Origin of the sequence: Streptomyces sp. NPDC101152 (assembly GCF_044768275.1) — a bacterium.
Taxonomy (GTDB): Bacteria; Actinomycetota; Actinomycetes; order Streptomycetales; family Streptomycetaceae; genus Streptomyces.
Genome location: NZ_JBIWPO010000032.1, coordinates 15,181 through 72,851 on the forward strand (window position 1 = coordinate 15,181; position 57,671 = coordinate 72,851).

General features: G+C 70.9%; 45 protein-coding genes and 3 pseudogenes (1 of these 48 running past the window's edge). 25 read left to right on the forward strand and 23 right to left on the reverse strand.

Features of this window, described 5'->3' with window-relative positions; genetic code table 11:
- Window positions 1–153 precede the first annotated feature (153 nt).
- From ACIRVK_RS31520 to ACIRVK_RS31530, 3 genes are all read right to left on the reverse strand, one after another.
- The gene (locus ACIRVK_RS31520) at window positions 154–909 is read right to left on the reverse strand and encodes a dienelactone hydrolase family protein (protein WP_404253077.1); all 756 of its coding nucleotides are present in this window, start codon (window positions 907–909) and stop codon (window positions 154–156) included.
- A 125-nt stretch (window positions 910–1,034) separates the two neighbouring features.
- Complete coding sequence (locus ACIRVK_RS31525; RefSeq protein ID WP_404253079.1) at window positions 1,035–1,655, reverse strand: L-threonylcarbamoyladenylate synthase; 621 nt, start codon at window positions 1,653–1,655, stop codon at window positions 1,035–1,037.
- A 9-nt stretch (window positions 1,656–1,664) separates the two neighbouring features.
- Window positions 1,665–2,159 carry an FBP domain-containing protein gene (locus ACIRVK_RS31530; protein ID WP_404253081.1) on the reverse strand — a complete coding sequence of 165 codons (495 nt, stop codon included), beginning with the start codon at window positions 2,157–2,159 and terminating at the stop codon, window positions 1,665–1,667.
- Between the two features lie 86 nt (window positions 2,160–2,245).
- Between ACIRVK_RS31530 and ACIRVK_RS31535 the strand changes: the two genes are divergently transcribed.
- The 5 genes from ACIRVK_RS31535 to ACIRVK_RS31555 all read left to right on the forward strand — a co-directional run bounded on the left by ACIRVK_RS31535 (window position 2,246) and on the right by ACIRVK_RS31555 (window position 6,304).
- On the forward strand, window positions 2,246–2,830 hold the full coding sequence (locus ACIRVK_RS31535) for a TetR/AcrR family transcriptional regulator (RefSeq protein WP_404253083.1): 585 nt from the start codon (window positions 2,246–2,248) through the stop codon (window positions 2,828–2,830).
- 4 nt (window positions 2,831–2,834) lie between these two features.
- Window positions 2,835–4,025, forward strand: coding sequence for a GDSL-type esterase/lipase family protein (locus ACIRVK_RS31540; RefSeq protein ID WP_404253085.1), 1,191 nt, complete (start codon window positions 2,835–2,837; stop codon window positions 4,023–4,025).
- 104 nt (window positions 4,026–4,129) lie between these two features.
- A complete protein-coding gene (locus ACIRVK_RS31545) occupies window positions 4,130–5,662 on the forward strand; it encodes a helix-turn-helix domain-containing protein (protein WP_404253087.1) in 1,533 nt (510 codons plus the stop codon).
- Between the two features lie 148 nt (window positions 5,663–5,810).
- Complete coding sequence (locus ACIRVK_RS31550) at window positions 5,811–6,005, forward strand: hypothetical protein (protein WP_404253088.1); 195 nt, start codon at window positions 5,811–5,813, stop codon at window positions 6,003–6,005.
- A gap of 62 nt (window positions 6,006–6,067) precedes the next feature.
- Complete coding sequence (locus ACIRVK_RS31555) at window positions 6,068–6,304, forward strand: hypothetical protein (RefSeq protein ID WP_404253090.1); 237 nt, start codon at window positions 6,068–6,070, stop codon at window positions 6,302–6,304.
- 85 nt (window positions 6,305–6,389) lie between these two features.
- Here ACIRVK_RS31555 and ACIRVK_RS31560 read toward each other — a convergent pair whose 3' ends face one another.
- Window positions 6,390–6,923, reverse strand: a complete 534-nt coding sequence (locus ACIRVK_RS31560) for a DoxX family protein (protein WP_404253092.1) — start codon at window positions 6,921–6,923, stop codon at window positions 6,390–6,392.
- 167 nt (window positions 6,924–7,090) lie between these two features.
- Here ACIRVK_RS31560 and ACIRVK_RS31565 point away from each other — a divergent pair, with 167 nt between their 5' ends.
- Window positions 7,091–7,621, forward strand: coding sequence for a hypothetical protein (locus ACIRVK_RS31565; RefSeq protein WP_404253094.1), 531 nt, complete (start codon window positions 7,091–7,093; stop codon window positions 7,619–7,621).
- A gap of 25 nt (window positions 7,622–7,646) precedes the next feature.
- Here ACIRVK_RS31565 and ACIRVK_RS31570 read toward each other — a convergent pair whose 3' ends face one another.
- Window positions 7,647–8,894 (reverse strand): MFS transporter, encoded by a 1,248-nt coding sequence (locus ACIRVK_RS31570; protein ID WP_404253096.1) that lies wholly within the window; start codon window positions 8,892–8,894, stop codon window positions 7,647–7,649.
- 355 nt (window positions 8,895–9,249) lie between these two features.
- Window positions 9,250–9,813, reverse strand: a complete 564-nt coding sequence (locus ACIRVK_RS31575; RefSeq protein ID WP_404253098.1) for a hemerythrin domain-containing protein — start codon at window positions 9,811–9,813, stop codon at window positions 9,250–9,252.
- Between the two features lie 181 nt (window positions 9,814–9,994).
- Between ACIRVK_RS31575 and ACIRVK_RS31580 the strand changes: the two genes are divergently transcribed.
- The gene (locus ACIRVK_RS31580; RefSeq protein WP_404253100.1) at window positions 9,995–11,188 is read left to right on the forward strand and encodes an amidohydrolase; all 1,194 of its coding nucleotides are present in this window, start codon (window positions 9,995–9,997) and stop codon (window positions 11,186–11,188) included.
- On the opposite strand, the gene ACIRVK_RS31585 is transcribed toward ACIRVK_RS31580, so the two are convergent.
- The 6 genes from ACIRVK_RS31585 to ACIRVK_RS31610 form a co-directional block, all read right to left on the reverse strand.
- Window positions 11,172–12,167: a M23 family metallopeptidase gene (locus ACIRVK_RS31585; RefSeq protein ID WP_404253191.1), complete on the reverse strand. Its 996-nt coding sequence runs from the start codon at window positions 12,165–12,167 to the stop codon at window positions 11,172–11,174. The genes ACIRVK_RS31580 and ACIRVK_RS31585 overlap by 17 nt on opposite strands.
- 137 nt (window positions 12,168–12,304) lie before the next feature.
- Window positions 12,305–13,201, reverse strand: a complete 897-nt coding sequence (locus tag ACIRVK_RS31590) for a peptidoglycan-binding protein (protein ID WP_404253102.1) — start codon at window positions 13,199–13,201, stop codon at window positions 12,305–12,307.
- A 90-nt stretch (window positions 13,202–13,291) separates the two neighbouring features.
- Window positions 13,292–14,185, reverse strand: a complete 894-nt coding sequence (locus ACIRVK_RS31595; RefSeq protein WP_404253104.1) for an oxygenase MpaB family protein — start codon at window positions 14,183–14,185, stop codon at window positions 13,292–13,294.
- 96 nt (window positions 14,186–14,281) lie between these two features.
- Window positions 14,282–14,452, reverse strand: coding sequence for a hydrophobic protein (locus tag ACIRVK_RS31600; RefSeq protein ID WP_404253106.1), 171 nt, complete (start codon window positions 14,450–14,452; stop codon window positions 14,282–14,284).
- 133 nt (window positions 14,453–14,585) lie between these two features.
- Window positions 14,586–17,060: a SpoIIE family protein phosphatase gene (locus ACIRVK_RS31605; RefSeq protein ID WP_404253108.1), complete on the reverse strand. Its 2,475-nt coding sequence runs from the start codon at window positions 17,058–17,060 to the stop codon at window positions 14,586–14,588.
- 76 nt (window positions 17,061–17,136) lie between these two features.
- Entirely contained in the window at window positions 17,137–21,405 is a 4,269-nt protein-coding gene (locus ACIRVK_RS31610; protein ID WP_404253110.1) for a HAMP domain-containing protein, read from the reverse strand.
- A 404-nt stretch (window positions 21,406–21,809) separates the two neighbouring features.
- On the opposite strand from ACIRVK_RS31610, the gene ACIRVK_RS31615 reads away from it, so the two are divergent.
- Window positions 21,810–23,180, forward strand: coding sequence for an alpha-lytic protease prodomain-containing protein (locus tag ACIRVK_RS31615; protein ID WP_404253112.1), 1,371 nt, complete (start codon window positions 21,810–21,812; stop codon window positions 23,178–23,180).
- Between the two features lie 290 nt (window positions 23,181–23,470).
- Here ACIRVK_RS31615 and ACIRVK_RS31620 read toward each other — a convergent pair.
- A pseudogene (locus ACIRVK_RS31620) lies at window positions 23,471–23,587 on the reverse strand (NAD(P)-dependent dehydrogenase); the annotation flags it as partial.
- A gap of 37 nt (window positions 23,588–23,624) precedes the next feature.
- On the reverse strand, window positions 23,625–24,059 hold the full coding sequence (locus ACIRVK_RS31625; protein ID WP_404253113.1) for an ANTAR domain-containing protein: 435 nt from the start codon (window positions 24,057–24,059) through the stop codon (window positions 23,625–23,627).
- A gap of 203 nt (window positions 24,060–24,262) precedes the next feature.
- Between ACIRVK_RS31625 and ACIRVK_RS31630 the strand changes: the two genes are divergently transcribed.
- Window positions 24,263–25,222, forward strand: a complete 960-nt coding sequence (locus ACIRVK_RS31630; RefSeq protein WP_404253115.1) for a helix-turn-helix transcriptional regulator — start codon at window positions 24,263–24,265, stop codon at window positions 25,220–25,222.
- Between the two features lie 36 nt (window positions 25,223–25,258).
- Here ACIRVK_RS31630 and ACIRVK_RS31635 read toward each other — a convergent pair whose 3' ends face one another.
- The gene (locus ACIRVK_RS31635; protein WP_404253117.1) at window positions 25,259–26,413 is read right to left on the reverse strand and encodes a hypothetical protein; all 1,155 of its coding nucleotides are present in this window, start codon (window positions 26,411–26,413) and stop codon (window positions 25,259–25,261) included.
- A gap of 37 nt (window positions 26,414–26,450) precedes the next feature.
- Window positions 26,451–26,900: a hypothetical protein gene (locus ACIRVK_RS31640; protein WP_404253119.1), complete on the reverse strand. Its 450-nt coding sequence runs from the start codon at window positions 26,898–26,900 to the stop codon at window positions 26,451–26,453.
- 374 nt (window positions 26,901–27,274) lie between these two features.
- On the opposite strand from ACIRVK_RS31640, the gene ACIRVK_RS31645 reads away from it, so the two are divergent.
- Both ACIRVK_RS31645 and ACIRVK_RS31650 read left to right on the forward strand, forming a co-directional pair.
- Window positions 27,275–27,763 (forward strand): hypothetical protein, encoded by a 489-nt coding sequence (locus tag ACIRVK_RS31645; RefSeq protein WP_404253121.1) that lies wholly within the window; start codon window positions 27,275–27,277, stop codon window positions 27,761–27,763.
- 81 nt (window positions 27,764–27,844) lie between these two features.
- The gene (locus ACIRVK_RS31650) at window positions 27,845–28,321 is read left to right on the forward strand and encodes a pyridoxamine 5'-phosphate oxidase family protein (protein ID WP_404253123.1); all 477 of its coding nucleotides are present in this window, start codon (window positions 27,845–27,847) and stop codon (window positions 28,319–28,321) included.
- 77 nt (window positions 28,322–28,398) lie between these two features.
- Here ACIRVK_RS31650 and ACIRVK_RS31655 read toward each other — a convergent pair.
- The 4 genes and pseudogenes from ACIRVK_RS31655 to ACIRVK_RS31670 form a co-directional block, all read right to left on the reverse strand.
- Window positions 28,399–28,662 (reverse strand): annotated as a pseudogene (locus tag ACIRVK_RS31655) (hypothetical protein); the annotation flags it as partial.
- Between the two features lie 40 nt (window positions 28,663–28,702).
- A complete protein-coding gene (locus ACIRVK_RS31660) occupies window positions 28,703–29,722 on the reverse strand; it encodes an ArsR/SmtB family transcription factor (RefSeq protein ID WP_404253125.1) in 1,020 nt (339 codons plus the stop codon).
- A gap of 166 nt (window positions 29,723–29,888) precedes the next feature.
- A complete protein-coding gene (locus tag ACIRVK_RS31665) occupies window positions 29,889–30,062 on the reverse strand; it encodes a hypothetical protein (protein ID WP_404253127.1) in 174 nt (57 codons plus the stop codon).
- A gap of 22 nt (window positions 30,063–30,084) precedes the next feature.
- Window positions 30,085–30,441: a PRC-barrel domain-containing protein gene (locus ACIRVK_RS31670; RefSeq protein ID WP_404253193.1), complete on the reverse strand. Its 357-nt coding sequence runs from the start codon at window positions 30,439–30,441 to the stop codon at window positions 30,085–30,087.
- Between the two features lie 179 nt (window positions 30,442–30,620).
- Here ACIRVK_RS31670 and msrA point away from each other — a divergent pair, with 179 nt between their 5' ends.
- Window positions 30,621–31,133 carry a peptide-methionine (S)-S-oxide reductase MsrA gene (gene msrA, locus ACIRVK_RS31675; RefSeq protein ID WP_404253129.1) on the forward strand — a complete coding sequence of 171 codons (513 nt, stop codon included), beginning with the start codon at window positions 30,621–30,623 and terminating at the stop codon, window positions 31,131–31,133.
- Between the two features lie 34 nt (window positions 31,134–31,167).
- On the opposite strand, the gene ACIRVK_RS31680 is transcribed toward msrA, so the two are convergent.
- Window positions 31,168–32,034 (reverse strand): hypothetical protein, encoded by an 867-nt coding sequence (locus ACIRVK_RS31680; protein WP_404253131.1) that lies wholly within the window; start codon window positions 32,032–32,034, stop codon window positions 31,168–31,170.
- Between the two features lie 369 nt (window positions 32,035–32,403).
- Here ACIRVK_RS31680 and ACIRVK_RS31685 point away from each other — a divergent pair, with 369 nt between their 5' ends.
- A complete protein-coding gene (locus tag ACIRVK_RS31685; protein ID WP_404253195.1) occupies window positions 32,404–34,563 on the forward strand; it encodes a glycosyl hydrolase family 95 catalytic domain-containing protein in 2,160 nt (719 codons plus the stop codon).
- Between the two features lie 48 nt (window positions 34,564–34,611).
- Here ACIRVK_RS31685 and ACIRVK_RS31690 read toward each other — a convergent pair.
- Window positions 34,612–35,282: pseudogene (locus tag ACIRVK_RS31690) on the reverse strand (response regulator).
- A 211-nt stretch (window positions 35,283–35,493) separates the two neighbouring features.
- On the opposite strand from ACIRVK_RS31690, the gene ACIRVK_RS31695 reads away from it, so the two are divergent.
- The 11 genes from ACIRVK_RS31695 (at window position 35,494) to ACIRVK_RS31745 (ending at window position 55,032) form a co-directional block, all read left to right on the forward strand.
- On the forward strand, window positions 35,494–36,108 hold the full coding sequence (locus ACIRVK_RS31695; protein WP_404253133.1) for an ABC transporter permease: 615 nt from the start codon (window positions 35,494–35,496) through the stop codon (window positions 36,106–36,108).
- A gap of 822 nt (window positions 36,109–36,930) precedes the next feature.
- Window positions 36,931–38,508 (forward strand): arabinofuranosidase catalytic domain-containing protein, encoded by a 1,578-nt coding sequence (locus tag ACIRVK_RS31700; RefSeq protein ID WP_404253135.1) that lies wholly within the window; start codon window positions 36,931–36,933, stop codon window positions 38,506–38,508.
- Between the two features lie 79 nt (window positions 38,509–38,587).
- The gene (locus tag ACIRVK_RS31705; protein WP_404253137.1) at window positions 38,588–41,041 is read left to right on the forward strand and encodes an RICIN domain-containing protein; all 2,454 of its coding nucleotides are present in this window, start codon (window positions 38,588–38,590) and stop codon (window positions 41,039–41,041) included.
- A gap of 56 nt (window positions 41,042–41,097) precedes the next feature.
- A complete protein-coding gene (locus ACIRVK_RS31710) occupies window positions 41,098–42,231 on the forward strand; it encodes a ricin-type beta-trefoil lectin domain protein (RefSeq protein WP_404253139.1) in 1,134 nt (377 codons plus the stop codon).
- A gap of 392 nt (window positions 42,232–42,623) precedes the next feature.
- Window positions 42,624–44,039: an arabinofuranosidase catalytic domain-containing protein gene (locus ACIRVK_RS31715; protein WP_404253197.1), complete on the forward strand. Its 1,416-nt coding sequence runs from the start codon at window positions 42,624–42,626 to the stop codon at window positions 44,037–44,039.
- 42 nt (window positions 44,040–44,081) lie between these two features.
- Window positions 44,082–45,731, forward strand: coding sequence for a glycoside hydrolase family 27 protein (locus tag ACIRVK_RS31720; protein ID WP_404253141.1), 1,650 nt, complete (start codon window positions 44,082–44,084; stop codon window positions 45,729–45,731).
- A gap of 136 nt (window positions 45,732–45,867) precedes the next feature.
- Complete coding sequence (locus ACIRVK_RS31725; RefSeq protein ID WP_404253199.1) at window positions 45,868–47,286, forward strand: arabinofuranosidase catalytic domain-containing protein; 1,419 nt, start codon at window positions 45,868–45,870, stop codon at window positions 47,284–47,286.
- A gap of 66 nt (window positions 47,287–47,352) precedes the next feature.
- Window positions 47,353–49,185: an RICIN domain-containing protein gene (locus ACIRVK_RS31730; RefSeq protein WP_404253143.1), complete on the forward strand. Its 1,833-nt coding sequence runs from the start codon at window positions 47,353–47,355 to the stop codon at window positions 49,183–49,185.
- Between the two features lie 49 nt (window positions 49,186–49,234).
- Window positions 49,235–51,643, forward strand: a complete 2,409-nt coding sequence (locus ACIRVK_RS31735; RefSeq protein WP_404253145.1) for a ricin-type beta-trefoil lectin domain protein — start codon at window positions 49,235–49,237, stop codon at window positions 51,641–51,643.
- Window positions 51,644–51,695: 52 nt separating this feature from the next.
- Window positions 51,696–53,678: an alpha-L-fucosidase gene (locus ACIRVK_RS31740; protein ID WP_404253147.1), complete on the forward strand. Its 1,983-nt coding sequence runs from the start codon at window positions 51,696–51,698 to the stop codon at window positions 53,676–53,678.
- 28 nt (window positions 53,679–53,706) lie between these two features.
- Complete coding sequence (locus ACIRVK_RS31745) at window positions 53,707–55,032, forward strand: ricin-type beta-trefoil lectin domain protein (RefSeq protein ID WP_404253149.1); 1,326 nt, start codon at window positions 53,707–53,709, stop codon at window positions 55,030–55,032.
- Between the two features lie 135 nt (window positions 55,033–55,167).
- Here ACIRVK_RS31745 and ACIRVK_RS31750 read toward each other — a convergent pair whose 3' ends face one another.
- Window positions 55,168–56,505, reverse strand: a complete 1,338-nt coding sequence (locus tag ACIRVK_RS31750) for a ferric reductase-like transmembrane domain-containing protein (RefSeq protein ID WP_404253151.1) — start codon at window positions 56,503–56,505, stop codon at window positions 55,168–55,170.
- 114 nt (window positions 56,506–56,619) lie between these two features.
- On the opposite strand from ACIRVK_RS31750, the gene ACIRVK_RS31755 reads away from it, so the two are divergent.
- A protein-coding gene (locus tag ACIRVK_RS31755) for a LacI family DNA-binding transcriptional regulator (protein WP_404253153.1) crosses the window boundary here: on the forward strand, window positions 56,620–57,671 show its 5' portion. It continues 13 nt past the right edge of the window; the window shows 1,052 of its 1,065 coding nt (coding positions 1–1,052); it begins with the start codon at window positions 56,620–56,622; the stop codon falls past the right edge of the window.

A 57,671-nucleotide genomic window follows, 5' to 3' on the forward strand; every position in this document is an offset into this window, starting at 1 on the left:
CCGCTTAAAGGGTTTTGGCGGGCTGCCCAAACACCCCGGGGCCCCCGGGGGGGGGGGATTTAAAATAGTTTCCCGGCCGGGCGCGGGGGGGTGCCCGGGGCCCAACCCCCGCGCACACCGCCGGTCGTAGGGGAACCGCTCAGAAGGTGTGGTTCAGAACGTGCGGTTCAGGAGGTCGAGCAGCGCCGCCCAGTGACGCTCGGCGGCCTCCTTGTTGTACGACGCCGTGTCCGCCTGGGTGTAGCCGTGCGGCGCGCCCGCGTACACCTCGCAGCGGTGCCGTACGCCCGCCGCCGTCAGCGTCTCCTCCAGCAGCTGCTGCTGCTCGAGCGGCAGCGACTGGTCCTGGTCCGCGTGGCCGAAGTACACCTCGGCCGTGATGTGTTCCGCCGCCAGGTGCGGGCTGTCCGGGGCGTCCGTCGCCAGCCGGCCGCCGTGGAAACCGGCCGCGGCGGCGACCCGGTCCGGGTAGGTCCCGGCTGTGTACAGGACCAGCCGGGCGCCCATGCAGTAACCGGTCACGGCGACCGGCCCGTCCGCCACCAACGGGAAGTCCGCCAGCCACTGGAGATACGCGCCCGCGTCACGCTTGGCGCGCTCGGAGGTGAGGGCGTGCATGGCGGGCATGATCTGCTCCCACATCTGGGGCCGGGTGGACGGGTCGATGAACTCGGGCAGGTCGAAGACCGGCGAACGCCCGCTGCGGTAGAAGACGTTGGGGACCAGGACCGTGTAGCCGGCCTCGGCGAGCCGGTCGGCCATCGACTGGAGGTGCGGACGCAGTCCGAAGGCGTCCATGTACATCAGGACACCGGGCTGCGGGCTGCCGTCGGCCGCGTGTGCCACATAGGCGTCGGCGACGCCGTCCTCGGTGGTGATGTCGACGGATGTTCCCTGTACGGAGGTCATGGGGGGCTGCCTCTCTGTGTGCTCGGCGGCGACCGGATCCACGGCCCGACGGGCCGGGTGCCGTCATCGTTGCACGGGCCACCGGCCGCGCCGGAAGGGCCCCCGGCCTCGGGTGATGCTGGAGTTCACTCGAAGCGGGTTGGGTCCCCGGCCCCGCGCCGGACGATCTGCGCCTCACCGTCGGAGAAGTCGATGACCGTGGTCGGCTCGGTCCCGCAGTCCCCGGAGTCGACCACCGCGTCCAGGACGTGGTCCAGCCGGTCCTTGATCTCCCAGCCCTGCGTCATCGGTTCGTCCTCGTCCGGCAGCAGCAGCGTGCTGGACAGCAGCGGCTCGCCCAGTTCGGCGAGCAGCGCCTGGGTGACGACGTGGTCGGGGATGCGGACGCCGACCGTCTTCTTCTTCGGGTGCTGCAGCATGCGCGGCACTTCGCGGGTGGCGGGCAGGATGAACGTGTAGCTGCCGGGCGTGGACGCCTTGATCGCGCGGAACACGTCGTTGTCCACGCGCACGAACTGGCCGAGCTGCGCGAAGTCCTGGCACACCAGGGTGAAGTGGTGCCGGTCGTTGAGATGGCGGATGCTGCGGATCCGCTCCATGCCGTCACGGCTGCCGAGACGGCAGCCCAGCGCGTAGCAGGAGTCGGTCGGATACGCGATGAGCGCGTCCGACCGGATGCTGTCCGCGATCTGTGCGACGGTGCGCGGTTGGGGGTTGTCGGGGTGCACGTCGAAGTACTTCGCCATCCGCCGAGCTTATGCCGACCTCACCCTGGCGACGAACGCGGCGAGGTTCGCGACGGTGCGGGCGATCTTCTCCTCCAGGCTGAGGGTCTCGTGCAGCCGCGCGCCGACGCCCGCGTCCTTCTTGCCGCGTACATACAGGGAGCAGGCCAGGTCGCTGCACATGTACGCGCCCACCGAGTTGCCCTGCTGCCCGGCCCTGCCCGCCCGGGGCGCGACCAGCAGTGAGACGCCGCCGGAGTGAATGGTGAGGCACAACGAGCACATGCTGCGCCGGGACTGCCAGGAACCCGCGCCGGAGCCGCGCAGCGCGACGGCCGTCGGGCCGCCCTCCAACTCCGCCACCAGATAGGCCCGGTCGGGGGCCTGCGGGTCGCGCCAGCCGAGGAAGTCCAGGTCGTCCCACGGGCGCTCCTCCAGGTCGCGCGGCACCGACAGGCGTTTCGCCTCCCCCTTGGTGCAGTTCACGAACGCGGCACGGATCTCTCGCTCGGTCAGCGGCTTCATAAGGGTGAGGCTAATTTGCCTAAAGGTAATAGGCAAACGCATAATCGGTTCAGGCATCTGGATGGCAGGCAGAGGGAAGGGCGCACATGGGGCGCGTGGGGCTGACCACCGAACGACTCGTCCGCGCGGGCGCGGAGCTCGCCGACGAGCTGGGCTTCGAGCAGGTGACCGTCTCCGCGCTGGCCAGACGGTTCGACGTCAAGGTCGCCAGCCTGTACTCGCACGTGAAGAACTCCCAGGACCTCAAGACCCGCATCACCCTGTTCGCCCTGGAAGAACTCGCCGACCGGGCGGCCGACGCGCTGGCCGGACGTGCGGGCAAGGACGCCCTGGTCGCCTTCGCCGACGTCTACCGCGACTACGGCCTCCGGCACCCCGGGCGCGCCGCCGCCGCCCGCCACCGTCTCGACCCCGAGACGGCGGCCACCAGCGCGGGGCTCCGGCACGCCCAGATGACCCGGGCGATCCTGCGCGGCTACGACCTCTCGGAACCGGACCAGACACACGCGGTCCGTCTGCTGGGGAGCTTCTTCCACGGGTACTCGAGCCTGGAGCTCGCCGGCGGCTTCAGCCACAGCCTCCCCGACTCGGAGGAGACCTGGTCCCGACTGCTGGACGCGCTCGACGCTCTGCTGCGCAACTGGCCCGCCCCACCACCCACAGGAGTCTGAGTCCATGAAGAGCACCGCGGCACCCGCGATCTCCACCCCCGTCACGGCAGACCTCCTGCGCGGCGCCGTGGAGGTCGAACACACCGAGGACGGCGTGCTGCCGCACCGACTGCCGGCCTGGGCCCGCGCCCAGTGCACCGACGGGCAGCTGCTCATGGCGGAGTCCCAGCCCTCCGGCGTACGACTGACCTTCCGCAGTCGCACCAGGGCCGTCGAACTCGACGCCCGCCCCACCAAGCGCCTCTACGCGGGCCTCGCGCACCGCCCGGAGGACGGCGTGTACGAACTGTTCGTGGACGGCGAACCGTTCGCCCAGGGCAGCGTCCCCGGCGGCAACACCCTGACCATCGACATGGCCGCCGGCACCGCCGACCTCAAGCCCGGCCCGGCCGGCACCCTTCGCTTCGACGAACTGCCCGACGGCGTCAAGGACATCGAGATCTGGCTGCCGCACACCGAGACCACCGAACTGATCGCCCTGCGCACCGACGCCCCCGTCGAGCCCGCCCCGCAGCCGGGCCGCAGGGTCTGGCTGCACCACGGCAGCTCGATCAGCCAAGGCTCCAACGCCACCACGCCCAGCACCACCTGGCCCGCGCTCGCCGCCACCCTCGGCGGCGTCGAGCTCGTCAACCTGGGCCTGGGGGGCAGCGCTCTGCTCGATCCGTTCACCGCCCGCACCCTGCGCGACACCCCGGCGGACCTGATCAGCGTCAAGATCGGCATCAACCTCGTCAACACCGACCTGATGCGGCTGCGCGCGTTCACGCCCGCCGTGCACGGCTTCCTCGACATCATCCGCGAGGGCCACCCGACCACCCCGCTGCTGGTCGTCTCACCCATCCTGTGCCCCATGCACGAGGAGACCCCCGGCCCCACGGCGATGGACATCGGCACCCTCGACACGGGCCAGGTCCGCTTCCAGGCCATGGGCGACCCGGCCGAGGTGGCGAGCGGCAAACTCACCCTGCACGTCGTCCGGGACGAACTGGCCCGCATCGTCGCCCAGCGGTCGGCCGACGATCCCCACCTCCACCACCTCGACGGCCGCGAACTCTACGGCGAGAAGGACGCCGCCGAACTCCCGCTCCCCGACGCCCTGCACCCGGACGCCGCCACCCACCGGCGCATCGGCGAACGTTTCGCCGAACTGGCCTTCGCGGCGGACGGGGCGTTCGCGGCGGGCGGCGCCTGAAAGCCGGCCGGGACGGGTGGTGGTCGTACGCCCCTCGGGCACTCGTGAGGTAACGTCCCGGCGGATACGCCGAGGTGGAAGCGATGCACGAGGAGAAGGCCGACATGGCTGGCCGAACGGACGGGGTCCGTCCCGAACAGGTGACGGGCGCCGAGCACCCGACGTGGGCGCGGGAACTGCTCGATCAGCTGCGGCCGACCGGGCGCGACGTGCGCCGGGTCGTGTCCTGGCTCGCGGGGGCCGTGCAGGGCACGGCCTGCCTCCAGGACGGCACCGGCGCCGTCGTCGCCGGTACGTCGATGCCGCTGGACGCCGACCTGGTCGCGGACGTCGCCGCCGGCCGCATCGCCTCCGCCGCGTGGGACGAGACGGACCGTCACCTGCGCCTGGTGAGGGTGGAACAGCCGCGGCCCGACGGTGCCCGCGTGCTCGCGGTCTCCCGTGAGTCCCCCTTCGACCGGCGGGCCTCCGACATCGTGACCCACACCGCCCAGGTCCTCGAACTCCTGCTGCGGGCGCACGAGTCCGCGGAGGCCGTCCACCGCCTGCAACGGGCCACGTCCGACCTGCGCCTGGCGATCCTTCAGCTGCTGATGGTCGAGGACACCGTCGCCGCCCGCCGGGTCGCCGCAGGCCTGTGGCCCGGTCTGCTGGACACCGACACCGCCTGTGTCTACGTCCTCGAGGGCTGCGCCGAGGAGCGCGACCGCATCGCCGAGGACTGTCTGGACGTGACGCGCGAGGAGGCACTGGTCGTGCGGTGCCCGGCAGTCGACGCGCACGTCATCGTCGTCGCGCCGCGGGAGACGGCCGCCGCCGAGCTGCGTTCGCTCGTCGCCCGGCGCCCGGGGACCCTCCTCGGCGGCAGCGTCCCGCAGAGCCTCGCCCGGACCGCCACGGCGTACGGACAGGCCGTCAGCGCCCTGGCCGTGGCGCGTTTCCGCCCGGACAAACAGGCCGTGTACGCCGAACGCACCCATCCCGAGCGCCTGATGGACCCCACCGTGCTGCACGCCTGGACCACGCGGCTGCTGCGCCCGCTCGACACCCTCGCCCACCACACCCGCGCCGAACTGCTCGCCACCACGCGGCTGGGGCTGGAGTTCACCGCTGTCAGCGCCGCCAAGGTCCTCGGCGTCAGCCGCAACACCGTGCGGGCCCGGATGGAACGCGTGGAGTCCCTGCTCCACGCGGACTTCTCCGACCTCACCGTCCGCGCCGTCGTCCACCTCGCGCTCAACGCGCAGGTCGGTCTGGCCCACGACACCCGCGAACCGGCCGGCGCCGGGCCCGGGCACGACCGGCTCGGTGACCTGCTGGCCGGATCCGCCCTGCGCACCTGGGCCCACGACCTGCTCGGCCGCCTGGACTCCGACGCCCGGGACCTGCGCCGCACGCTGCGCACCTGGATCGGCGCCGGAGGCAACGCGGAACGCGCCGCGCACACCCTGGGCATGCACGCGCAGACCGTCCGCGAGCATGTCCGCAGCGCCGAACCCGTCCTCGAACGCCAGCTCCTGGCGGCCGGGACCGACCTGTACGAGGTCGTCCTCGCCCACCTCGCCCTCGGTGAGCTGTACCTGCCCGCCCTCCACCGGGCGAACCAGGACCATCCGGACTCACCTGTGCACGGGTGAGTCTTTCGGCCACCGCAGCGGGCATCGACGCGGTACCGAACCCGCCACCTGGCACGTAAGTTCGCCCCGGGGGCGCGACCGGAGCGGGGGACCGGTCGGGCCCCCTTCGGCATGCTCGCGGGAACCCGCCGACGGCACGCACGAATCATTGGTCGCGACGATCGTCCACTCGGTCCTGGCCTCCGGCGGCTTCGACCTCTTCGCCGAGGTGGTCGCAGCCGGCCCGCGCGGACTCCTCGACTTCGTCAACGACGTCGTACGGCCCCTTGGCGGCGTCGACCGGATCCAGTCGTTCCCCTGCTTCGGCATCCACACCCACCGCTTCCTCTGGAACGTCGGCTGAATGCCCGGTGCGATGCGGGTACTCGTCCCTCTCCGGAACGACCACCGCTGGAGGAGGCCCGCATGACCAGCAGCACGGAGACCGGCGGCGTGACCGGGACGCCGGACAAGGACTACAACCTCATCTGGTACGTCGAGGCATGCCTGAACAACGCCCTGCGTCTGGAGTCCTACATCCAGGACGCCGAGCGCGAGAAGGACACCGAGGTCGCCGACCTGTTCCGCAAGGCCCAGGCGGCCAGCCGCAAGGGTGCGGAACTCGGCAAGGATCTCCTGCGCGCACGCCTCAACGGCGGCTGAAGACCGCTCACGCCGAGGCCCGGCACCGTGACACCACGGGGCCGGGCCGTTCCATGCCCACGGCCGCGCGGCCCCGCGGAGGGAGTCAGTGCGCCAGCTTGGCCCGGACCTGGCCGGCCGCCGCGGCGGGGCGCGCGGTCGCCCGGACGGACCGCCGCACCAGGTGGGCATCGCGCCGCAGGTCATGAGCCGCGTGCCGGCCCCGCCAGGCCAGCGACGGGGCCCCGGCGGTGTCGTCGGCCGCGATCAGCAGACCGCCCAGCATCGAGAGGTTCTTCAGGAAGTGGATGCGCTGCTGGGCGCGCTCCTCGGGATCCTCGGCCTCCCAGAAGCGGTGCCCGGCCAGCGTGGTCGGCACCAGCGTGCCCGCGATGGCCAGCGCGGCCAGCCGCGGCAGCCGTCCGGTGCCCAGCAGCAGGCCCGCCGCCACCTGTACGGCACCACTGAGCCGTACGGCCTGCTCGGTGCGGTCGGGCAGGCCGTCGACGCGCTCGGTGATCGGCTGGACCACGGGCTCGGCCACGGGCGCGACCTCTTCGGGGGCACTAAGGGATTTCAGGCCGCCGGCCACGAACATCGAGGCGAGCAGGGGACGGCCGGCCAGTCGCAGGAGACTCATGACCCTCTCCAGGGGTGTGGGAAACGTAGGGTGCGGCTCACCGGGTTCCCGCGCGCATGTGGTCGATGCCACGCCTCTCGACGAGCCGGGGCCATGTCCCTGGTAGCCGGCGCGAGCTACCGTTCTTCCACACCCCGTGTCCCACCCGCAGTACGGATGGCCCCGCAGTGCTCACAGACCTCTCCCCGCTGATCGCGGCGACCGCCCAGTGGCTGACCCGCGCCTACCCCTCCGGCGGCGGCGCGCTGGCCTCGGTCCTGTGTGAGGTGCAGGCACGCCAGGCCGTGACGGTCGCGGCGTGGCTGCGCTATCCGACGCCGATGGACGCGGCGCTGGTCGGCATGGCGGGCCCCGGCGGTTCAGGCCGGCTGGACTGGATCACCGGCGCCGACCCCGACCCCGACCGGGACGACGAGGAAGTCCACGCCTGGCGCACCTGGGTCGACGAGGTCGTCGCGAGCTGGGCGGCCGCAATGCTGACCGACCCGGTCCTCGCCGAGCTCGCGGTGGCGGCGGTCGTCGCCGGAAGCCACACGGCCGGTGCGCCCGTGGAGTTCCGGCGCCTGCTCGCCCCCGACGACGCCGACCGCCGCGCGGCGGCACTGCTGCGCCACCCCGACCTGCTCGCCCCCGTGGCGGCCCTTCACCAGGACCAGCTCGTGGACCTGCTCAAGCCGGGGCGGGCGCTCATCGCCTGAGCGTCACCCGAACCGGGCCGCCCGCTCAGGCGGCGGTGTCCAGCGCGTCCCGACCCGTGACGTCGCCCTCCTCCTCGCGGACGATGACCGGCTGCCCGGTCCGGCGCGTGCGCACCAGCAAGCCGGAACCGATGGCGCCTGCGATGAGCAGACCACCGGCGACGAGAGCCCCGCGCGCCCCGGCCGCCTCCATCAGCAACCCCAGCGCGGGCGGGCCGCCCAGACTCCACACCGTGCCGATGCTGCCCCACACCCCCAGCACCCGGCCGCGCAGATGGGCGGGCGGGTCGGTCTGCAGTACGGCGGTACCCGCGGTGTCGGAGACGGACTCCACCACGGCCATCGGCAGCACCACGACCAGCAGGACGCCCAGCGACGGCGACAGCCCCGCCACCACCTGCAGCAGCCCCCCGGCGGCGGCCAGCACGCCCACCAGCCGCACGGACGGCCGGCGCAGCCGGCCGCCGAGCAGGGCACCCAGGATGCCGCCCACGGCCAGCACCGTGGACACCGTGCCGAACGCGCCGGCGCCACCCGCGAGGGGCCCGGTGACCAGCACCGCCAGGGTCAGTCCGTAGTTGCGGCCGAAGACGGTGCTGACGGCCGTGACACCGGCGAGCGCGACCAGCCGGGAGCGCCGGGCGAAGAAGCCCAGCCCCTCCCGGACGGTCATGCTCGCAGGCGGGCCGGCACCGCGGTCCGCGCCGGTCCGGACGGGCTCGCTCCCGCGCACGGGGCGCAGGAAGGGGATCACCGCGGCGACGAACAGGAACGACATCCCGTTGGCCGCGTAGGCGAAGGCCGTGCCGAGGAAACCGACGGCGATGCCGGCCAGCGCGGCCCCCACGAGCCGGCCCGCGCTGTGCACGAGCGCGCCCACGCCGATCGCGGAGGGAACGTCCTCGGCGGGCACCAGGTCGTTGCCCAGCAGGGCGCAGGCGGGCCCGTCCACCGTGGCGACGACGCCGGTGACGGCGGCGAGCACCAGCAGCACGGTCATGTCGAGCCGGTCCAGGGCCACCAGCAGGGCCATGACGAAGGCGACGGCACCGAGCAGCGCCTGGCTGACGGCGGCCGTCAGCCTGCGCGGCCAGCGGTCCACCGCCGCCCCGCCCAGCACGCTCATCAGCAGCGCGGGCGCGGCCTGCACGGACATGGACAGGCCGGTCGCGGCGGCCGACCCGGTGATCTGCAGGACCAGCAGGTTCTGCACGGTCAGCTGCATCCACGTACCGGCGTTCGACACGAAGTTGGCCACGGACCACCAGCGCATGCTGCGGTACCGCAGCGAGCGCCAGGGCGAGCGCGAAGGGGCAGGTGAGGAAGACACAGTGCGGTACTCGAAGACGAGTCGGAGGACTCAGCGGGACGGACGACGAGGAGGGAGTACCTTGCTGCGCTGCACGGGCCTCCGTGGCGCCGGACGACGGCGCGGGCCCATGGTGGCAGAACGGGAGGGTGAGTCGACGCGGAGCGGGTCGGCCCGGGGGAGCGTGAGGTCGTGAAATCGCTTCCGTGGCAGGGGACTTGGTGCCTCGAGTGCCGTTGCTCACAGATGTCCCGCGAACAGGGAGGAGCCCGCCGCCCTGGTGGGCGACGGGCTCCTTGGCGTGTCTTCGGCCGGCTCCTCAGTCGAGCTTGCCGCGGCCGCTGAGCGCGTCCCGCATCCGGTCGACCAGCCCGGCCCCCGGCGCCAGCAGCTTGTTGGCCGGAGGGGTGTCCGGCGCGGAGGGGTGCGGCCGGGTCGGCGCCATCTTCTTGGCCTGGCGGACCTTGTCGCCCAGCTTGTCGAGCGCCTCCGGCGGGCACGCGGCGCGCAGCCGGGGGAAGAGGTTCTCCTCCTCGTCCGCGATGTGCGACCGGATCTCCGTCATCAGCAGGCCGACGAGCCGGTCGAACTCCATGTGGTCCGCCTCGCAGCTCTCCAGATCCTTCATGATCTGCTCTGCCTTGGCGTGGTCCTCGAGTTCCCTGTCGGCCAGGGCGCCCCCGCCCGCGACGTGCTCACGCACGGCCGGGTACAGATAGGCCTCCTCGGCGACCGAGTGCCGCACCAGCTCCATGGTCGCCTGGTCGGCGTACACCTTGCGGTTCTTGTCGCCGGGCGGCAGCGCCTCGATCCGGCCGAAGATCTCCTCGACCTCCCGGTGATCCGTCATCAGCTCGTCGATGACGTTTCCACCGTGTCCCATGCTCCTCACCTCCAGCCAGGAAGCGGCGACTCCCGTCCGGACCCGCCGCGCGTCCCGAGTGCCCTGGCCCGGGACGGGCTAACGCCCGCCCTTCACCGCCGCCCGCTCCGAGGGGTGTGGAACGCCCCCGCGTTGGAACTCGAATCTCCGACGTGAGCAGCACAGTGACCGGGAGGCGGACGTGGTCGACGCTGTCGACGAAGTGCTCGGACGGGTGGGCGGCGAGGTGGCCGCACGGGCGGAGCGACTGTGGCGGACGGCCATGACCCTGCACGCCGACCCCGAATGCGCGTTCGCCGAACACCAGGCGGCCGAGCTGCTGAGCGCGGAACTGGAAGGCGAGGGATTCACCGTCGAACGCGGCCTCGCGGGCCTGCCGACCGCCTTCGCCGCCCGCTCGGGAACGGTTCCCCGCCCCGCGGTCGCCCTGCTGCTCGAGTACGACGCCCTGCCCGGCCTCGGCCACGCCTGCGGCCACAACCTGATCGCCGCCGCCGGCCTCGGCGCCGCCCTCGTCGCACGAGCTGTGCTCCCGGAGGGCGCCGGGACCGTCCAGGCGGTGGGAACGCCCGCCGAGGAGGGCGGCGGCGGCAAGGTCATCGAGACCGACGCCGGCGTGTTCGACGACATCGACGCCGCGCTCATGTTCCACCCCGGGGTCCACGACTGGCAGTGGGCACCCCTGACCGCCCAGACGCAGTACCGCGTCGGCTTCCACGGCCGTGCCGCGCACCCCACCGGAAACCCCACCGAGGGCATCGACGCCCTCGCCGCGCTGATCCAGCTGTTCAACACCCTTGCCGTCGTCGAGCGGCGCCTGCCGCAGGGCTCGCACGTCCAGGGCATCGTCACCGACGGCGGCAGGGCGACGAACATCGTCCCCGAGCACGCGGAAGGGCTCTTCGGCCTGCGCGCCGCGACGAACGGCGCCCTCGACGACCTCGCGGGCGAGCTGCTGACCTGCGCACACGGTGTCGCCCGGGCCACGAACACCACCGTCACCGTCGAACGCGCCACGCCCCGCTACGAGCACTTCCGCGACAGCCGCGTGCTGTCCGGCCGCTTCGCTCACCACCTGGCCCGCGCGGGCATCGAGCTCACTCCGCCCGAACCGGGCGTGTACCTGGGCTCCTCCGACATGGGCAACGTCAGTGGCCGGGTGCCGGCGATTCACCCCTTCGTTGCGATCACGGACCCGGGCTCCTCCGACCACACCGCCGAGTTCGCCACCGCGTCCGCCTCCGACCGTGCCCGCCGCGTCATGCTCGCGGCGACCGAGGCGCTGGCCCGCACGACGGTCGAGGCACTGCTGTCCCCGGACCTGAGGGACCTGGCCTGGCGGGAACACGAACGCGAGGTCAGCGTGCGGGTGTGAGCCAGGGCAGCGGATCGGTGTACTGCCCGTCCAGCAGCACCTCGAAGTGCAGGTGCGGCCCGGTCGACAGACCGGTGGAGCCGACCAGACCGATCGGAGTGCCCGCCGTGACGCTCTGGCCGACGCCGACCTGCAGGGCGGAGAGATGGCTGTAGGTCGTCTCCAGCCGCCTGCCCCCGATCGTGCCGTGGTCGATCACGATCCGGTTCCCGTACGCCGGGGTCATGCCGGCGAACTCCACCCGGCCGGCCCGCGCGGCCGACACCTGCGCCCCTCGGGGTGCGCCGAAGTCCACCCCGGTGTGCAGCTTCGTCACGCCGGTGAGCGGGTGCTTGCGCGCCCCGAAGGGCGAGGTGACGGTGAGCGTGGTGACCGGGGGCGCCAGGACGGCGGCCGGCGCCTGGTCCGCGTTCTGCTCGGGGTTCTGCCGCACGAGCGGCTCGTACCGGGGAAGCCGCGCCTCGACCTGCCGGACGAAGCCCTGGGCCGCGGCGGGTACGCGGCCCGCCTTCTCCACCGCGCCGGTCCCCGCCCGGTAGGCGGCGAGCGTGAGATCGACCAGATCTCCGTTGACGGATCCCTTGGTCCGCAAGGTGGTGACCTGGCGGGCGAGGGCGCAGTCCTGCCGCCCCAGCGCCATGATCGCGTCCACCGCGTCGTGCGGGGAGGAGCGCCCGTTGCCGTCGTCGTCCCGCCCCCAGGTGCGCCACTGCGCGTCGGTGAAGCGGGCGATGCCCTGCTGCGACAGACTCGCGGTGTCGTCGCTCCATTCGGACAGCTGATCGATCTGCGCGGCGAGCACCGCCGGTGTGACGACCTTGCAGGCCTGGGTCGCCTTGCGCAGCCACGGTACGTAGGAGCCGTCGACCTTGCTCGTGGCCGCGTCGGCGGCGTTCGATCCCTGAGGCAGTACGGAGGACAGGCCGCCGGTGGAGGCCAGGAACACCGACACCCCGGTCATCGCCACCAGCCCGGGCATCACGATCAGCAGGAAAGGACCGGGACCCCGTACGCGACTCACCCTCGCAGGCTATCCAGCCGCTGACGCATGGTCACCGGCCATGGGGACAAAGGGAGTTGCCTGAAAGGGCAGCGTCGCCGCACGGACATGCGGGGTCAGGGTTTCTTGGTCTCCGACTCCAGCGATGCCCTCGTCGCCCTTCCGTACACGCCCGATTCGTCCTGGACGACGAGCCGGGTGAACTGGTAGCTGCGGACCGCGTTCTCCACGTCGGTGTCGTAGACGCCGTCGGCCTGTCCGTTGTAGAGGCCCACCTGACGCAACCGAAGCTGGAGTTCGGTCACCTCGGGACCGGTGTCGCCGAGGCGCAGGATCGGGGGCTGCCCGCTCGACGCGCTGGGGGCGGGTCTGGTCGACGTGGTGGCGGACGGGGCGCCGTCCGTGGGGGCCGAGCTCGTGGGAGTCGCCGACCGGCTGGGTGACGCGGAGGCGGACGCGGACGGCGTGGGAGACGCCGACGCGGACGACGGACTCGCCGACGGCTCCCTGGCCGCCGCGCTCGTGGAGGAGCCGGGCTCCGGCAGGGGCGCCCGGACGCCTTCCGGCCGGGAGGCGTCCCGGGCGGGGCCGTCGTACAGCAGACCGGCCACCGCGCCGCCCGCTCCAAGGACGGCCACGGCGGCTCCCGCGAGGAGGAACACCGTGCGTCGACGCGACAGGGGCGGCGCGTCGACGGACGGCGAAGACGCCAGGCGCGAGTCGCCCTCTGGGGGCGCCGAAGCGGGGGACGTGTCAGCGTGCCCGGCGACGGGGAGGGGCGCGGGCACCTCACCCGCGGTACTCGTCGGCGGATCGCTGGACTCTTCCTCGTCCTGCAGCTCCACGAAGGGCCGGATGCGGACCGGGTCGAAGTCCTCGGCGGCGGCCGCCTCCGCCGTACGCGCCTGACGGTGCGCGTCGGCCACGCGCCTGCCGCAGGAGCAGGACGGAGTGCCGTCGGCGGCCCGCGGCGCCCCGCATAACGGGCAGACATGGGGGGTGTGTTCAGTCACGCCGGATCCCTCTCCGTGAAGGATCCAGAGTTTATTCATATGTTCAACACGCAATCTCCCGGGGCGGGAGATTGCGTGTCCCGATGCGTCTCAGCTCGCGGGCGAAGGGATCGCCGCTCGCCCGGGTGCCAGGACCCACCGCACCGCCGAGGTCATGGCGGACCCCAGCGGCCGTACGCACCACTCGTCGACGACCGGCAACCGGGGCAGACGCAACGCGCGGGCGGCCCAGGACGGCAGGAGCGACACCGCGTTGGCCGCCAGCACGCCGTAGGGGAGGCGGGCGGCGAGCGGGACGGGCGGATCGAGCAGCAGGAACCGGGCGGCCTCGCGCGCCTCGGCCGTGGCCCGCAGTTCGGGACGGTAGGCGTCGAGGACCCGGGCCAGTCCCGCACGGTCGAAGGGCGGGTCGATGACACCGAGTTCGACGGCGATCCGCGCGGCGTCGGCCACGTACGCGTCGCAGTCGTCCGCCGACAGCGGCCGCGCGCCGTAACGCTGGTGGGCCCGCAGGAAACTGTCGACCTCCGCGGCGTGCACCCAGCCCAGCAGGTGCGGATCGGCGGCGTGGTACGCCTCGCCCTCGGCGGTCTCGCCCCGCACCCGCTCGTGCACCGACCGGACCTGGGCGCACGCCTCCTCGGCGTCGGCGGCCGTACCGAACGTGGTGGTGGCCAGGAACGTGCTCGTCCGCTGCAGCCTTCCCCAGGGGTCCCCGCGGTAGCCGGAGTGGGCGGCCACCGCCGCCATGGCCAGCGGGTGCAGCGACTGCAGCAGCAGCGCCGAGAGACCGCCGATGAACATCGAGGCGTCCCCGTGCACCCGCCGGATCGGGCGTTCCGGGCCGAACCAGCGAGGACCCGGCGTGCCGTGGATACGGGCGCGGTTGCGCGGGCCGTCAGGGCCGGCCACCCGTGCGAAGAGCTCTTTGCCCAGGTGTTCGCGCAGCCCGAACGCCCCGGAGCCAGGGATTTTCGTCAGCATGTGCTCCTCCTGATCGCCACGCTCGGGCCGTACACGCGGACGTGAACAGGTCCCGTCGGCCTTATGCCCACGGGACCTGTTCTCGCATCGTTTTTTCTACCAGCGATACCAGCGGCCCCGGCGGCCACCTTGTCCCGCGGGCCGGGCCACGAATCCCAGCAGCCACAGCACCAGAACCGCGATGGCGACCCACCACAACGCCTTGAGCGCGAAACCCGCGCCGAAAAGAATCACGGCGAGCAGAAGTACCAGAAGCAAAGGAACCATGATTACCACCTCCGCCGCTTCTGGTGCCCCGACAAAAGCTCGTCACGCACCGGAATTCCTGTTGTTTGACTTCCGCACTGCCGGGAATTCGGATCTTTTTGCCGTATCCGGGATCAGCACCCTCCCGAAATGCCTACGCCACCCGGACCCCGACGACACAGGTGTCGTCGTCGGTGTCGGACCTGCTGTGGGTCAGCAGCCGGTCCAGTTGCTGGTCGAGCGTGGGCGGGACCGTGCGCGCCGCCGTCAGCAGCTGGGCCAGGGACTCCTCCACCGATCGGTCGCGGCGCTCGATGAGTCCGTCCGTGTACATGAGCAAGGTGTCGTCCACGGCCATCTGGATCTCGCGCTCCTCGTACGTCGCCTCGGGCACGGCGCCGAGCAGCAGTCCCTGGACCAGGGGCAGCGGTGCCGCCTCTCCGTCCCGTACCAGGACGGGGGGCAGATGACCCGCCCGGGCCCAGCGCAGGGTGCGCCGCTCGGGGTCGTACAGGCCGCAGACCGCGGTGGCGGTCACGGCGCCGTTGAGATGGTGGGCGACCATGTTCAGCCAGGACAGCAGCTGCCCCGGGCCGGCGCCCGTCACCGCGAGCCCGCGCAGTGCGTTGCGCAGCACGACCATGCTGGTGGCCGCCTCTATGCCGTGCCCGGCGACGTCGCCCACGCACAGCAGCACCAGCCGCGAGGGCAGGACGACCGCGTCGTACCAGTCGCCGCCGACCAGGTTCTGCGTCTCGGCGGGGCGGTAGCGCACGGCCACCCGCAGGCCCGGCGCCTCCAGCGGGGCCTGTGCTGGGGGCATGATGGCGTGCTGCAGCTGCAGGGTGAGCCGGTCGCGTTCGCTGGCCTGCTGCTCGGTGTGGGCGAGCTGGTCCCGGGTGGCGGCCAGGGCGACCTCCGTCCAGTGCTGGGCGGAGATGTCCTGGTAGGCGCCCCGCACGACGGACAGACGGCCGTCGGAGTCGAGGACCGGCTCGGCCACCACGCGGATGTGCCGGGTGACGCCGTCGGGCCGCTGCAGCCGGAAGGCGGTGGTCGCCGGACGCCGGTGGTGCAGCAGCGTGCGCAGGAACCGGCCGATCGCGACGGCGTCGTCGGGATGGGCGTGGGCGGACAGGTCCTCCAGCGGTACCGGAGTGCTCGAGTCGGGTTTGCCGTAGAGGTCGTAGAGCTGGCCGTTCCAGGTGATCTCGCCGGTGAGGAGGTTCTCCTCGAAGCCGCCGATCCGGCCAAGACGCTGGGCGTGCTGCAGGAGGCTCGCCAGGCGTGCCGTCTCGTCCTCGATGCGCCAGATGAGCAGGACACCGCGCCCGTGCCGGGTGATGCTGATGTCGGCGACCGCCGCCAACGGCACGTCGTCCACCAGCGCCGTCAGCCGCATCCTGCGTGCGCGGAAGGGCTCACCGGTGGCATAGACCCGCTCGACCTGCTCGAACAGTTCGCTCCCGCCGGCCGCCAACGGGTAGGCCTCCAGCAGCAGGGCGCCGCTGACCACGCCCCGGGGCCGGCCGGCGGGGTCCAGGAAGTGGCTGTTGACATGGTGGATGCGGAAGTCGACGAGGTCGCCGTCGGCGTCCAGGTGCGGTACGAGCACCAGAGCCGGGTCGTGCAGCCCGTCGGACAGCTCCATCAGCTCTGCGACGTCCGGCAGGACGCGGGGCCCGAAGCCGTCGTCGGCGCGCGGGAAGGAGGAGGTCTCCAGGGTGTGCGCGCACAGCTCGGCGAGGGCCTCGACCTGACGGACGATCTGCGGGGGCTGGGGTTCCAGCGGAGCGGGCCAGACGATCTCCAGCACCCCGTGGATGCGCCCGCCGGCCCCGGCCGGTACGGCGACCCGGCCGCCGTCCGGGTACTGGTGCCGGCCCAGGGAGGGCAGGCCGGTCTCGGACAGGCAGCCGATCCAGTGCCCGGCGCGCTCGCCGAGCCCGCGCCGCGCCACCGTCGCGACCCCGGGCGGCACGTACCGCCACCGCCCGGCCTCCGCGGCGGAGAAGCCGGCGCTGCCCGCCAGGGTGAGCGAGCCGTCGGGATCCAGCGCCCAAATGGCCACGGCCACCGCGCCGAGTGGGGTGAGGGCGTGTTCGAGGAGGGAGTCGGCGACGGCCTGGGTGTCCGGGGCGGCCAGCGCTCCGCTCTCGGCGGCGCGCAGCCGGACGGCGGAGGAGCCGCCCCGGTCGCCGTGGCCCGTGGTGGCCGCGAGGAAGGCGGAGGTGACCTCGGAGACCCGGTCCCGTGAGGCCTGGTTGATGACCTCGACGGCGAACTCCAGCGGCGTCACGCCCGCCTGCTCGGTCAGCTCGGCGAGCTGTCGTGCCGCCTGGGCCGGCCCGCATCCCAGCCGCTCGACCAGGATGCCCTTGGCCAGTTCGATCAGGGCACGCCCGTCCGCCTCGGCGTGCGCCGCCCGCACCTCGTGGCGCAGCCGCTGCACGGTCGCCGCGAGTCTGCCGACGGGGGAGGTGGGGCCGTTCTCCCCGCCGGCCGGCTCGTCGCCCTTGCGGGCGCCGGGCACCCCGGCGGGCCGGTCCGGGACGATCCGTTCGACGCCCGCCGTCGGGAAACCGGCGGACTGTCCGTCCGGTTCGGGCGGCTGCTGGAATTTGCTCACGGTTGACCAGTTCCTCGGCTCGGACATCCAGGGACCGCACGCGCCGGTCGGGCGTGCTCGGCGGTGGACCCGGCCGTCACTCGAAGAGCCGGCGCCGGACCCGGCCGATGAGGTCGTTGGCGTCGACGGGCTTGGTGATGTAGTCGTTGGCGCCCGACGCGAGGCTCTTCTCCTGGTCGCCCGGCATCGCTTTCGCGGTCACGGCGATGATCGGCAGCTCCGCGTACCGGGGCATCGACCGGATCTCCGCGGTCGCGGCGTAGCCGTCCATCTCCGGCATCATCACGTCCATCAGGACCAGGGCCACCTCCGGGTGGGCGAGCAGCATCTCGATGCCCTTGCGGCCGTTGTCGGCGTGCAGGACCCGGAAGCCGTGCAGCTCCAGGACGCCGCTGAGGGCGTAGAGATTGCGCGCGTCGTCGTCGACGACGAGGATCGTACGGCCCTCGTGGGCGTCGTCCACCACGTGCGCGGCCGTATGGTGCGGTTCCTCCGCGCGCACCAGGGACAGCACGTCGCCCGGCTCCTCGGCGGACAGGTGCAGGGTGATGCGTTCGCGCAGCTCGTCCAGGCTGGAGAGGAAGTCCAGCGGGCGGCCCGCCGCCCCGGCCCGCAGCCGCTGCTCGTACCCCGGATCCACCCGGTGGCCGGTGTGCACCAGCACCGGCACACTGGCCAGCGCCGAGTCGCCCTGCATGGCCTCCAGCAGACGTGCGCCCTCGTCGTCGGGCATGCCGAGTTCCAGGACCACGCAGTGGCAGGGCTCGGCCGCCAGCGTGCTCGCCGCCTCCTGCGCCCCGACGGCCGTGATGATGTCGATGGCCCCGTGCGGGTCGTCGGGATCGGTCGTGAGGTCCCCGACCGCCCGCTCGGCGACGAGGGTGAGCAGCCCCCGCGGGCGCTCCTCGATCACCAGTAGGCGCCGCCGACGCTGCCCCGACCGCTGGACCGCCGGCGTGGACGAGCCGGGTGGGACGAGCTGGTCGGCGGCCGTGGTGTCCGGCTGCTCCACCGGCCTGCCGGAATCCAGCAGGTCCTCGAAGTCGGCGCGGGCGACGGGCAGGTACAGCGTGAAGGTGCTGCCCTGGCCGGGCGTGCTGTCGACCGTGACGGCGCCGCCGAGCAGGTGGGCGATCTCCCGGGTGATCGACAGGCCGAGGCCCGTGCCGCCGTACTTGCGGCTGGTGGTGCCGTCCGCCTGCTGGAACGCCCCGAAGATCGTCTCCAGTTGCTGCTGGGGGATGCCGATGCCGGTGTCCTTCACCCGGAAGGCCACCACCGGGCCCCCGCGGTGCACACCGGCGGGTACCTCCCGGTCCGCGGCCGGCTCGATGCGCAGCTCGACACCGCCCTGCTCGGTGAACTTCACCGCGTTCGACAGCAGGTTGCGCAGGATCTGCCGCAGCCGGGAGTCGTCGGTGAGCAGGTCGGCGGGCGTGCCGGGGGCGGTGGCGACGGTGAACTCCAGGCTCTTCTGCGTGGTCATCGGCCGGAACGTCGCCTCGACGTACTCCAGCAGCTGGCGCAGCGGGACCCGCTCGGGGGCGACGTCCATCTTGCCCGCCTCGACCTTCGACAGGTCCAGGATGTCGTTGATCAGCTGCAGCAGGTCCGACCCGGCCGAGTGGATGATGCCCGCGTACTCGACCTGCTTCGGCGTGAGGTTGCGCGAGGGGTTCTGCGCCAGCAACTGGGCCAGGATCAGCAGGCTGTTGAGCGGGGTGCGCAGCTCGTGGCTCATGTTCGCCAGGAACTCCGACTTGTACTTGGAGGCCAGCGCCAGCTCCTGGGCACGGGTCTCCAGCTCCTGCCGCGCCTGCTCGATCTGCAGGTTCTTCGCCTCGATGTCGCGGTTCTGTGTGGCGAGCAGGGAGGCCTTCTCCTCCAGCTCCGCGTTGGAGCGCTGCAGTTCGTCCTGCTGCACCTGCAACTCCTCCGAACGCGCCTGGAGTTCGGCGGTCAGCCGCTGGGACTCGTCCAGCAGTTCGTCGGTGCGGGCGTTGGCGACGATGGTGTTGAGGTTGACGCCGATGGTGGGCATCAGCTGGCTCAGGAAGTCCTGGTGGATCTGGGTGAACCGGGTGAGGGAGGCCAGCTCGATGACGCCGAGGACCTGCTCCTCGACGACGATGGGCAGCACCACCAGCGCGCTGGGCACCGCTTGTCCGAGGCCGGAGGAGATGGTCACGTAGCCCGCCGGCAGCTCCTCCACGCTGATGGGCCGCTGGTTGCGCGCTGCCTGCCCCACCAGCGAACGCCCGACGGGGATGCGTTCGGGCCGCTCGCTGTCGTCGGGGTACCCGTAGGAGCCCACCAGCCGCAGTTCGGGGCCGCGCGCGCTGTCCTCCACCAGGTAGAAGGCGCCGTACTGGGCGCTGACCAGCGGCGCGAGCTCGTCCATGATCAGCTCGGCGACGACGGGCAGGTCGCGGTGACCCTGCATCAGGCCGGAGATGCGGGCGAGGTTGGTCTTGAGCCAGTCCTGCTCCTGGTTGGCCTGGGTCGTCTGGCGCAGGGACTCCACCATCGAGTTGATGTTGTCCTTCAGCTCGGCGACCTCGCCGGAGGCCTCCACCGTGATCGAGCGCGTGAGGTCTCCCTCGGCCACGGCGCTGGCGACCTCGGCGATCGCCCGGACCTGCCGGGTGAGGTTGCCGGCCAGCTCGTTGACGTTCTCCGTCAGCCGCTTCCAGGTGCCCTCGACGCCCTCCACCTCCGCCTGCCCGCCGAGCCGGCCCTCGCTGCCGACCTCGCGGGCGACGCGGGTGACCTCGGCGGCGAACGACGACAGCTGGTCGACCATCGTGTTGATGGTGGTCTTGAGCTCCAGGATCTCGCCACGGGCGTCGACGTCGATCTTCTTAGACAGGTCGCCGTTGGCCACGGCGGTCGTCACCAGGGCGATGTTGCGGACCTGGCCGGTGAGGTTGTTGGCCATGGAGTTGACGTTGTCCGTCAGGTCCTTCCAGGTGCCGGCCACGTTCGGCACGTGCGCCTGACCGCCCAGGCGTCCCTCGGTGCCCACCTCACGGGCGACCCGGGTGACCTCGTCGGCGAACGCCGACAGCGTGTCGACCATCGTGTTGATGACGTCCGCCAGCGCGGCGACCTCGCCCTTGGCCTCCACGGTGATCTTCTGCGAGAGGTCGCCGCGCGCCACGGCCGTGGCGACCTGCGCGATGGAGCGGACCTGCCCGGTCAGGTTGGACGCCATCACGTTGACGTTGTCCGTGAGGTCCTTCCAGGTCCCCGACACGCCTCGCACGATCGCCTGGCCGCCGAGGTTCCCCTCGGTGCCGACCTCGCGGGCGACGCGGGTGACCTCGTCGGCGAAGGCGGAGAGCTGGTCGACCATCGTGTTGATGGTGTCCTTGAGTTCGAGGATCTCGCCGCGGGCGTCCACGGTGATCTTCTGGGAGAGGTCGCCCTGGGCCACCGCGGTGGCGACCTGGGCGATGGAGCGGACCTGCCCGGTGAGGTTGCCCCCCATGAAGTTCACCGAGTCCGTCAGATCGCGCCAGGTGCCCTTGACGCCCTTGACGTCCGCCTGCCCGCCGAGCCTGCCTTCGGTGCCGACCTCGCGGGCGACGCGGGTGACCTCGTCGGCGAAGGCGGAGAGCTGGTCGACCATCGTGTTGATGGTGTTCTTCAGTTCGAGGATCTCGCCGCGGGCGTCCACGGTGATCTTCTGTGAGAGGTCGCCCTGAGCCACCGCCGTCGTCACCTGGGCGATGTTGCGGACCTGGGAGGTGAGGTTACCGGCCATGAAATTGACCGAATCCGTGAGGTCGCGCCAGACGCCGCCGACCCCGGGCACCTGAGCCTGCCCGCCGAGCCGGCCCTCGCTGCCGACCTCGCGGGCGACGCGGGTGACCTCGGCGGCGAACGACGACAGCTGGTCGACCATCGTGTTGACGGTCTCCTTCAGCTGCAGGATCTCGCCGCGCGCGGGCACGTCGATCTTCTGCGACAGATCCCCCTTGGCCACCGCCGTCGCCACCTGGGCGATGTCGCGCACCTGCGTGGTCAGGTTGCCCGCCATGGCGTTGACCGAGTCGGTCAGATCGGCCCAGGTGCCCGAGACCCCCGGCACCTCCGCCTGACCGCCCAGCGTGCCCTCGGTGCCCACCTCGCGCGCCACGCGCGTCACTTCGGAGGTGAAGACCGACAGCTGGTCCACCATGCCGTTGAAGACCGTGGCGATGTCGCCCAGCAGACCCTCGCCGTCCGCCGGCAGCCTCGTGCCGAAGTCACCGTCGCGTACGGCGGTCAGCCCGGCCAGCAGTTGCCGCAGTTCCTGTTCACCCGGGGCCCGGTCGACGACCTCGGCGGTCCTGCTCGTCATGCGCACCCCTCGTCCCGTTCCCCAGAGCCCTCACCTCGAGGGCCCGGAACCGCGCCGGGACCGTGCACGGCCCCGTCCCACCGTCCGCATTTCCGCAGGTTACGCAGCGGTCCCGATGAGAAAATCCGGTGAAGATTAACGCAGTTGCGGGGCGATGAACAAAGCCCGGACCGGTCTGCCGAGCGCACCGGAAAATTCCCGGCCGAAGTGGCATGGGAAGTCCGAGGCGGGGTACTCCCACAGATTTTGCGTCGCCGTCCGACCCGGCCGCGCGCTACTGCACATGCCACCCCGGAAGTCCCCCGAAGTACGCAAAAGGGCGGCCCCGGACATCCCCCACGCCGTCGGCGGCAAGGCCTGGTGATCGACGTACCGCCCACCCGCCTTCGAAGGAGACATGCCGCATGGCAGACAGACACCGCGCGGTCGGACGCAACGCCGCCCTGATCGCCCTCGGCGCACTCGTCCTGGCCGCGCTGCACCCGGCCGCATCCGCCGAAACGTCGTCGGACCACGCCCCCGCCCCCACGGCCGCCCAGACCCTCGGCGCGGACAAGCCGTCCCCGGAAGTGCTGCGCGCGCTGGAGCGGGATCTGCGACTGACGCCGGCTCAGGCGAGCACGCGCCTGGTCAACGAGGCCGAGGCCGACACCCGGGCGGGCCTGCTGCACAACGCCCTGGGCACCCGGTACGCCGGCGCCTGGGTCCAGGGCGCCACCGCGGCCGAATTGACCGTCGCCACCACCAACCGCGCCGACCTGCCCCGCATCAAGGCCCAGGGCGCCAGAGCGGCGGTCGTCCGCTGGACCCTGGGCGACCTGCGGTCGGCCAAGCGGAAGCTGGACGCCGCAGCCACCCGCGTGAGCACCGCCGGCACGCCCGTGTGGTACACGGACGTCCGCACGAACCGGGTGGTGGTCGAGGCCACCAGCCGGGCGGTGGCGACGGCGTTCGTCAAGGCGGCCGGCGTTTCGACGGACCGCGTCCGCATCCGCCTGTCGGCCCACCGGCCGCACCTCCTGGCGGACCTCCTCGGCGGCGACGCCTACTACATCGACGCCACCGCACGGTGCTCCATCGGGTTCTCCGTCACCAAGGCGGCCCAGCAGGGCTTCGTCACGGCCGGCCACTGCGGCAAGCCGGGGTCCAGGACCGCCGGATCCGACAAGACCGACCAGGGCACCTTCCAGGCCTCCACCTTCCCCGGCAAGGACATGGCCTGGGTGGGCGTCAACGCCAACTGGACCGCCACCCCCGACGTCAAGGCGGCCAACGGGCAGGAGGTCCAGGTCGCCGGCTCGGCCGAAGCGCTGGTCGGCGCGTCCGTGTGCCGCTCCGGGTCCACCAGTGGCTGGCACTGCGGCACCATCCAGCAGCGGGACACCACCGTGAGCTACGCCGAGGGCACCGTCGACGGCCTGACGCGCACGGACGTGTGCGCCGAACCCGGCGACTCGGGAGGCCCGTACGTCGCGGGCGTCCAGGCACAGGGCACCACCTCGGGCGGCTCCGGCGACTGCACCAGCGGCGGGACCACCTTCTTCCAGCCCGTCAACCCGACCCTCAGCGACTTCGGCCTCACGCTGAAGACCACCGGCCAGACGTCCGCGGCCGGCCAGAACAGCGGGACGACCGACGCCTGGAGCGCGGGACGCGTGTACGAGGTGGGGACGACCGTGACGCACGGTCAGATCCGCTACCGGTGTCTGCAGACCCACCAGGCCCAGAACGTCTGGGCCCCCGACGTCACCCCCGCCCTGTGGCAACGGGTGTGACCTGCCGGACTCGCCCTGAGCGCGGCCTCGGGTGGCCCCGCTGTGGAAGTACATCGGGCCCACCGGACGTCGGCCCACCGCAGCCCGCCGTGTGCACCTGCCGGTGCCTCTGCCCGCGCCGCAGTACGGGACGACGTACCGCACCGAGCGCACGCTCCAACGGTGAACCGCCGGGCTGCAGATGGGCTTCGAGGGCGAGCCGGTCCTCGGTGAGCGGTGTGCGGCGCAGAAGGCTCGGCAGCAGCAGATCGCCCGGCAGGTGCCCTCCTCGGAATGTCGCAGCGGACGGCCACGGCCTTGCGGCCCGCCAGGCGGCCGGAGCCGCGATGGGACTCCTCGTCGTGATCGGGCGGCGGATCCATGGGCCCGGTCCAGCCCGGGTGCGGCTGGTCCTGAAAGGGGAACTCGCCGAAAAGCCGCCTGCACCCGCACGGCCGTGGCCGGCTACAGAGGACGACCGCAGTCGCAGGCCTGCGCGGGGTCACCGGGGCGTGAGGCGCCGCTCGCTCGCGAACCGGGTGCCGCCTGCCGACAGCCGCGCCGGGCGCTCGCGTCCTGCCCGAGCCGGGAGTCGGTGCGCGGCCGGCGGCGCCGGGTGGTGACCACCGCCTTGTGCAGAGCCGAGCGGATCGCGTGCGGAAGCTCTCCGTCCTCGGCCCACCGCAGGACGTGCTGGGCGATCTCCCGCAGCTTGATGTTGGTGTGCTGGGAGACGGTCTCCAGCACCTCCCACCCCTCCTGCGACCGCAGACCGGCCGAGCCCATCAGCACTCCGATCGCCTGGTCGACGGCGGCATGCGAGACCAATGCGTGACGCAACTGGTCGATCTCCTCCTCAAGGGCGGCGATCTTGTCGTCCGGATCGTCCGCTGGTGCCATGTACGACTGCCCTTTCCGTTCCCGCACGGTGCGGCACCTCCGACGGACGCCGGTACCGTGCCGCTCCGCGTCCACCCTGTGTTGCGCCGATCACGGGAGGCCAGCCGCGTAACGAAGAATGTCCGGGGCAGTAGCCAGGAAACGAAAACTGCCTGGTCGAGCCCGCGTCGGGGCCGTTCGCGGGAGCGAGGAAGGAGGCCTGCGTGCAGACGTTCACGTTCGACAGCGACGACCTGGGCCGGACCGAGGAGTTCCTCAGCCGCGCCTACGCCAGGATGACCATCGGCAACGGCAGCCCGGACAGCAGCAGGGCGCGGATGAGCCGAGGCGTTCTCGGACCGGTCAGCGTCGACGAGCTGGACTTCGACTTCGACATGAGTTACGCGGTCACGCCGCTCGGGCGGATCTGCCTCGGTCTCGTGCACGAGGGCACGATCCAGGACCACCGGTACCAGGGAGTCGAGGACGCCTTCGGCCCGGGCGACGTGGTGTCGTTCGCGCCGCCCGAGTTGCCGTACGCGGGCCGGATCTGCAGCGCCCGCTACAACATCACCATGCTGGATCCGGCCGTGCTCACCCAGGTCGCCGCCACCGACGACCGGACCGACGGCTCGCCGGTCCGCCTGACCGGGCACAGACCGCACTCCCCGGCCGCGGCGGAGCGGCTACGCCACACGATCGGCTACCTGCGCGACAACGTCCTGGCCGACCCCGCCGTCGGTGAGCACCCGCTGATCGTCTCCACCGCCGCGCAGCACCTCGCCGCAACGGTGCTGTCGACGTTCCCCAACACCGCCCTCGCCGACCCCACCGCGGCCGACCGGCGCGACGCCCACCCCGCGGCCCTGCGCCGCGCCCTGGACTACCTCGACGACCACGCGGCCGAGCCCGTCACCGTCGCCGACATCGCCGCCGCCGCGCATGTCACCGTCCGAGCCCTCCAGTACGCCTTCCGCCGGCACCTCGACACCACCCCGCTCGCCCATCTGCGCCAGGTCCGCCTGTCCCACGCCCACCAGGACCTGATGAACGCCGACCCCACGCAGGGAGCCACCGTCACGGAGATCGCCGCCCGGTGGGGTTTCCACCACGCCGGCCGCTTCGCCACGCTGTACCGCGAGGCGTACGGCTCCTCACCGCACCGGACCCTGCGGGAAGGGTGAACGGGGTCCGGTGCGGCTCGGTGTCGTGCGGTGCCCTCAGCAGGTGGGTACGTCGGGCAGCTTGTTGCCCGGATAGCTGAGGTAGATGTTGGTGACGTAGCCGCCGTACAGGGGCAGATAGGCCCACCAGTCGTTCGTGTACTGCCCGATGGTGACCTGCTCGCCCTGCTTCTGACAGCCGATCAGGGCCTCGACCCCGGCGGGCAGCCTGGTCAGCACCTGCGAGCTGGTGCTCGTGCCGGCGCGGACCTGGACGTGGGATCCCCAGGTGCCGTACCAGGCACCCGGGCGCGGCACGGCACCGGGGACGTTCAGGGACCGCACCACGGTGTCGAGGGCGCTGTAGGCGGCGCCGAACGACGTGCCCTGCGGGTGGAGGGTGAAGACGGCGACGATCGACCGGTCGCCCGCCCCCACGGTGCCCGTCGTGTGCAGGGCGGGCCGGGCGAGGTCGACCCCCGCGGCCGGCGCGGTCGCGACCCGTTCGCCGCGGGCGGCGGAGGCCGTCGTGTCGGCGCAGTCACTGGTCGCGCCGAAGCCGGACCAGCCCTGCTTGACCGCCCACGGCTGCTGGAACGAGGCCGGGATGCCGAAGCGCTGGTCGAAGCCGTCGACACCGCAGCGCGTGGAGGCGCGCAGGTCGCCCATGACGATGTCCCGCAAGGCGCTGGGAGAGCTGTCCAGGATCCAGCGGTAGACACGTACGGTGTCGGCCGCCGACAGCGCCGTGTAGCCCCAGTAGCCGGGGTAGTCCGGCGGCGGGTCCGCGGTGTCCGTCAGACCGAGGCGGGACACCATCCGGTCGATGATCGCCGAGCCGCCGTCCTCGGTCCAGTAGTCGTCCGCCACGGAGTCGTCACTGGAGCGCAGCATGGAGTCGAGGCGGGCGCGGTCGTCCGACGGCAGGGTGTAGTCGGGACCGTGGTCCCACAAGCGGTCGAGAGCGATCAGGATCTTGACCACCGAAGCGGAACGGAACTGCAGGTGGGCGTTGTACTGCTCGGTGAACGAGCCGGTCTGACGGTCGTAGACGGCGACTCCGGCGGTGACGCCCGCCGGCACGCTCACCGACGCAGCCCGCGCGGGCGAGGCGGCCTCGGCGCGGGCGGGCACCGCGGCGAACAGGGCGGCCGCCAGCACCAGCCAGGCGGTGACGAAGGATAACCCGAGGCGCGATCTGGGATGGGACATGTTCGGCACGAACGACTCCCTGGTCAGGTGGGGCGGGTCAGCAGTTGCGGACGGACCAGACGGGGCCCCAGTCCTGCGTCCCCACCTGGGGCGGGGAGAAGGCCCGCAGGACGTTGCCGTTGGCGTCGTAGAGGTACGACGTCACGGACCCGGTCTGCTTGTTGAGGTAGTAGCCGTCGCCGTTCCAGTGGGACAGTGAGTAACGGGCGCAGGTGTAGAGGAAGTAGACCTTCCACTTCGACACGGTCGGGTCCCACACCTCGAGGCACAGGTTGCCCGGTGAGCAGGTGAACGTCTCGTCGTCCGCCCGGTAGATGTAGTCGGCGGCCGGAGAGATCGTGGGGGAGAGGGCGGCCGCGACCTGGACGTGGTCGGCGGCGCGGGGGACAGGGGCGGTGGCCGCCTGGGCCGGTGCGGTGGCGAAGAGGGCCGTCAGCAGGCAGGCCAGTACGCCGATGGTGCCGGGCAGGGAGCGCTTGGCGCGCATGGATGAGACCTCCGTCGGAACGGCAGCGGGATGTCGTACAGCGGCACGGTTGTGCCCTGAGGGCGACCATCGCCGACCGGGCCCGCACGTCAGAAGCCTTTCGAACGTGCTCGAAGGGCCGCCGCCCGCGCACCTGGCCGCCCCGCTCCTGTTCCCGGCCAACTCGCCCAGCTAGAAGGCCTGTTATGACGCGGCCAGGCCATCACGAGGGCTTGCTCACGGCGCACTGCCCTCGTTGACACCCTCCGTACGGACGGCCACCGTGGTCCGGTCAAGCGATGACCGAGCGTGCCGGGGGTATGGCTGCCGGACCGCGAGAACCACGACACGTGCATGCGCGATCAGCGTCATGCCGAACGGGAGAGTGTCGAACCGTGCGTATCACGCGCTCACTTCTCGGGCTGGCCGCGACCGTGACGACGGTGCTGGCTTCGGTCCTCGCCGCCGGAACGGCCCAGGCGGCTCCGGTTCCTCACGGCAGCTCGGGCGGTCAGGTCATGACCATGCCCGCGGCGCCGGAGGGGGCTCACCCCGCGTCGCTCCTGGCCGTCGCGCCCACCGTCTCGCCGGCCGTGCGCACGGCCTACGCGGGTGCCGGCGGAGGCGTGTACTGCCAGAGCGGCTACTTCTGCGCCTCGGTGTGGGATCCGACGGCCGGCCAGTTCAAGATCTTCTTCTTCTACTCCTGCACCCGGTACACCCTCTCGAACTGGATCGACTGGGCAGAAGCCCAGAACAGCCAGACCGAGGGCGCGACGGCCCGTCTCTACGGCTTTGGCGGAGGCGTCCTCCAGACGATCCCGGCCGACAACGCCGTCTACGCCGTGAACTGGACGCCGGTCTACTCGATCCGCAACTGCTGAGTCGCTGAGTGGTTCATCGGTCGCAGGGAGTAGGTCTCCCGCCCCATGCCCGCTCTGAACCTGATGGCTAGGGTCGTCCCCGTGCAGACCTCGGGGATCGTTCACCGCAAGGCGGCGGAGCGGAGGCGCGACACTCTGGAACGGCTCCATGCCGAGCGGGACATCTGGGTGGCTACGGCACATCCCGCTCACGGACCTCATCAGGTGCCCCTGTGGTTCTTGTGGGACGGGCGAGCGGTGTGGATGTGCACCTCCGCCACTTCGGCGACCGTGCGGAACATCCGCGAGGAGCCACGGATACGCCTGGCGCTGCCGGACACCGTCGACGTGGTGCTTCTCCAGGGTGAGGCAGAGTGCTTCCCGGACCGGGAAGTGCCCGCTGACGCAGCGGCCGCGTTCACCGCCAAGTTCGGCTGGGACCCGCGCGCGGAGGCGGGTCCCCATGTCTATGTGCGCGTGGTGCCGAAGAGCGTGCACGCTTGGCGCGGCGAGCCGGAACTACGCGGCAGGGTCATCATGCGCGGCGGGACGTGGGTGGAAGAGGGCCACACAGGCTGAGCCGGGCAGAGAGACCCCTCGCCGTAAACCGGGGATGCAACTCCTGCTCCTGAGACCGGGGTTGGTGGACCCGGGTCGGTGATCTGATCGTCGACCCAGACGAACGGACGTCCCGCCGCAGCGCGGACCAGGGCCCGCCTCTTCCAGTTCAGCGCGCCCACCTCGTACTCGGTCGCCCACATGAGCACACAGGGCAGGGCCGGCAGCCGCGGGCCATGCGTGGATCGATGTTCGCCAGGACGGTTTGCCACAGGGGCCGAGGGGAGCCGCGCTCCCGTAAAGGGCAGGAGCGTTCCATCGACATCCAGGAAGAGCAGCGGGCGCTGCGGATGATCGGCCATACCCGCACGCCAGCCTCTCGGCGCCCGAGCGAGCAGTTCGTCAGGGCGTTGCAGTCGACCCCGTCCCCAGTCGTCCGCCCGGGGCCGTGTCCAGGAGTCTGTGGCCCATCGGTGTCACCGAGTGGCGGACGAACTGGCCCTCCCGGCGGCTGGCCACCAGGCCTCCGTCCCGCAGGACGGCGAGCTGGTAGCTGGCGCTGGGCAGGGCGATACCGACGGCCTCCGCGACCTCGGAGGTGGTCGGGGTGCGGCCGCGGGCCACCTCGGTCAGCACGAAGGTCCTGGTGCGGCCCAGCAGACGCTCCAGGCCGTCACCGTTCACAGCGGCCTGGTCGAACGGCCGCGTAGTGACCGGGTAGACGAGGACGGGGCCCAGTGCGGGGTCGGCCAGGGCGGTGGGTCGGCCCCAGCAGAAGTAGGACGGGATGAGGAGCAGCCCCCGGCCCTGCAGGTGCAGGTCCTGGGGGACGGGGAAGTCCACCTCGAGGACGGGCGGATTCCACTGCACGAGCGGACGCAGACTCGCCAGCAGCGCGCGGACACCGCCGTCGAGCAGAACGCGGGAGCGCAGGTCCACCTCGTCGTCGACGGCTCTGCGGACCTGCCGCCAACGCGGTTCGAGCAGGGCCCGGAAGGTGACCTCCAGCGCCTTCACCAGGGCTGCCATGCTCCGGTCCCCGGGCCTGCCGAGAGCCGTGGTCCACGGTGGCAGCGGGCGGGCGCCCGCCAGTACACCCAGCTCGTGCTGGAGGCGGCGGCGCGGAGTGGCCCGTACCTGCTCCAGGCGCGCGGGCAGGCCGCCTTCGCTGACGGACGGAGTGAGGAAGTCCGGGATGTAGCCGAAGGGCGGGACGAGCGTCCGCACCATGAGCAGGGCGCGACGGGCCTCCAGGTCCCGGGCCGCCCGTTCGCGGACGTCCCTGCGCCACGCGCCGAACTCGAGCGGGCCTTGACCGGTCTCCAAGCGACAGGCCGCGCAGACGAGTTCCCACAGGGGATCGGGCCGACGGGCGATCCGGATGTTCTGTAAGTCCGGCGCCGTGAAGTGGATGCGGAGCATACGGCCTCTTTCATGGTGGTGGGGGGTTGGCCGAGGCGATGCGCGGTGCGGGTCGTCAAGAGGTACGGGTCATCAAAGGTGACGACTGACAAGTCCCCTTGGTTGGTTGCGCTGTTGACCCGATCGCGCACAGCGGACGTCGGCTCCACCGGCACACGGAAAGAGGTCAGCGGGCGATGCGGCGCCTGCGGCCTCCGTTGCGGAAGCGCACGGCCCCATAGGCGAGGTCGGCGAGCAGCACGACGACGCCGATGATCAGGAGGTAGAACAGCCCGTGCGCAGCGAATCCGATGATGCCCAGCACGAGGGCTATGAGGATGAGGAGCAGGAAGAGACTCATCGGCGCTCCCGGCGGTGTGGGGTCAGCGGCGGCCGAGGCGGCGTTCTCCACCGGCCCCGGTCGTGTACTCGAGGTCGTAGTGCGCGAAGACCTCCGGCTCGTCGGTGGCCGGCAGTTCGCCGTCGGTCTCGATCGTGGGGGCTTTCCTCACCAGGTCCTTGGGATGGACGACCTTGAGGTATCCGGGTCCGACGGTCGCCCCCGTGAGGGGCACGAACACGAGACGGCGGCGGGTGGGCAGACCCACGGTGACCGTCGCGAAGAAGGGCTCGTCGGTCGCGGTGTCGACGTAGACCGCTTCCAAGCTGCCGATCTTGTGGCCGCGGGGGTCGACCACGTCGTGTCCCCGCCATTCACGGATGTCGCCTGCCTCGAACATCATCAGCCTCCGCTAGAGGGGGTACCCCCTCTGAGGAAGGGTGATGTCTGCGCGGTGACGCCGCAAGGCGGAATTGTTAGGGAGCCCTGAGCGCTGTGGTAGGCACAAGGACCACACGCCGACGACACGGCACGCGATCAGCGCGGGTGACCGAGGCGACAGACATGGGAGGAGCCGACATGGCGGCACAGACGCAGCGGGCCGTGCTGGCGGGCGGATGCTTCTGGGGCATGCAGGACCTGATCCGCCGGCTCCCGGGCGTTACGGCGACCCGGGTGGGCTACACCGGGGGTGACGTGCCGAACGCGACGTACCGTAACCACGGCACCCACGCGGAGGCCATCGAGATCCTCTTCGACCCCGAGGTGACCGACTACCGCGCGCTGCTGGAGTTCTTCTTCCAGATCCACGACCCGAGCACCAGGAACCGGCAGGGCAACGACATCGGTCTCAGCTACCGCTCGGCGATCTACTACGTGGACGACGAGCAGAAGCGGATCGCCGAGGACACGATCGCGGACGTGGACGCCTCCGGCCTGTGGCCCGGCAAGGTCGTCACCGAGGTCGAGCCGGTCGGCCCGTTCTGGGAGGCCGAGCCGGAGCACCAGGACTACCTGGAGCGATACCCCGACGGCTACACCTGCCACTTCCCGCGCCCGGGATGGCGGCTGCCCGCCCGCACGGAGAGCTGAACCCAGGGTCCTCGGCGCCGGCGTGGCCCGGGGATCACACAGTGGTGTCCGTGAGCCCCACCGGATTTCCGGACGGCAGCAGCTCGGCCTGGCGCACCGCGGCGGTCAACGGTTCGAGCAGCTGGGCCAGGCGGGTGGTGCCCTCCTGGCCCAGGGCCGTCCATGGGCGTTCGGCGAGGGCGTCGGTCTGGGCCTCGACGGCGTCGTGCGCGGCAGTGCCCGCGGCGGTCAGCGCGCCCTTCTCGTCGAGCCAGCCGCGCCCGCGCAGGTCGGCCTCAGCGGCTTCCCAGTCCACCGCCTCCCACTTGCGGCCCGTACGCAGCAGTGCCGCGTCGGATTCCCCGGCCGCCGCCTTGACGACCATGGCCGCCACGGGGGAGAGCCGATGGCCGACCAAGGTGGCGACATGCCCGTCACCCCGGTGCTCGCGCAGCGTGGTCAGGGCCTGCCAGAGCCGCGCGTGCGGCAGGCGCGGCCGGTCGAGGGCCTGGTTGGCGGCAGCCAGGGGCCGTCCGGCGGTGTCGGCCGCGGAGGCGGCTCGCCAGGCCAGGTCCGCGGCCTCGGCCAGGTCCGCCGGGGTGATGACCTCGGGGCCGAAGAGGCGCCTCATCGCCGATTCCATGGCACGCTGCCGCGCCACCAGGACGTCCTGCGGGCCGGCGTACCGCCAGGCGTCCGGCAGGGCCCGTCCCACCCGGTCGGGATGGAAGACGTAGAAGCAGGCGGTCACTACGGAGGCGGGTACCGCGCCGAGGGGAGCGGACCGCAGGGCGAAGTAGCTCATCCAGAACCCGCGCATGCCGAGCTCGTCCGTGGCGCTGCGGGCCTCCGGGGCGAAATAGAGCAGGTCATGGACCGGTTCGAGCCGCTCCCACAGGGCACGCGCCGTGTTCGTCTCCATACCGGACAGCATGGGTTATGACCACCGTCATAACAAGTGGTTCGTACGGAATTCCCAGTTCGGGATGTCGAGCGCGCCTCCCTCGATACATCGGGTCTCTCTCCATGTATTGACGCTCTCCTGAAGCCTGTCTAAGTTGCCTCGCGGGATAGATCCGATGAATCACCTGCGTCGTCTGGAGGCAATGTGCCTGACCCATCCGTGCCCGACCCTTCCAGACGCGCCGTCCTCACCACCGGTTCCGCTCTCGGCGGCGCCCTGCTGACGTCGAGTCTCGTCACCACCCCGGCAGCGGCCGACGAGGCGCAGCAGGCATCGGCCGGCAGGCCGCCCTCCGACCCCTGGCAGGCCGTCCTCGACGACGCCGACATGGTGTGGCAGCGCATGCCCGCGACCTGGTACGAGGGCCCCTTTCTCGGCAACGGATTCCTCGGCTCCGGCATCTACGCCGAACCGGGCGCCGCCACGACCGCCGTACGCTTCAACGTCCAGCATTCCGAAGTGCAGGACCACCGCCCCGAGTTCGGCTCCCTCTTCGGTCTGGCCCGGCTGCCGATCGGGTACTTCACCCTCGAGCCGGTGGGCGCGATCACCGGCGTCGACTGGCGACTGTCGCTGCACGACGCCGAGTTGACCGGAACGCTGACCACGCAGAAGGGCACCTTGTCGCTGCGGGCCCTGGTCCACAACGACCGGTCGGTGCTGGCGGTGGAGGTGACACCGAGCGAGGGCGAGCGCGGCTTTCGGTGGGTGTTCCACCCGGCCGACGCGATCAGCCCCCGGGCCGCCTTCAAACCACTGCCGGACGGCTACCAGGGCAACCCGCCCGCCCAGGTCGCCGACCACGACGGGGTCAGCGCCGCCGTCCAGCCGCTGTTGTCGGGCGGTCAGCACGTCACCGCTTGGCGGGAACGCTCCGCCGGCCGGACACGGACCCTTTACGTCCACGTCGCGCCCTCCTATCCGCGGACGACGGCCCTGGGCAGGGCCCTGGCCACGATCCGCGCCACCTCCTGGCTGCCCTACTCCGCGCTCGCCCTCACCCACCGCGCCTGGTGGCACGCCTACTACCGCAAGAGCTTCCTGTCGCTGCCCGACGCCCGCATGCAGCGCTTCTACTGGATCCAGCTCTACAAGGCCGCCTCCGCCGCCCGCCGTGACGCCCCCGTCATGGCCACCAGCGGCCCCTGGCTGGAACCCACCCCATGGCCGAACACCTGGTGGAACCTCAACGCGCAGCTCGAGTACTGGCTCATCCACGGCTCCAACCACCTCGAACTCGACGCCCTCACCAGGGCGTTGAGCGAGTTCCGGGACAACCTGGCCGCCGAGGTCGCGCAGCCGTACCGGACGGACTCGTTCGGCATCCCCCGCACCACCGACCCCCAGCTGGTCAACGGTGCCGCCGGCACGCTCACGGGCTACGGCGTCGGTATCCCCGGCCAGGACCCGCCGACCCCCGAAGTCGGCGACCTCACCTGGGCGTTGCATAACGTCTGGCTCAGCTACCGCCACACGATGGACCGGTCGATCCTGCGGGACGTCCTGTTCCCCCTCCTCCGCAGGGCAGTCAACTACTACCTGCACTTCCTCGAGCCCGGTCCGGACGGCAGGCTTCACCTGCCCGCCACGTTCTCCCCGGAGTACGGCGAGGACTCACGGGACTGCAACTACGACCTGATGCTGCTGACCTGGGGCTGCCGCACCCTGGTCGAATCGGCCGAACTCCTCGGTGTCGACGATCCGTTGGTGCCGCGCTGGCGCGAGGTCCTGGCGAAGCGGGTGCCGTATCCCACGGACGCCAACGGCTTCATGATCGGCGCGGACGTCCCCTTCGCGAAGTCGCATCGCCACTACTCGCACCTGCTCGCGGTCTACCCCCTCTACGAGGTGACCGGCCGCACCCCCGACGAACGGGCCCTGATCGAGAAGTCGCTGGCCCACTGGGTGGGCTTCGAGGGCGCTCTGCAGGGCTACACCTTCACCGGCGCGGCGTCGATGTCGGCGCTGCTGGGCAAGGGCGACGACGCGCTGCGCTATCTCGGTGAACTCATGACCCGGTTCATCAAGCCCAACACCATGTACCAGGAGTCGGGCCCGGTGATCGAGACGCCCCTGTCGGCGGCGCAGTCCCTGCACGACATGGTCTGCCAGTCCTGGGGCGGTGTCATCCGGGTGTTCCCCGCGCTGCCCGCCGCCTGGGCGGACCTGGTCGTGCACGGCTTCCGCACCCAGGGTGCCTTCCTGCTGAGCGCGCGCCGCCAGGCCGGCACCACCCGCTGGGTCCGGCTGGTCAGCGAGGCGGGCGCCCCCTGCGTCGTACGGCACGGGATACCCGGACCGATCGACGTACGCGACGCACACGGCCGTGCTTTGCGGTACACGAACGCCGGCGACGGCGCGATCGAGGTCGAGCTGCACAGGGGCGATTCCGCCGTCGTCACCGCCCGGGGTGAGCACCCCGACCTGACCGTGACCCCCGTACCGCCCAACGCCGACGCACCCCGCTGGGGGCTGCCTGCCACGTGACGCCGGGGGCCGGACCGGCCGCCTGGGCAACCGTCCGTGCGGAGCCGCTCAGCCCGTCCCCGGCACGATCAGCCCTGTCTCGTAGGACCGACGACGGCCTGGGCGCGGTCGCGGAGGCGGAGTTTGGCGAGGATGCGGGCCACGTGGGTCTTCACGGTCGCTTCGCTCAGGCCGAAGCGGGTGGCGAGTTCGGCATTGCTGAGGCCGGTGCCGAGGGCCCGGAGGACTTCGAGCTCGCGCGGGGTGAGCACCGACAGGTCGCGGTGCAGCGCGGGGGCCGGGCTCTCACGGGAGACGAAGCGTTCGACGAGGCGCCGGGTGATCGCCGGGGCGAGCAGCGCGTCCCCGGCGCGGGCGAGCCGTACGGCGGCGACGAGGTGCTCGGGGGTGACGTCCTTCAGCAGGAAGCCGCTGGCTCCGGCGGTCAGAGCGGCGTACACGTAACGGTCCAGGTCGAACGTGGTCAGCATGATCACGCGGGGTGGGTCCGGCAGCTCACCGGAGAGGATGCGCCGGGTGGCCTCCAGGCCGTCGGTGCCCGGCATCCGGATGTCCATCAGGACCAGGTCGGGTCGGGTGCGGCCGACCGTGTCGACCGCCTCGTCCCCGTCGCGGGCCTCGGCCACCACGTCGATCCCGTCGGCCGTGAGGATCATGCCGAAGCCGGTGCGGACGAGCGCCTGGTCGTCGGCGATCACCACACGGGGGGCCGCTGTCACGCGGGCTCCTCGACGGGGATGACGGCGCGGACCTGGAAGCCGCCGGTGGGGCGCTCCCCGGCATGGAGGGGTGAAGGTCGGCAGGTTCTGCCTGTGGAACACCGCCGGCAGGAGAGCAGCGGTCGGCAGGGCGACGAGCGTGCGCGCCCGGTACGGACTGTGGACCGCCGCGCTGTAGGCGGCGATCACGCACGACAGGAACGTGTACACGGTGGCCTCGCCGCCAGAGGTCCTCACCTCGGCCGCCACCCTCACGGACCTGGGGCTCGACGCCAGGCCGACCCAGTTCTACGTGCAGCCCGCTCCGGGCGGTGACCTGTCGTCCTACCTGGCCTCGCTGAACTCGGCGCTGCAGCCGACCGGTGCCGTCGCCGGGACCGGTGGCACGAGCACGTCCGGGGTGATCGTGGCCATGGACGGCCTGATCACCATCCTCACGGTGATGCTCGTCGTGGTCGCGGGCCTGGGCGTCCTCAACACGGTCGTCCTCGACACCCGTGACCGCGTCCACGACATCGGTGTGATGAAGGCCGTGGGGATGACCCCCCGCCAGGTCCTCACGATGGTGATCACCTCGGTCGCCGGGGTCGGCCTGCTCGCCGGGATCCTCGGCGTGCCGCTCGGCATGGCCCTGCACCACTTCGTCACGCCGCTCATGGGCCACGCCGTCGGGATGACCCTGCCCGCCTCGGTCATCGCCGTCTACCGCTCGCCGACGCTCACCCTGCTCGCCCTCGGCGGCCTGGTCATCGCGGTGACGGGAGCCCTTCTCCCGGCGGGCTGGGCGGCCCGGGCAGCGACGGCGACGGCCCTGCGGACCGAGTGACGCGGTCGGCGAAGCGGGCCTGCCGCGGCCGGCGAGTCCGGCCGCGTGCATCGGGCCCGGGTTCCCAACGGGCGGGAACCGGAAGGCCGATGAGGCAGCGCCTATCGCTGCGAGCCAGGAGTGAACCGCCGGGCTCATCCCATCGGACGGACGCCGAAGCCAACGCTCGGTTCAGCGCACCGAGCCGTTGACTCGGGGCCGTCGGCCGCTGGGTGCCGCGGCCGTGCTCGAACGCAGCGAGACCGGGGGCGCCAACAGGATCTGCCGAGGTGCCGCACACAGTGCCGGAGCAGGCCCCGCCGGACGGGGACAGCAGCACATCGAGGTCCCTGCGCGCCGCGGCGTCGACCACGACACGGTGCTGCATGACACGCCCGCACGCCGGGCGATCTCCTCCCGGCGAGAGCGAACCGATTCGACGCAAGCGCTTCGACGGGAGCCCACGACCGGCGGTGTTGGGAGCCAGGGCGTCCTGCGGAGCGAACGCGGGATCAACGCTCCTTTCCGGCCGTAGGGCGCACCGCGTGGCCCGCGGCGTGCGCGGCACGGGCGCTCGCACCGGCGTTCGCATGCCGCAACACCGCAACTTTTCGAGCACGCAGAGAGCTTGCGCACCACAGGAATCGGTTGTCGAATCGATTCCGCGACACGGTTCGCGGCAGACGATTCCGCACCCTTGACGGGCACGAGACACCGGGAGCACCGTCTCCCGCCGAACCACTCTGCAATCCCACTGCTCAACGGCACCTTCCAGCGCCTCCGCATTTGTCAGCGCCATCACCACAACCCGCCCGGGTTGCGCCGGCACGGTAGGGAGATCAGATGGGAACCACACGTACGAGACGCCGCCTGCTGTCCGGGCGCGGCGGCGTCCAGCGGTTACTCGCTGCGGTACGCCACCGGGACAGGCCGGACGTGCGCACGCCGACGCGCTCGGTGCGCTCTCGTTGGGCGACGGTCGCCCGGGCGGGGGCCGCGGCCGCGCTCGTCGCCGGAGCTCTGGCCGGTGCCACGGCCACGGCCGGCACCGCCCGGGCCGCCACGTCCGGTCCGTGCGACATCTACGCGGCGGGCAACACACCCTGCGTGGCGGCGCACAGCACCACGCGAGCACTGTACGCCTCGTACAACGGGCCGCTCTACCAGGTGCGGCGCGCCTCGGACAACACGACCCGCAACATCGGCGTCCTGAGCGCGGGCGGATACGCCGACGCCGCCGCCCAGGACTCGTTCTGCTCGGGGACGACCTGCCTGATCACGGTCATCTACGACCAGTCGGGCCGCGGCAACGACCTCACCCAGGCGCCCGCCGGAGGGGCCGCGGGCGGTCCCGACAACCTCGCGAACGCGACCGCCGCGCCCACCACGGTGGGTGGCCACAAGGCCTACGGCGTCTTCGTGGCGCCCGGCACGGGCTACCGGAACAACCACACCAACGGCATCGCCACCGGGGACAATCCGGAGGGCATGTACGCCATATTCGACGGCACGCACTACAACGGCGGTTGCTGCTTCGACTACGGCAACGCCGAGACGAACAGCAACGACGACGGCAACGGCACCATGGAGGCCATCTACTTCGGCAACATCAGGGTCTGGGGCTACGGCTCGGGCAACGGCCCCTGGATCATGGCCGACCTGGAGAACGGGCTGTTCTCGGGGGTCAACCAGCACTACAACGCGAACGACCCGACCATCAACTACCGGTACACGACCGCCATCATCAAGGGCGGGGCGAACCACTGGGCGATCCGCGGCGGTAACGCGCAGTCCGGCGGGCTGTCCACCTTCTACGACGGTCCCCGCCCCAACGTCTCGGGCTACAACCCGATGCGCAAGCAGGGAGCCATCATCCTGGGCACCGGCGGCGACAACAGCAAGGGCGCCCAAGGCACCTTCTACGAAGGGGTGATGACCTCCGGCTACCCGTCGGACGCCACCGAGAACGCCGTCCAGGCCAACATCACCGCGGCCGGTTACAGCAATTCCTCCGGGGGCGGGACGAGCACCGGCGCGCTGCACGCGATAGGTGCCGGCAAGTGCCTGGACGTGCCGAACTCGTCCACCACGGCCGGTACGCAACTGCAGATCTGGGACTGCAGCGGGGGCGCCAACCAGGCCTGGACACGCACGTCCTCGGGCCAGTTGACCGTCTACAGCGGCAGCAGCCAGATGTGCCTGGACGCGTACAACAACCAGACCTCCGCCGGCACCAAGGTGGTCGCCTGGCCCTGCAACGGCGGCGCCAACCAGCAGTGGCAGCTGAACGCCGACGGCACCGTCACCGGTACCCAGTCCGGGCTGTGCCTCGATGTCACCGGCGCCTCCACGGCCAACGGCGCCCTGGCCGAACTCTGGACCTGCAACGGCGGATCCAACCAGCAGTGGAGCCTGAACTGACCACCTGAACAGCCCCCTTCCGTGGCCGGCCCACGACCGGCCACGGACCACCACCCGCCGCCCGTACCGGAGGTTGACCATGTCCAGAGCCAGAGCGCTCCGCGGTCTGTGGGCCGCCCCCGTGGCCCTGCTCGCCCTACTGGTGGGCAGCCCCGCCACGGCCGGGGCCGCGTACGCGGTACCGGGGGAGCGCCAAGCGGCGGCGGCCGACCTGTACGTGGCGCCGGATGCATCCCCCGGCGGGAACGGCACCGCCGGCCAACCGTTCGCCACCATCGAGCAGGCCCAGCAGCCCGCGCATCGCCTCTCCGCCGACGCGAACGTGGTCGTCCACCTGGCCGGTGGCAACTACCGGCTGTCCAAGCCGCTGACCTTCGGCTCGGGGGACGGAGGCCAGAGCGGCCACACCATCACCTACCAGGCCGCGGCCGGTCAGCAACCGGTCGTGTCCGGCGCCCAACGGACAACAGGTTGGCAGGTGCATGATCAGGCGAAGAACATCTGGTCGGTCCACGTCGGCACCGGCGTGAACACGCGTCAGCTCTACGTGGACGGCAGGGAAGCGCCACGAGCGGCGATCCAGGTACCCCGTTCCGCGTTCACCTTCACCCAGACCGGCCTGACCATCACCGACTCCTCCCTCGACTATCTGGCCGGCCTCACGGACCAGAACCACATGGAAGTCGAGAGCATCAACTCCTTCACCGACCGCTATGCGCCGGTCCAGTCGATCAGCGGCAGGACCGTCACCATGCAGCAGCCCGCGTGGAACAACAACTCCTGGGGCTACGACACCATCAACGCGCCGTTCGCCGGCGGGACGATGTACCTGGAGAACAACTACGCCTTCCTGCAGCAGGCCGGACAGTGGTATCTCGACTCGTCCACCGGCGACCTCTACTACCGGGCCCAGCCAGGGCAGAACCCGAACAGTCTCGACGTCGAACTGCCCCGCCTGCAGAGCCTGCTCGGCATCAGCGGCAGCTACGGCTCACCGGCGGCCGGTCTCGGCTTCACCGGCATCCGCTTCACGGGAACCTCCTGGCTCGGGCCGAGCGGCCCGGACGGCTACGCGGACCAGCAGAGCGGCGCGCACATCACCGGTGCCTACCCCATGCCCGCCAACTGGCTGAGCACCTGCGCATCCGGCTGCACCCAGTTCGAGGCCACCCGTAACCACTGGACGCAGATGCCCGCGGCCGTCCAGGTCTCCGCCGCGACCGGCATCACCTTCTCCGGCGACACCTTCTCCGAACTCGGCCAGGCCGCACTGGGCATCGGCAACGACGGCGTCGCCACGGCCTCCGGCACCGGACTCGGCGCGGGCGGCGTCACCGTCACCGGCAACACCTTCACCGACGACGCCGGCAGCGGCATCCAGGTCGGCGGGATCCAGCCGGACGCGCATCACCCCGGCAATGCGCAGATGACCAACCAGAACATCACCATCAGCGACAACAAGGTCAGCGGGGTGGGCACCGACTACAAGGAGACCGCCGCCATCCTGTCCACCTACGTCACCGGCGCGACGATCACCCACAACCAGTGCGACCACCTGCCCTACGACGGGATCGACATCGGCTGGGGCTGGGGCGTCAACGACCCGGGTGGCAGCCAGGACTACGTCAACCGGGGCACGTACACCTACCAGCAGGTCTACAGCACCCCCACGACGCTGAAGAACAACACCGTCTCCCACAACCTGATCTTCGACACCAAGAACGCGATGTTCGACGGCGGCAGCATCTACAACCTGTCCGCGAGTCCCGGCTCGGTGATCTCCGACAACTACATGTACGACAACCACCACACCACCGCGCTGTACCTCGACGAGGGCTCCCGCTACCTGACGGTGTCCCACAACGTGGTGCAGGACGCCGGCAACTGGGCGCTCACCAACGCCAACGCCAACAACCACACCGACGACAGCACCTTCTCCGGCAACTGGTACAACGGCGGCAACACGTACGTGGCGACGGGCCCTCCGCACAACAACGTCCTCACCGGCAACGTCCAGGTCAGCGGCACCAACTGGCCGCAGGGCGCGAGGCAGGTCATCCAGCAGGCAGGCATCGAGCCGTCGGGCAGCGGTGGGGGAGGCATCCCCACCGGATACCACCAGCTGGTGATCGGCAGCGACAGCCTGTGCCTGGACGTGTACGGCAACTCCGGCAGTGCGGGCGCCGCGATCGACCAGTGGACCTGCAACGGGCAGGGCAACCAGCAGTTCCAGTTCGTGCCGGCCCAGGGTGGTTACGGGCAGTTGCAGGCACAGAACTCCGGGCTGGTCGTGGCGGTGTCCGGCGGTTCCACGGCCGCGGGCACGCCCGACATCGTGCAGCAGCCCCCGAGCGGAGCGACCGGCGGTCTGTGGCTGCCGGTGCAGCAGTCGGACGGCTCGTACTCCTTCCAGAACCAGAACAGCGGCCTGTGCCTGGACGTCTACGGCGGCGTCGGCGGCACCGGTCGGCAGCTCGACCAGTGGCCGTGCAAGAACACGGCCGGCAGCAACCAGGACTTCACCCCCCGCTGATCGACTCACCCGCTCGTTCACCCCCACCCACTGTCCCGCACCAGTGAGGAACGCAGATGACGAAGTACTCGGCACTCCTGGCCGCCGCGCTGACGGCCGCGCTCGGCGTCGGCACCGCGTTGCCCGCGACGGCCGCCACCGGCGCCGCGTCACCGCCCTCCGCCGTACGGGCCGCGCCCACCGCCCTGCGGCTGATGCCGTTGGGCGACTCGATCACCTGGGGCGTCGGCAGCCCGTCCGGGAACAGCTACCGCGGCTTCCTGGGCAACCAACTGGCGGCCGAGGGGCACGCCGTGGACTTCGTCGGTTCGGGCCGCAACGGCACCATGTCCGACCCGGACAACGAAGGGCATCCCGGCTGGCGGATCGACCAGATCGCGGGCATCGCGGACGACGTGCTGGCCCGCTATCGCCCGAACGTGGTCACCCTGGAGATCGGCACGAACGACCTGGATCGCAACTACGAGATCCCGACCGCCCCCGACCGGCTCCGCGCACTCGTCGACCAGATCACCCGCGACGCCCCCGACGCGACCGTCCTCGTCGGCACCGTGATCGTCTCCACCAGTGGCAGCGACGAGGCCAACCGGCCCGCGTTCAACGCCAGGATCCCCGGCATCGTCCAGGCCGAACAGGCCGCCGGCAAACACGTACGGCTGGTGGACATGAGCGCGCTGACCACCGCGGACCTGTCCGACGCCCTGCATCCCAACGACAACGGCTTCCGCAAGATGGCGGACGCCTTCAACGCCGGTGTGCAGGCCGCTGACGCGGCAGGCTGGATCAGGCCGCCGGTCTCCACGGGCGCCGAGGTGCGCTCCCAGATCGCCGGAAAGTGCCTGGACGTGAGCGGCGGCAACAGCGCCAACGGGACGGCCGTGGACATCGCGGGCTGCAACGGTTCCCAGGCTCAGCAGTGGTCCGCGCACTCCGACAGCACCCTCCGGGCGTTCGGCAAGTGCCTCGACGCCACCGGTCTGGGCACCGCCAACGGCACACCGATCGAGCTCTGGGACTGCAACGGCGGCAGCAACCAGCAGTGGCAGGCGTACAACGGCGGTTACCGCAACCCGGCTTCCGGGCGCTGCCTGGACGATCCCCGCGCGTCCACCACCGACGGCACGCAACTGGTCCTGTGGGACTGCAACGGCGCAGCCAACCAGCAGTGGAGCGCGCTGCCGGTCACCTGAGTCCCCTGGCCGACCCAGCACCCGCGCCCGGCACGGCCGCCGTCGCCGGACGGGGGTTTCGGCATGCCCTCATTGCGGCCCCACCAGGGCAAAGACATGGGATGAATGGGGTTCCCGGTTGCTAAGTCGCGTCTATTGACAGTGGCTTGGCCCTGTGGGATCACTATGCGACATGGGATGTCTGAGTGTTCCCTGTGGGTGCTCTCGGGCGCGCTGACAGAGGCCATGGACGTCCCTTCGCAACCTCTTCACAGGCACGGCACTCTCCGTCCCTTCCCCCGCATAGCCGAGGACACAGAATGCAGCCGTCATCCGCTCCGCCCCGCAGTCACGCCCCGCGCGCGGCACGCTTACCCTCGGTCGTCGCCGTGTGCGTGACGGCACTGGCGGCCATGTCGCCGGCGGCCGCGCCCGCCTGGTCGGCGTCGGCTGCACCCCTGGTGAGCTCGGCGTCGGGACGCTGCCTGGACGTCAAGGGCAACGTCGACACCTCAGGCACGGCGCTGGAGATCTGGGACTGCAACGACCAGGTCAACCAGGCGTTCGAGTTCACGGCGGCGGGTGAGCTGAGGACGATGAACGGCACCCGGTGCGTGGATGCCTACGACAACCGGACGTCACCCGGTGCCCCGGTGGTCATCCGGCCGTGCGACGGGCGGGCGACCCAGGTGTGGCGGCAGAACCCCGACGGGTCCCTCACCGGTGCCGCCTCCGGGTTCTGCCTGGACGTCAGCGGGGCGGGCACGGCCAACGGCACCGCGGTCGTCCTGTGGACCTGCAACGGTCAGACCAACCAGAAGTGGAACACGTCGACACAGCCGCCACCGCCGCCTCCGCCCGGCGGGTCGGGCCCGTGCGACCTCTACGCCGCGGGCGGAACGCCCTGCGTGGCGGCGCACAGCACGGTGCGGGCACTCTACGGCTCCTACAACGGCTCCCTGTACCAGGTCAGGCGGACCTCGGACAACGCCACCAGGGACATCGGCGTGCTGGCGCCGGGCGGTTTCGCCGACGCGGCGGCGCAGGACTCGTTCTGCGCGGGCACCACGTGCGTGATCACGGTCGTCCGCGACCAGTCCGGACACGGCAACGACCTTTGGTATCAGGGTTCGGCCCAGGTGCCCGGCTCGAGCCAGAGCAGCCCCGCGAAGGCGAACTCCCAGTCACTGACCGCCGGCGGCACCAAGGCGTACTCGCTCTACCTCAACCCGGGGAACAGCTACTGGCGGGACGGCCACCTGACGGGCGTACCGACCGGTGCCGCTCCCGAAGGCGCCTACATGGTGACCAGCGGCACCCACGTCAACGGCGGCTGCTGCTTCGACTACGGCAACAGCGAGACGGACCGCAAGGCCGACGCGGCCGGGGCGATGGACGCCATCAACTTCGGTACCGAGTGCTGGTTCGGCGGCTGCTCGGGAAGCGGCCCCTGGGTGCAGGCCGACCTCGAATGGGGCCTGTACTCCGGCGGCAGCCAGTCCTGGAACTCCAACCAGCGGGCGTTTCCGGACAAGTTCGTCACCGCCATGCTGAAGAACAACGGCACGTCGAGGTTCGCCCTCAAGGGCGGCAACGCGCAGTCCGGCGGCCTGACCACCCTCTGGGACGGCGGACTCCCCGGCGGATACAGCCCCATGAAGAAACAAGGGGCCATCGTCCTGGGCAGCGGCGGTGACTGCTGCAAGCCCGGCGGCGGCGCCAACCTGAGCGCCGGCACCTTCTACGAGGGAGCCGTCGTCGCCGGCTATCCCTCCGACGCGACCGACAACGCCGTGCAGGCCGACATCACCGCCGCCGGCTACCGCTGAACGCCTTCCGGCCTTCCAACTCGCCTCAGGAGTCGATGACTTATGCCCACGACCCGTTCGAGAGCCAGGCGTCCTCGGCCGCTGCCCTCGCTGCCGTCCCTGCGCAGGACCCTGGCGCTCACCTGCTCGGCCGTGCTGCTCACCGCGGCCGCCCCCCTCGTCGCGCTCGGTACGGCGCAGCCCGCCGCCGCGCTCGGCAACGGGCTCGCGCCGACCCCGCAGATGGGCTTCAACGACTGGAACGCGTACGGCTGCAACGTCTCCGAGTCGCTGATCAAGTCCACCGCCCAGGCGATGCACACCAACGGCATGCAGGCGGCGGGCTACTCCTACGTCAACATCGACGACTGCTGGATGACCCACAACCGCGACTCCGCCGGCCGACTGGTGCCGGACCCGGCGAAGTTCCCCGACGGCATCAAGGGCACCGCGGACTATGTGCACTCGCTGGGGCTGAAGCTGGGCATCTACGAGGACGCGGGCACCGCGACCTGTGCGGGATACCCGGGCAGCCTCGGCCACGAGACCACGGACGCGCAGTCCTTCGCGTCGTGGGGCGTGGACTACCTGAAGTATGACAACTGCAACAACACCGGCGTGCCGGCGCGGACCCGTTACACCGCGATGCGGGACGCTCTGGCGGCGACCGGCCGCCCGATCCTGTTCAGCCTGTGCAACTGGGGCCAGGAGAACGTGTGGACCTGGGGTGCGGACGTGGGCAACAGCTGGCGCACCACCGGGGACATCAGCCCGACCTTCTCCAGCATGCTGTCGATCTTCCACAGCAACGTCGGACTGGCCTCGTACGCCGGACCCGGCCACTGGAACGACCCGGACATGCTGGAGGTCGGCAACGGCTCGCTGACGACGACCGAGAGCCGCAGTGAGTTCAGTCTGTGGGCGCAGATGGCCGCGCCGCTGATCGCGGGCACCAACATCTCCTCGGCCAGTGCGGACACCCTGTCCACGCTGACCAACTCCCGGGTGATCGCGGTCGACCAGGACCCCCTGGGCAAACAGGGCACCATGGTGTCGTCCTCGGGCGGCCTGGACGTGCTGGCCAAGCCGCTCGCCAACGGTGACGTGTCGGTGGCGCTGTTCAACGAGACCGGCTCGACCGCGACCATCACCACCACCGCGGCCGCGATCGGGAAGACCGGGGCGTCCGCCTACTCCCTGACCGACCTGTGGTCGGGGGCGTCCTCGACCACCTCGGGCACGATCAGCGCCCGGGTGCCGGCCCACGGCACCGTGATGTACCGGGTCGCCGGCGGGACCAGCGGCGGCGGGACCAGCGTGACCGGTGCGGTGCACGCGGTGGGCGCCGGCAAGTGCCTGGACCTACCGAACTCCACCACGACAGCCGGCACCCAGGTGGAGATCTGGAGCTGCAACGGCGGCACCAACCAGACCTGGACGCACAGCGCCTCCAACCAGCTCACCGTCTACTCGGGCAGCTCCCAGATGTGCCTGGACGCCTACAACAACCAGACCACGCCGGGGACAAAGGTGGAGATCTGGAACTGCAACGGCCAGACCAACCAGCAGTGGACGCTGAACGCCGACGGCACGATCACGGGCGTCCAGTCGGCCCTTTGCCTGGGCGTCACCGGAGGGTCCTCGGCTGATGGAGCCCTGGCGGAGCTGGAGACCTGCAACGGCAGCAGCAGTCAGCGGTGGACGCTGGGCTGACTCCCTCTCCCCACGGCCACCGGCAGCTTCGGTGCCGTAGCGCGACGGCACCGCGACAGAGGAGGTTTCCGTGCTCAGATCAGCAACACACCGCCGAGCGAGGCGGTTTCCCGCAGTGCTCCTGGCCGCCCTGGCGATGGCCCTGGCCGTGTTCGGCGCGCCGGCGCCAGTGTCCGCCGCGGACGTGTCGCTTCCCTGCGACATCTACGCGGCGGGCGGTACGCCCTGCGTGACGGCCCACTCCACGACCAGGGCGCTCTTCGCCTCGTACAACGGACCGCTGTACCAGATCCAGCGGTCCTCCGACCACGCCTACCGCGACATCGGGCTGCTGGCCGCAGGCGGATACGCCGACACCGCGCCCCAGGTGTCGTTCTGCGCGGGCACGTCGTGCACGATCACGAAGATCTACGATCAGACCGCGCGCCACAACGACCTGCCGATCTCCTGGGGCGGCTACTGGAAGGGCCCCGGCCCCAACGGATCGGACGTGGGCGCCGACGCCATGGCCCTGCCGGTCAGCGCGGCCGGCCACCAGGTCTTCGGCGTCAAGGTCAGCCCGGGGGTCGGCTACCGCATCGACCACGCGAGCGGCGTCGCCACCGGCTCCCAGCCGGAAGGCATCTACATGGTGACGTCGTCGAACTACACCAACCAGTGGTGCTGCTTCGACTACGGCAGCGGCGAGAACTCCCACACCGACACCGGCAACGCCACCATGAACGCCCTCTACTGGGGCAACGCCTGCTGGTTCAAGAACTGCACGGGCAGCGGCCCCTGGGTCGAGGCCGACCTGGAGAACGGCATGTTCCACACCAACACCGGCTCCAACAAGGACCCGAACAACCAGGGCGTGCACTACCCGTTCGTCAGCGCGTGGCTGAAGAACAACGGCACCAGCAACTTCACCCTCAAGTACGGCAACGGCGCGACCGGCGGCCTGACCACCACCTTCTCCGGCCCCCTGCCGAACGGCTACTCGCCGATGAAGGTCGACAGCTCCGTTCTGCTGGGCACCGGCGGCGACAACAGCCCCTCGGGCCAGGGCGAGTTCTTCGAGGGAGCGATGACGGCGGGCTACCCCTCCGACGCCACCGAGAACGCCGTCCAGGCAAGCATCACCGCCGCCGGGTACGGGACATCGGGCGGCGGGGGCGGTACCACCGGTGCGCTGCACGCGGTCGGCGCGGGCAAGTGCCTGGAGGTGCCTGGCAGTACCACGACGCCGGGCACCCAGACGCAGATCCGGGACTGCTCCGGCGGGGCGAACCAGACCTGGTCGCAGAGCGCCTCCGGAGAGCTGAGCGTCTCCCTCGCGGGCAGCCGCCTGTGCCTGGACGCCTCCGGGCAGGGCACCAGCCCCGGCACCAAGGTCATCACGTGGACCTGCAACGGCCAGAGCAACCAGCAGTGGACGCTCAACACCAACGGCACCGTCACCAGCGCCCAGTCCGGGCTGTGTCTTGACGTGTCGGGCGCCGCCACGGCCAACGGGACCCCCGTACAGCTGTGGACCTGCAACGGCCAGTCCAACCAGAAATGGACGCTGGGCTGACCTCGTGAGGCAGCCGTGCTCGACTCCGGGCGGCGCCCCGGCGCCGCCCCGACTCAGGAGGATCGGATGAGGACGAGAGCGAGACCCCGCCGTCCGGCACTGCTGGCGGGCATCGTCATGGCACTCGTGCTGGCGCTGCTGTCGACGGCTCCGAGCCAGGCCGCCCCGGGCACATCGCTGAGCGTGAACCTGGCGTCGACCCGAGGACCGTCGACCGGTGTGGGGGAGGGGTTCCTCTACGGCATCAGTCAGGACGGCAGCCAGCCCGCGGACCAGTTCCTGCAGCCGCTGGGGATCAACGCGTTCCGCGGCGGCGGATGGTTCTCCGGCGGCTGGATCAAGGACGGCTACCAGTACGGCTCGGCCACCCGCGCCGACCTCGACTCCATCATCGCGCAGGCGAAACGGCTCACCCGGCCGCCCTATCACGCTCAGTACCAGGTGCTGGTCAGCGACATCTACGGTGCGAACGGCGGCCAGCCGTCGAACACGAGATACCCGTGCGACAACGGCGACTGCTCCAACTGGGTCGGCTTCATCGACTCCACGGTGGGAGCGCTGCAGGCTTCGGGGCTGAAGTTCGCCTATGACATCTGGAACGAGCCGGACATCTCTGCCTTCTGGACCCGGGGTGTCAACAGCGCCCAGTACTTCCAGATGTGGGACACCGCCTATCGGGAGATCCGGCGCATCGCCCCAGGGGCTCAGATCGTAGGGCCGTCACTCGCGTTCAACCCCCAGCACAACCCGGGTGAATGGCAGACCTGGCTTGCGCACGTGAAGGCGGCCGGGACAGTGCCCGACATGATCACCAACCACAACGAGGGCGATGTCGACGACCCGGTCACCGTCGCACGGACCCTCAACAGCGACCTGACCGCGGCGGGCATCGGCCCGCTGCCGCTGTCCTCGAACGAGTACCAGCCGGCCGACCGGCAGAGCGCCGGGGTGACGGCCTGGTACCTCGCGCGGTTCGCGCAGTCCGGGTACGCCAACGCGATGCGCGGCAACTGGGTGTGCTGCGTCACCCCGAACCTGACGGGCGTCCTCACCCAGAGCGGGGGAAGCTGGCAGCCGACCGGCAACTGGTGGGCGCTTCGGGACTACGCCGACATGACCGGCACCCTCGTCGACACCTCCGGCCAGGTCGGCTCGACGGCGATCGCGGCCGCCGAGGACTCCGCCGCCAGACGAGCGGTGGCCGTCATCGGCGACTCCAACGGCACCACCGGAGCCGCGTCCGTGACCTTCAACGGGCTGTCGTCCCTGCCCTGGCTGACGGACACCGGCAGCGTCCACGTCACCGTCCACCGCATCCCGGACCAGGCACCGCTCGGTGCGCCACAGACCGTGTACGACCAGAACGTGAGCGCTGCGGGCGGCTCGGTCACCGTGCCGTTCACGTTCCAGGGCGCCCACGACGCGTTCGCCGTCTATCTGACCCCGGCCTCGTCCGGCGGCGGAGGCTTCCCGGACGGCTACCACCAACTCGTCGTCGCCAACGACAACCTGTGCCTGGACGTGTACGGAGACTCCGGCAGCGCGGGCGCCGCGATCGACCAGTGGACGTGCAACGGGCAGGGCAACCAGCAGTTCCAGTTCGTGCCGGCCTCGGGCGGCTACGGCGAACTGCGGGCCCAGAACTCCGGCCAGGACGTCGCGGTCGCCGGCGGTTCCACCGAGGCCGGCACCCCGGACATCGTCCAGCAGGCCCCCGGCACAGCCGCCGACGCGCTCTGGCTGCCCGTGCGCCAGTCCGACGGCAGCTACGCGTTCCAGAACCGCAACAGCGGCCTGTGCCTGGACGTCCACGGCGCCGGCAACACCGCGGGACAGCAACTGGACCAGTGGCAGTGCAAGAACGCGCCGGGCACCAACCAGGACTTCGTCGTCCGCTGAGACCGCACCCGACGCGGACCCCCATCGACCTGCGAAAGGAATCCCCACCGTGTCAGCATTCAGACGGCTGTTGCGACGCGTGCGCGTCTCGACGGCCGTGCTCGCGGGCCTCGTCCTGGCCGCCGGCGGCCTCGTGGGCACCACCGCCGCTCCCGCCCGAGCCGCCACCTCCATAACCATCAACGGCACCTCCGGCGGCCGGACCTTCGACGGCGTCGGCGCGATCAGCGGCGGAGGCGGCAACAGCAGACTCCTGATCGACTACCCGGAGCCCCAGCGCGGTCAGATCCTCGACTACCTCTTCCGTCCCGGCTACGGCGCCTCCCTGCAGATCCTCAAGGCCGAGATCGGCGGTGACACCAACTCCACCTCCGGAGCCGAGCCCAGTCACCAGCACACCCGCTCCGACCTCAACTGCGGCCGCGGCTACGAATGGTGGCTGATGGAGCAGGCCAAGGCCCGCAACCCCGGCATCAAGCTGTACGGGCTCGCCTGGGGCGCCCCCGGCTGGATCGGCGGCGGGAACTTCTGGTCCACCGACATGATCAACTACCTGGTCTCCTGGCTGGGCTGCGCCAAACAGCACGGGCTCGCCATCGACTACCTCGGCGGCTGGAACGAACGAGGTTACAACGTCTCCTGGTACGAGCAGCTGCGCAGCACGCTCAACAGCAACGGCTACGGCAGCGTCAAGATCGTCGCGGCCGACTCGGACTGGTCCGTGGCGGGCGACGTCGACTCCAACCCGGCGTTCGCGGCCGCGGTGAACGTCATCGGCACGCACTACCCCTGCGGCTACCGCTCCTCCCAGTCCACCTGCTCGGTGCCGTCGGCCGCCACGTCGTCCGGCAAGCAGCTGTGGGCCAGTGAGAACGGCTCGGACGACTACAACGCGGGCGCCCCGGCCGTGGCCCGCGGCATCAACCGCGGGTACATCGACGGCCGGATGACCGCGTACCTCAACTGGCCGGTGGTCGCCGCGATCACCCCGAACCTGCCCTACCCCACCATGGGCCTCGCCCTGGCCTCGCAGCCGTGGTCCGGGCACTACGCCATCGGCAAGAACACCTGGGTCATGGCACACACCAGCCAGTTCACGGCCCCGGGGTGGCAGTACCTCGACGCCTCCAGCGGCTACATCGCCGGCAACCGCAACAACGGCAGCTACGTGACGCTGAAGTCCACCGACAACTCCGACTACTCGACGGTCATCGAGACGATGGACGCCGGCACCGCCCAGACACTGAACTTCAACGTCACCGGAGGGCTGTCCACCGGAACCGTCCACGTCTGGTCCACCGACGTCAACTCCGGCAATCCGGCCGACTACTTCGTGCACGCCACGGACATCACCCCGTCGGGCGGCGGCTTCAGCCTGACCGTGCAGCCCCACCACGTCTACACCCTGACCACCACGACCGGTCAGGGCAAGGGGACCGCCACCGGCCCCGCCCAGGGCACCATGAGCCTGCCCTACAGCGACAGCTTCGACGGCTACACCACCGGTACCGAGGCGAAGTACCTCATGGACTGGCAGGGCGCCTTCGAGGTGACCGGCTGCGGCGGCGGCCGCGCCGGCAAGTGCGTACGCCAGATGAGCCCGCAGAAGCCGATCACCTGGGACGCGCTGTCCGATCCGCACGCCCTGCTCGGCGACGTGAGCTGGAGCAACTACACCGTCTCGTCCGACGTGCTGCTCGAACAGCCCGGGTACGCCGAGCTGATCGGCCGTGCGAACGCGCAGGACTACGGCAGCACCGGCCAGCTGAACGCCTACCACCTGCGGGTGAGTGACACCGGCGCCTGGTCGATCCTCACCTCCAACACCAACGGCAGTGTCTCCACCCTCGCCCACGGTACGACCACGGCGCTGGGCACCAACCGCTGGCACACCCTGGCGCTGACCTTCTCCGGCACCACCGTCACCGCCGTCATCGACGGTTCCACGGTCGGATCCGCCGACGACCGCACCTGGGCGGCGGGACAGGTCGGCTACGCGACCAGCCAGGGCGAGACGGCACAGTTCGACAACCTGTCCCTCACCCCGGGCAGCGGCGGCACCGGCGGCGGCACCGTCGCCACGATCGTCGGAGCCGCCTCCGGCCGGTGCGTGGACGTTCCGAACCAGTCGCAGACGTCCGGCACCCAGGTGGAGCTGTGGGACTGCAACGGCGGCAGCAACCAGCAGTGGACGAGCACCTCGGCCGGTGAACTGCGGGTCTACGGCAACGCCTGCCTGGACGCCTCGGGCGGCGGCACCAGCCCCGGCACCAAGGTCGACATCCGGACCTGTGACGGCGGCGGCTACCAGAAGTGGACGCTCAACGCCGACGGCACCATCACCGGTGCCCAGTCCGGCCTGTGCCTGGACGCCACCGGCGCCGGGACGGCCAACGGCACCCTGCTGGAGCTGTGGACCTGCACCGGCGCCGGCAACCAGAAGTGGACGCGCACCTGATCCCGTGACGGCCGACATCACCCACCCCGTCGAGGACGCTGAGAGGCTCCGCATGACTTCGTCCCCCCTCCCGATCAGCCGGCGCCGGCTGCTGGCCGCGACCGGCGCGGCCGCGGCCTTCGGCCTGCTGCGGTTCGCCCCCGAGGCCGCCGCGACCGACGGCCCCGCGAACTACACCGCGAGCTGGTCCTCCGTGGACCAACACCCCCCGGCCCCGGCCTGGTTCAAGGACGCCAAGTTCGGCATCTACTACCACTGGGGCGTCTTCAGCGTCCCCGCGTTCGGCAACGAGTGGTATCCGCGCAACATGTACATCGGCGGCTCGAACGAGAACAAGCACCACATCGCCACCTACGGCGACCCCTCGGTATGGCCGTACAACAACTTCATCGACGGCGCGCGCGACAAGGCCGGCACCTACGTGCAGTTCGCCCCCAGGCTCGCCTCCCAGGGCGGCAACTGGGACCCGGACGCCTGGGCCCGGTTGTTCAAGGCCGCGGGCGCGCGGTTCGCCGGTCCGGTCGCCGAGCACCACGACGGCTTCTCCATGTGGAACAGCCGCGCCAACCCGTGGAACTCGGTCCGGCACGGTCCCAAGCTCGACCTCGTGGGACTGCACGCGCAGGCCATCCGCGCACAGGGCCTGAAGTTCATGGCCTCCCTCCACCACGCCTACCACTTCAACGGCTACTACGACCACGTGCCGAACCAGTCCGACCCGACTCTGCGCATCCTCTTCGGCCAGCAGGGCACGGCGGCGGAGAACCAACTCTGGTACGACAAGCTGGTCGAGGTCGTCGACGGCTACCAACCCGACCTGGTCTGGCAGGACTTCGACCTCAACCTGGTGCAGGAGTCGGACCGGCTCCAGTTCCTCGCGTACTACTACAACCGGGCCGTCTCCTGGAACAAGGACGTCGTCGCGACCTACAAGGACGGCCTCGACAACAAGGGCGAGGTCTACGACTTCGAACGCGGCGGCCCGGCAGGGCTGCTCACCCCGTACTGGCTGACCGACGACAGCATCTCCTCCTCCAGCTGGTGCTACACGGTGGGTATCGGCTACTACTCGACGCAGGCCCTGCTGCACTCGCTGATCGACCGGGTCAGCAAGGGCGGCACCATGCTGCTGAACATCGCCCCGATGGCCGACGGCACCATCCCCTCCGGGCAGCAGTCCATCCTGCTCGCCCTGGGGGACTGGCTCGGCCGCTTCGGAGAGGCGGTCTACGGCACCCGCTCCTGGACCAGCTACGGCGAGGGCCCCACCCAGATGGGCGGCGGTTCGTTCAGCGGTCCGGTGGCCGGCAAACCGCAGGACATCCGGTTCACCCGCAGCCAGGACAACAAGGTCCTCTACGCCACCGCACTGGGCTGGCAGGGCGGCACCCTGACCATCGGGACGCTGAACTCGAACCAGATCAACCTCAGCACCCTGACCGGCGCCCAACTGCTCGACAACACCGCCGGCACCTACGTCAACCTGCCCACCCCGACGCAGGACGCCTCCGGCCTGCACCTGGCCATGCCCTCGTCGAACCCGCCTTACAGCGCCCTGGCGTACACGGTCAAGCTCACCTTCTCCGGGGAGATTCCCGTGCTGGGCGCACCGGGCGGCTCCACCACCTGGGTCAAGATCGCCAACGTGACCAGCGGACTGGTGCTCGACAGCGGGGGCAACGTCGCTTCCGGCTCCAACCTCAAGCAGTGGAACTACGACGGGAGCGCCAATCTGCAGTGGCAGCTGATCGACCTCGGCAACGGCTACCACCGCATCATGAACCGCGCCAACGGCATGGCCGCCGACAGCTGGGGCAACTCCGCGAACGGAGCTCCCGTCCGTCAGGAGGCGTGGAACGGCGGCAACAACCAGCAGTGGTCGCTCACCAGCCTCGGCGCCAACCGCTACCAGATCGTCAACCGGGGCACCGGCACCGCCCTCGACGGCAGCGGCAGCACCACGGTGGGCTCGACCGCGGTGATGTGGACGCCGAACGCCAGCACCAACAACGAGTGGACCATCACCGGCCTGTGAACACCCTCGTACACGGAAGAAGGAGTGCATGAAACGCAATCCGCTCTTATGGGCCATCGCGGCTGCGATGCTTCTCGTCCTGTCGGCCGCGGGCACCTCGTTCAGCAACGCCTTGGGCACGCCCGCCTCCGTCACGGCCACCGCCGGCTGTGGCAAGGCACCCACGCTGACGAGTGGGACCCACACGATCCAGAGTGGCGGTCAGACGCGCAGTTACATCCTGCGGGTCCCCGCCGGCTACGACAGCAACCACCCCTACCGGCTGATCTTCGGCTTCCACTGGCGCGGCGGGACGGCGGGCGACGTCGACTCCGGCGGCACGGACGGATACAACTGGTCCTACTACGGCCTGCGGCGCCTGGCGGACAACGCGAACAACAGCACGATCTTCGTCGCGCCGCAGGGCAACGGCAACGGCTGGGCCAACCCCGGCGGCCAGGACGTGGCCTTCGTCGACGCCATGGTCAGCCAGCTCGAGGCAGGCCTGTGCGTCGACACCACCCAGGTGTTCTCCGCCGGCTTCAGCTACGGCGCCGCGATGTCGTACGCCCTCGCCTGCTCCCGGGCGACGGTCTTCCGCGCGGTCGCCGTCTACTCCGGCGCCAACCTCAGCGGGTGCAACGGCGGCAACCAGCCCATCGCCTACATGGGACTGCACGGCATCAGGGACAACGTGCTGCCCATCCAGTCGGGACGGGACCTGCGCGACACCTTCGTCCGGACCAACGGCTGCACCCCGCAGAACCCGCCCGAACCGGCCTACGGCAGTCTGACGCACATCATCACCACCTACTCCGGATGCAGGTCCGGATACCCCGTCGTCTGGGCCGCCTTCGACGGAGCGGGGCACGACCCCGGTCCCATAGACGGTTCCACCGGTGACGGCTGGCGCACCTGGACGTCCGCAGCGGTGTGGCAGTTCTTCACCCAGTTCGGCTCGAACCAGCCGCCACCGCCGCCGCCCTCCGGGAACCAGGAGATCGTCGGCCAGCAGTCGGGGCGCTGCCTCGACATCAACAACAACACAACCGCCAACGGAACCCAGGCACAGCTGTGGGACTGCAACGGCGGCTCCAACCAGCGGTTCACGTACACCGGCGCAAAGCAACTGGTCGTCTACGGCAACAAGTGCCTGGGCGTCGGCCAGTCCGCGGGCAGCGGTACCCCGGCGGCGATCTGGGACTGCAGCGGGCAGGCGGACCAGCAGTGGAACGTCAACCCCGACGGCACGATCACAGCGGTGCAGTCGGGGCTCTGCCTGGACGCCGTCGGCCAGGGGACCACGAACGGGACCAAGGTCCAGCTGTGGAGCTGCACGGGCGGTGCGAACCAGCACTGGCGCCTGCAGAACTGACGGAAAGGTCCGCAGCAGGGCTCGGTCGCGTCGGCTCGGCTCCCTCAGGCGGTCGGTACGGACGCGGAGACGGTGGTCACCGGACGTCCGTACGACAGCGTGGGGGAGCCCGGCGCCGGAGAAGGGGTGGGGGTGTCAGGCCAGGCCGAAGCGCTCGGCGTGCACCTGCCGTGGGGGCACCTCCAGCGTGCGCAGGGAGCCGAGCACGGTCGAGGTCATCGCGGGCGGGCCGCAGACGTACACATCCCGTTCGGCGATGTCGGGAACCAGGGCACGCAGACCGTCCGGCGCGAACGGCGTCGCCTCCGCGTCCCTGGGGCCGGTGAGCAGATGCAGCCGCCCGCCGCGGTCTGCCACCAGATGGCGTACCTCGTCGACCAGCACGGCGTCGTTCTCGCTGCGCACCCGGTAGAGCACGACGACGTCGCCGACCGCCTCTTCCTCCAGGAGGGCCCTGATCGGCGTGATGCCGACTCCTCCCGCGATCAGCAGCACGCCGGGCCTGGTCCGGTGCACCGAGGTGAACGCCCCGTACGGCCCCTCGACGAACGCGCGGCTCCCGATGGGAATGTGCCGCAGGCCGGCGCTGGTGCTGCCGACCGCCTTGGCGGTCAGGCGCAAGGTCCGGCCGTCGGGCGCCGCCGAGAGCGAGAAGGGATTCGCCAGCCACCAGTGGTGGTGCCCGGGGAACCGCCAGATGCAGAACTGGCCGGCCCGAGCAGGCAGCCTGTCGAGATGACGGCCGCTGACGTGCACCGACACCACGTCGCCCGACTCCGGCACCACCGCCACGACGCGGAACCGGTGATAGGCGTTGCGCCACACAGGCATCACGATCCGGCCCGTGACCAGGGCCCCGAACGCGAACAGCCACAGGGCCCACCAGTAGATCTTCGCGGGCGCGGACGAACTGAAGGTCGTGGTCTCCTGCAACTGGTGGACGAATGCCAGCCCCAGCGCCAGGTACAGCAGCAGATGCAGGCCGTGCCAGATCTCGTAGCGCAACCGCTGCCTCACATACCGGGCGGAGACCGCGGCGACCAGGACGACGATCGCCGCGGCGCACATCCCGAGCAGGGAGGCCGGCACGTCGGCCAGTGAGAGGAACGTCTTCGTCATCGACGTGCGACTGAGCCGCGCGAAGCCCAGCACCACCAGCACGGCGTGGGTCAGGATGGTCCACAGGAGGGTGAAGCCGACCCATCGGTGCCACACCGTCAGCCGGTCCATGCCGATACGGCGGTCGAGCCATGGCAACCGCGCCACCAGCAGCAGTTGGAACAGCATCAGCACGGCGGCATGCAGGCCGAAGAACCTCCCGACCGTGAGCACCCCGTTCTGACCGGTCCCCGCGTCGAGGAACAGGACTTCGACGATCACCAGGTTGGCGACGACGAACGTCCACAGCGCCCAGCGCGCCGCGACGACCGGAGGGACGGTGCGCTGCCGCACCTGTATGTATGTCGCTTCCACTGCTTCCCCATTTGCTCCATGTCGGCCGGGCCCGGCCGCCGTCGCCGGGCACGCTGATTGATTAAGGTCTTAACCACAAGCCGTGGCAGGGCAGTTGACCAACATGGAGTGCGCATGACGAGCTCGGGTGTCTGGCGGCGCCCCACCCTGGATGCCGTGGCCGCACGTGCCGGTGTGTCCACGGCCACGGTGTCCAACGCGCTCAACGGCACCGGACGGCTCTCCGAGGCGACCAGACAGCGCGTGCTGACCGCGGCGCGCGACCTCGGTTACGCACCGGTCAGTACGGCGCGGGCCCTGGCTCGCGGCGGCACCGGCGTGCTCGGGCTGACCATGACGACCTACGGTGACCTGCCCGTTCCGTACATCGAGATCCCGTACTACGCACAGCTGGCGCTGGGCGCCATGGCGGCGGCGCACGAGCGCGGCTACCTGCTCCAGGTGATGCCGAGTTCGATGACACCGTGGATGTGGCTCAACACCCCGATGGACGGCGTCATCCACGTCGGCCCGCGCGCTGAGGACCCGGTGCGTTCGCTCCTGCGCGAGCGCGGCATACCGATGGTCTGCGAAGGCCGGCCGCCCCGGCCGCGATGGTGCGACGCCTGGGTCGACACGGACCACGAAGCGGGCCTGCGACTGCTGCTCGACCACCTGGCGGACTCCGGCGCCCGGCGGATCGGGCTCTCCCTGCCCGTGCACGACGATGCGTACCCGCACCTGGTCGCACACGCCTACCGGTCCTGGTGCGACGAGCACCGCAAACCGGTCCTGGTGCAGGAGTACGCCTCGATCCCCGATTACTTCACGGCCGAGCAGGACGCGGTCGGTCGGCTGCTCGACCACGATCCGAGACCGGACGCCGTCATCGGGGTGTACTCCGACTCGGGTCACAACATTCTCGCCGCCGCTCGGCGCCACGGTCTTCGGGCGCCGCGGGATCTGCTGGTCGCCTGCGTCAGTGAGGATCCGGACTACGCGACAACCGCTCCACCCGTCAGCACCCTCAGCCTCCGCCCCGGCCGAATGGGCGACGAAGCGGTCGACCTGCTGATCGCCGTCATCAACGGCCGCGCCGGGGTGGACCGGCGTCGGCTCGTGCAGCCGGTGCTGATTCCGCGCCGGTCCACACGGCGCCCGGCGACGGCTGCCCGACGGGCCGGTCG

Coding starts and splice junctions, on each gene's coding strand:
- ACIRVK_RS31520 (WP_404253077.1), bottom strand. CDS start 909: ATGACCTCCGTACAGGGAACATCCGTCGACATCACCACCGAGGACGGC.
- ACIRVK_RS31525 (WP_404253079.1), bottom strand. CDS start 1,655: ATGGCGAAGTACTTCGACGTGCACCCCGACAACCCCCAACCGCGCACC.
- ACIRVK_RS31530 (WP_404253081.1), bottom strand. CDS start 2,159: ATGAAGCCGCTGACCGAGCGAGAGATCCGTGCCGCGTTCGTGAACTGC.
- ACIRVK_RS31535 (WP_404253083.1), top strand. CDS start 2,246: ATGGGGCGCGTGGGGCTGACCACCGAACGACTCGTCCGCGCGGGCGCG.
- ACIRVK_RS31540 (WP_404253085.1), top strand. CDS start 2,835: ATGAAGAGCACCGCGGCACCCGCGATCTCCACCCCCGTCACGGCAGAC.
- ACIRVK_RS31545 (WP_404253087.1), top strand. CDS start 4,130: ATGGCTGGCCGAACGGACGGGGTCCGTCCCGAACAGGTGACGGGCGCC.
- ACIRVK_RS31555 (WP_404253090.1), top strand. CDS start 6,068: ATGACCAGCAGCACGGAGACCGGCGGCGTGACCGGGACGCCGGACAAG.
- ACIRVK_RS31560 (WP_404253092.1), bottom strand. CDS start 6,923: ATGAGTCTCCTGCGACTGGCCGGCCGTCCCCTGCTCGCCTCGATGTTC.
- ACIRVK_RS31570 (WP_404253096.1), bottom strand. CDS start 8,894: ATGCGCTGGTGGTCCGTGGCCAACTTCGTGTCGAACGCCGGTACGTGG.
- ACIRVK_RS31575 (WP_404253098.1), bottom strand. CDS start 9,813: ATGGGACACGGTGGAAACGTCATCGACGAGCTGATGACGGATCACCGG.
- ACIRVK_RS31585 (WP_404253191.1), bottom strand. CDS start 12,167: ATGCCCGGGCTGGTGGCGATGACCGGGGTGTCGGTGTTCCTGGCCTCC.
- ACIRVK_RS31595 (WP_404253104.1), bottom strand. CDS start 14,185: ATGCTGACGAAAATCCCTGGCTCCGGGGCGTTCGGGCTGCGCGAACAC.
- ACIRVK_RS31600 (WP_404253106.1), bottom strand. CDS start 14,452: ATGGTTCCTTTGCTTCTGGTACTTCTGCTCGCCGTGATTCTTTTCGGC.
- ACIRVK_RS31610 (WP_404253110.1), bottom strand. CDS start 21,405: ATGACGAGCAGGACCGCCGAGGTCGTCGACCGGGCCCCGGGTGAACAG.
- ACIRVK_RS31615 (WP_404253112.1), top strand. CDS start 21,810: ATGGCAGACAGACACCGCGCGGTCGGACGCAACGCCGCCCTGATCGCC.
- ACIRVK_RS31625 (WP_404253113.1), bottom strand. CDS start 24,059: ATGGCACCAGCGGACGATCCGGACGACAAGATCGCCGCCCTTGAGGAG.
- ACIRVK_RS31635 (WP_404253117.1), bottom strand. CDS start 26,413: ATGTCCCATCCCAGATCGCGCCTCGGGTTATCCTTCGTCACCGCCTGG.
- ACIRVK_RS31640 (WP_404253119.1), bottom strand. CDS start 26,900: ATGCGCGCCAAGCGCTCCCTGCCCGGCACCATCGGCGTACTGGCCTGC.
- ACIRVK_RS31660 (WP_404253125.1), bottom strand. CDS start 29,722: ATGCTCCGCATCCACTTCACGGCGCCGGACTTACAGAACATCCGGATC.
- ACIRVK_RS31665 (WP_404253127.1), bottom strand. CDS start 30,062: ATGAGTCTCTTCCTGCTCCTCATCCTCATAGCCCTCGTGCTGGGCATC.
- ACIRVK_RS31670 (WP_404253193.1), bottom strand. CDS start 30,441: ATGTTCGAGGCAGGCGACATCCGTGAATGGCGGGGACACGACGTGGTC.
- msrA (WP_404253129.1), top strand. CDS start 30,621: ATGGCGGCACAGACGCAGCGGGCCGTGCTGGCGGGCGGATGCTTCTGG.
- ACIRVK_RS31680 (WP_404253131.1), bottom strand. CDS start 32,034: ATGGAGACGAACACGGCGCGTGCCCTGTGGGAGCGGCTCGAACCGGTC.
- ACIRVK_RS31685 (WP_404253195.1), top strand. CDS start 32,404: ATGGTGTGGCAGCGCATGCCCGCGACCTGGTACGAGGGCCCCTTTCTC.
- ACIRVK_RS31700 (WP_404253135.1), top strand. CDS start 36,931: ATGGGAACCACACGTACGAGACGCCGCCTGCTGTCCGGGCGCGGCGGC.
- ACIRVK_RS31705 (WP_404253137.1), top strand. CDS start 38,588: ATGTCCAGAGCCAGAGCGCTCCGCGGTCTGTGGGCCGCCCCCGTGGCC.
- ACIRVK_RS31710 (WP_404253139.1), top strand. CDS start 41,098: ATGACGAAGTACTCGGCACTCCTGGCCGCCGCGCTGACGGCCGCGCTC.
- ACIRVK_RS31715 (WP_404253197.1), top strand. CDS start 42,624: ATGTCGCCGGCGGCCGCGCCCGCCTGGTCGGCGTCGGCTGCACCCCTG.
- ACIRVK_RS31720 (WP_404253141.1), top strand. CDS start 44,082: ATGCCCACGACCCGTTCGAGAGCCAGGCGTCCTCGGCCGCTGCCCTCG.
- ACIRVK_RS31725 (WP_404253199.1), top strand. CDS start 45,868: ATGGCCCTGGCCGTGTTCGGCGCGCCGGCGCCAGTGTCCGCCGCGGAC.
- ACIRVK_RS31730 (WP_404253143.1), top strand. CDS start 47,353: ATGAGGACGAGAGCGAGACCCCGCCGTCCGGCACTGCTGGCGGGCATC.
- ACIRVK_RS31740 (WP_404253147.1), top strand. CDS start 51,696: ATGACTTCGTCCCCCCTCCCGATCAGCCGGCGCCGGCTGCTGGCCGCG.
- ACIRVK_RS31745 (WP_404253149.1), top strand. CDS start 53,707: ATGAAACGCAATCCGCTCTTATGGGCCATCGCGGCTGCGATGCTTCTC.